Annotated in this window: 45 protein-coding genes and 3 tRNA genes (2 of these 48 cut by a window edge); 23 read left to right on the forward strand and 25 right to left on the reverse strand. The window is 40.7% G+C overall.

Going from position 1 to position 57,671, the window contains the following annotated elements:
* Positions 1-1,078, reverse strand: partial view of a fatty acid oxidation complex subunit alpha FadB gene (fadB, locus tag AAC851_RS10745; protein WP_004637660.1) — the 5' portion only. Its footprint begins 1,076 nt before the window's first position; the window shows 1,078 of its 2,154 coding nt (coding positions 1-1,078); the start codon lies at positions 1,076-1,078; the stop codon falls past the left edge of the window.
* 395 nt (positions 1,079-1,473) lie between these two features.
* On the opposite strand from fadB, the gene lpxO reads away from it, so the two are divergent.
* From lpxO to pgsA, 4 genes are all read left to right on the forward strand, one after another.
* Positions 1,474-2,388, forward strand: coding sequence for a lipid A hydroxylase LpxO (lpxO, locus tag AAC851_RS10750; protein ID WP_004637663.1), 915 nt, complete (start codon positions 1,474-1,476; stop codon positions 2,386-2,388).
* A 160-nt stretch (positions 2,389-2,548) separates the two neighbouring features.
* Positions 2,549-4,348: an excinuclease ABC subunit UvrC gene (gene uvrC, locus AAC851_RS10755; protein WP_134252955.1), complete on the forward strand. Its 1,800-nt coding sequence runs from the start codon at positions 2,549-2,551 to the stop codon at positions 4,346-4,348.
* 105 nt (positions 4,349-4,453) lie between these two features.
* Positions 4,454-5,251, forward strand: coding sequence for a thioesterase family protein (locus tag AAC851_RS10760; protein WP_340600859.1), 798 nt, complete (start codon positions 4,454-4,456; stop codon positions 5,249-5,251).
* 105 nt (positions 5,252-5,356) lie between these two features.
* Positions 5,357-5,941, forward strand: a complete 585-nt coding sequence (gene pgsA / locus AAC851_RS10765) for a CDP-diacylglycerol--glycerol-3-phosphate 3-phosphatidyltransferase (protein WP_005087994.1) — start codon at positions 5,357-5,359, stop codon at positions 5,939-5,941.
* A gap of 238 nt (positions 5,942-6,179) precedes the next feature.
* Here pgsA and AAC851_RS10770 read toward each other — a convergent pair whose 3' ends face one another.
* On the reverse strand, positions 6,180-6,947 hold the full coding sequence (locus tag AAC851_RS10770) for an IclR family transcriptional regulator (protein WP_340600860.1): 768 nt from the start codon (positions 6,945-6,947) through the stop codon (positions 6,180-6,182).
* A 434-nt stretch (positions 6,948-7,381) separates the two neighbouring features.
* On the opposite strand from AAC851_RS10770, the gene AAC851_RS10775 reads away from it, so the two are divergent.
* The 3 genes from AAC851_RS10775 to AAC851_RS10785 all read left to right on the forward strand — a co-directional run bounded on the left by AAC851_RS10775 (position 7,382) and on the right by AAC851_RS10785 (position 10,742).
* Positions 7,382-9,475: an FUSC family protein gene (locus AAC851_RS10775; protein ID WP_340600861.1), complete on the forward strand. Its 2,094-nt coding sequence runs from the start codon at positions 7,382-7,384 to the stop codon at positions 9,473-9,475.
* Positions 9,468-9,674 (forward strand): DUF1656 domain-containing protein, encoded by a 207-nt coding sequence (locus tag AAC851_RS10780; RefSeq protein ID WP_004637672.1) that lies wholly within the window; start codon positions 9,468-9,470, stop codon positions 9,672-9,674. The genes AAC851_RS10775 and AAC851_RS10780 overlap by 8 nt, the downstream gene beginning before the upstream one ends.
* 66 nt (positions 9,675-9,740) lie before the next feature.
* A complete protein-coding gene (locus AAC851_RS10785; protein WP_325772007.1) occupies positions 9,741-10,742 on the forward strand; it encodes an HlyD family secretion protein in 1,002 nt (333 codons plus the stop codon).
* 1 nt (position 10,743) lies between these two features.
* Here AAC851_RS10785 and ruvX read toward each other — a convergent pair whose 3' ends face one another.
* The 3 genes from ruvX to recN form a co-directional block, all read right to left on the reverse strand.
* A complete protein-coding gene (ruvX, locus tag AAC851_RS10790) occupies positions 10,744-11,187 on the reverse strand; it encodes a Holliday junction resolvase RuvX (protein ID WP_017395821.1) in 444 nt (147 codons plus the stop codon).
* Entirely contained in the window at positions 11,180-11,734 is a 555-nt protein-coding gene (locus AAC851_RS10795) for a YqgE/AlgH family protein (protein WP_004637675.1), read from the reverse strand. Before AAC851_RS10795 ends, ruvX begins: the two co-directional genes overlap by 8 nt.
* Positions 11,735-11,848: 114 nt before the next feature.
* Entirely contained in the window at positions 11,849-13,510 is a 1,662-nt protein-coding gene (gene recN / locus AAC851_RS10800) for a DNA repair protein RecN (RefSeq protein WP_262444012.1), read from the reverse strand.
* Positions 13,511-13,843: 333 nt separating this feature from the next.
* Here recN and ppnP point away from each other — a divergent pair, with 333 nt between their 5' ends.
* From ppnP to AAC851_RS10815, 3 genes are all read left to right on the forward strand, one after another.
* Positions 13,844-14,170, forward strand: a complete 327-nt coding sequence (gene ppnP, locus AAC851_RS10805) for a pyrimidine/purine nucleoside phosphorylase (protein ID WP_004637677.1) — start codon at positions 13,844-13,846, stop codon at positions 14,168-14,170.
* A gap of 108 nt (positions 14,171-14,278) precedes the next feature.
* Positions 14,279-15,025: a 23S rRNA (guanosine(2251)-2'-O)-methyltransferase RlmB gene (gene rlmB, locus AAC851_RS10810; RefSeq protein ID WP_004637678.1), complete on the forward strand. Its 747-nt coding sequence runs from the start codon at positions 14,279-14,281 to the stop codon at positions 15,023-15,025.
* A gap of 39 nt (positions 15,026-15,064) precedes the next feature.
* Positions 15,065-15,976 (forward strand): DMT family transporter, encoded by a 912-nt coding sequence (locus AAC851_RS10815; protein WP_017394516.1) that lies wholly within the window; start codon positions 15,065-15,067, stop codon positions 15,974-15,976.
* On the opposite strand, the gene coaE is transcribed toward AAC851_RS10815, so the two are convergent.
* From coaE to pilB, 4 genes are read right to left on the reverse strand one after another with little or no spacing between them, the layout of a single operon-like run.
* Complete coding sequence (coaE, locus tag AAC851_RS10820) at positions 15,973-16,578, reverse strand: dephospho-CoA kinase (RefSeq protein WP_005088002.1); 606 nt, start codon at positions 16,576-16,578, stop codon at positions 15,973-15,975. The two genes, AAC851_RS10815 and coaE, sit on opposite strands and share 4 nt — an antisense overlap.
* A 1-nt stretch (position 16,579) precedes the next feature.
* On the reverse strand, positions 16,580-17,440 hold the full coding sequence (locus AAC851_RS10825) for a prepilin peptidase (RefSeq protein ID WP_151211331.1): 861 nt from the start codon (positions 17,438-17,440) through the stop codon (positions 16,580-16,582).
* Positions 17,440-18,666, reverse strand: a complete 1,227-nt coding sequence (locus AAC851_RS10830; RefSeq protein ID WP_005083853.1) for a type II secretion system F family protein — start codon at positions 18,664-18,666, stop codon at positions 17,440-17,442. Before AAC851_RS10830 ends, AAC851_RS10825 begins: the two co-directional genes overlap by 1 nt.
* A gap of 24 nt (positions 18,667-18,690) precedes the next feature.
* Positions 18,691-20,406, reverse strand: a complete 1,716-nt coding sequence (gene pilB, locus AAC851_RS10835; protein WP_075316303.1) for a type IV-A pilus assembly ATPase PilB — start codon at positions 20,404-20,406, stop codon at positions 18,691-18,693.
* Between the two features lie 375 nt (positions 20,407-20,781).
* Here pilB and tpiA point away from each other — a divergent pair, with 375 nt between their 5' ends.
* The 13 genes from tpiA (at position 20,782) to AAC851_RS10900 (ending at position 39,565) form a co-directional block, all read left to right on the forward strand.
* Complete coding sequence (tpiA, locus tag AAC851_RS10840) at positions 20,782-21,573, forward strand: triose-phosphate isomerase (RefSeq protein ID WP_075316302.1); 792 nt, start codon at positions 20,782-20,784, stop codon at positions 21,571-21,573.
* A 12-nt stretch (positions 21,574-21,585) separates the two neighbouring features.
* Complete coding sequence (gene secG, locus AAC851_RS10845) at positions 21,586-21,915, forward strand: preprotein translocase subunit SecG (RefSeq protein WP_004637686.1); 330 nt, start codon at positions 21,586-21,588, stop codon at positions 21,913-21,915.
* A gap of 61 nt (positions 21,916-21,976) precedes the next feature.
* A tRNA-Leu gene (locus AAC851_RS10850) sits at positions 21,977-22,061 on the forward strand.
* Between the two features lie 43 nt (positions 22,062-22,104).
* A tRNA-Met gene (locus tag AAC851_RS10855) sits at positions 22,105-22,181 on the forward strand.
* 87 nt (positions 22,182-22,268) lie between these two features.
* A tRNA-Met gene (locus AAC851_RS10860) sits at positions 22,269-22,345 on the forward strand.
* Positions 22,346-22,550: 205 nt separating this feature from the next.
* On the forward strand, positions 22,551-23,075 hold the full coding sequence (gene rimP / locus AAC851_RS10865) for a ribosome maturation factor RimP (protein WP_005083847.1): 525 nt from the start codon (positions 22,551-22,553) through the stop codon (positions 23,073-23,075).
* 37 nt (positions 23,076-23,112) lie between these two features.
* A complete protein-coding gene (gene nusA / locus AAC851_RS10870; protein WP_004637688.1) occupies positions 23,113-24,597 on the forward strand; it encodes a transcription termination factor NusA in 1,485 nt (494 codons plus the stop codon).
* Between the two features lie 10 nt (positions 24,598-24,607).
* On the forward strand, positions 24,608-27,313 hold the full coding sequence (gene infB / locus AAC851_RS10875; protein ID WP_004637690.1) for a translation initiation factor IF-2: 2,706 nt from the start codon (positions 24,608-24,610) through the stop codon (positions 27,311-27,313).
* A complete protein-coding gene (locus AAC851_RS10880; protein WP_004637691.1) occupies positions 27,313-27,711 on the forward strand; it encodes a ribosome-binding factor A in 399 nt (132 codons plus the stop codon). Before infB ends, AAC851_RS10880 begins: the two co-directional genes overlap by 1 nt.
* A gap of 218 nt (positions 27,712-27,929) precedes the next feature.
* A complete protein-coding gene (locus tag AAC851_RS10885) occupies positions 27,930-28,694 on the forward strand; it encodes a hypothetical protein (RefSeq protein ID WP_125501156.1) in 765 nt (254 codons plus the stop codon).
* A gap of 618 nt (positions 28,695-29,312) precedes the next feature.
* The gene (locus tag AAC851_RS10890; protein ID WP_252150418.1) at positions 29,313-30,056 is read left to right on the forward strand and encodes a hypothetical protein; all 744 of its coding nucleotides are present in this window, start codon (positions 29,313-29,315) and stop codon (positions 30,054-30,056) included.
* 3 nt (positions 30,057-30,059) lie between these two features.
* Positions 30,060-39,014: a calcium-binding protein gene (locus tag AAC851_RS10895; RefSeq protein WP_125501154.1), complete on the forward strand. Its 8,955-nt coding sequence runs from the start codon at positions 30,060-30,062 to the stop codon at positions 39,012-39,014.
* Positions 39,015-39,166: 152 nt separating this feature from the next.
* Complete coding sequence (locus tag AAC851_RS10900) at positions 39,167-39,565, forward strand: hypothetical protein (RefSeq protein WP_125501153.1); 399 nt, start codon at positions 39,167-39,169, stop codon at positions 39,563-39,565.
* 120 nt (positions 39,566-39,685) lie between these two features.
* Here the strand turns inward: AAC851_RS10900 and AAC851_RS10905 are convergent, their stop codons facing one another.
* The 16 genes from AAC851_RS10905 to AAC851_RS10980 all read right to left on the reverse strand — a co-directional run.
* On the reverse strand, positions 39,686-40,051 hold the full coding sequence (locus AAC851_RS10905) for a Na+/H+ antiporter subunit G (protein WP_100834112.1): 366 nt from the start codon (positions 40,049-40,051) through the stop codon (positions 39,686-39,688).
* A gap of 11 nt (positions 40,052-40,062) precedes the next feature.
* Entirely contained in the window at positions 40,063-40,338 is a 276-nt protein-coding gene (locus AAC851_RS10910) for a monovalent cation/H+ antiporter subunit F (protein ID WP_004637697.1), read from the reverse strand.
* Complete coding sequence (locus AAC851_RS10915; RefSeq protein WP_004637698.1) at positions 40,335-40,862, reverse strand: Na+/H+ antiporter subunit E; 528 nt, start codon at positions 40,860-40,862, stop codon at positions 40,335-40,337. Before AAC851_RS10915 ends, AAC851_RS10910 begins: the two co-directional genes overlap by 4 nt.
* The gene (locus tag AAC851_RS10920) at positions 40,862-42,673 is read right to left on the reverse strand and encodes a monovalent cation/H+ antiporter subunit D (protein ID WP_005088013.1); all 1,812 of its coding nucleotides are present in this window, start codon (positions 42,671-42,673) and stop codon (positions 40,862-40,864) included. Before AAC851_RS10920 ends, AAC851_RS10915 begins: the two co-directional genes overlap by 1 nt.
* On the reverse strand, positions 42,673-43,041 hold the full coding sequence (locus tag AAC851_RS10925) for a Na+/H+ antiporter subunit C (RefSeq protein WP_005083834.1): 369 nt from the start codon (positions 43,039-43,041) through the stop codon (positions 42,673-42,675). Before AAC851_RS10925 ends, AAC851_RS10920 begins: the two co-directional genes overlap by 1 nt.
* Before the next feature lies 1 nt (position 43,042).
* Positions 43,043-45,886 (reverse strand): monovalent cation/H+ antiporter subunit A, encoded by a 2,844-nt coding sequence (locus tag AAC851_RS10930; RefSeq protein WP_005083831.1) that lies wholly within the window; start codon positions 45,884-45,886, stop codon positions 43,043-43,045.
* Positions 45,887-46,132: 246 nt separating this feature from the next.
* Positions 46,133-47,515: an AAA family ATPase gene (locus AAC851_RS10935; protein WP_100834111.1), complete on the reverse strand. Its 1,383-nt coding sequence runs from the start codon at positions 47,513-47,515 to the stop codon at positions 46,133-46,135.
* 114 nt (positions 47,516-47,629) lie between these two features.
* Positions 47,630-49,138, reverse strand: a complete 1,509-nt coding sequence (locus AAC851_RS10940; protein WP_005083827.1) for a UvrD-helicase domain-containing protein — start codon at positions 49,136-49,138, stop codon at positions 47,630-47,632.
* 9 nt (positions 49,139-49,147) lie between these two features.
* Positions 49,148-49,915 carry a bifunctional phosphoribosyl-AMP cyclohydrolase/phosphoribosyl-ATP diphosphatase HisIE gene (hisIE, locus tag AAC851_RS10945; protein ID WP_125501152.1) on the reverse strand — a complete coding sequence of 256 codons (768 nt, stop codon included), beginning with the start codon at positions 49,913-49,915 and terminating at the stop codon, positions 49,148-49,150.
* A gap of 92 nt (positions 49,916-50,007) precedes the next feature.
* On the reverse strand, positions 50,008-50,388 hold the full coding sequence (locus tag AAC851_RS10950) for a VOC family protein (RefSeq protein ID WP_125501151.1): 381 nt from the start codon (positions 50,386-50,388) through the stop codon (positions 50,008-50,010).
* A 24-nt stretch (positions 50,389-50,412) separates the two neighbouring features.
* Positions 50,413-51,729, reverse strand: a complete 1,317-nt coding sequence (locus tag AAC851_RS10955; RefSeq protein ID WP_125501150.1) for an FAD-dependent oxidoreductase — start codon at positions 51,727-51,729, stop codon at positions 50,413-50,415.
* Positions 51,730-51,939: 210 nt separating this feature from the next.
* Positions 51,940-52,737, reverse strand: a complete 798-nt coding sequence (locus AAC851_RS10960; protein WP_125501149.1) for an ABC transporter ATP-binding protein — start codon at positions 52,735-52,737, stop codon at positions 51,940-51,942.
* A gap of 11 nt (positions 52,738-52,748) precedes the next feature.
* Positions 52,749-53,657, reverse strand: coding sequence for an ABC transporter permease (locus AAC851_RS10965; RefSeq protein ID WP_125501148.1), 909 nt, complete (start codon positions 53,655-53,657; stop codon positions 52,749-52,751).
* 87 nt (positions 53,658-53,744) lie between these two features.
* A complete protein-coding gene (locus tag AAC851_RS10970) occupies positions 53,745-55,124 on the reverse strand; it encodes a CmpA/NrtA family ABC transporter substrate-binding protein (RefSeq protein ID WP_340600862.1) in 1,380 nt (459 codons plus the stop codon).
* A gap of 302 nt (positions 55,125-55,426) precedes the next feature.
* Positions 55,427-57,046, reverse strand: a complete 1,620-nt coding sequence (locus AAC851_RS10975; RefSeq protein ID WP_004637712.1) for an ABC1 kinase family protein — start codon at positions 57,044-57,046, stop codon at positions 55,427-55,429.
* Positions 57,047-57,058: 12 nt separating this feature from the next.
* Positions 57,059-57,671, reverse strand: partial view of a ubiquinone biosynthesis accessory factor UbiJ gene (locus AAC851_RS10980; protein WP_125501146.1) — the 3' portion only. Its footprint extends 56 nt past the window's final position; the window shows 613 of its 669 coding nt (coding positions 57-669); the start codon falls outside the window, past its right edge — the gene reads right to left on this strand; it ends in the stop codon at positions 57,059-57,061.

The raw sequence follows: 57,671 nt of genomic DNA on the forward strand, positions 1-57,671 counted from the left end.
CATTCGCTTCTTTCATACCGAGCGCAAGTTGTGGGTTACCAATGTCTTTCATGATAATTGGTGTGCCTTTGCTTGCCGCTTGGTAAGCAATACCACCACCCATGATACCCGCACCTAATACAGCTGCTTGGTTAACAGGATGAGCACCTTTCTCATATTTCTTCGCAGTTTTCTTCACCACTTGGTCATTGATGAATAAACCGATAAGTGCGCCAGCTTGTGGTGTGATCGCAGCTTTAGCGAAACCTTGAGCTTCTGCTTTTAATGCGTCATCACGAGTTGAGCTTGCACCTGCTTGTAATGAGTCAAGCAATAATTTAGGAGCAGGGTATTGTGCAGGGTTTGCTTTCGCAAGAACCGCACCTTTCGCTGTATTGAACGCCATCATTTGTTCAAGCGGGTTCAATTTAATTGCGTCTAATTTTTCTTGACGCTTTGCTTTCCAGTTTAAACGACCAGCAATGGCTTGTTTAACTAAATCAACAGCAGCTTCTTGGAGTTTGTCAGCAGCAACAACCGCATCTACCGCACCATCTTTAAGTGCAGCAGCTGGCTTCTTCGGATTCGCCATTGCCATCCATTCAACGGCATTGTCGATACCGATCAAACGGCTTAAACGAACGCTACCACCAAAACCAGGATAGATACCGAGTTTGATTTCTGGTAAGCCGACTTGTGCTTGCTCAGACATGACGCGGTAGTCACACACTAAGCACATTTCAAAACCGCCACCAAGTGCCATGCCATTGATAGCAGCAACTTTAGGGATGTCTAAATCTTCAAAGCTATTGAAGATCTCATGTACAGGCATAAGCCAGTCAACAATTGCTTGTTCACCAGCAGCGAAGTTTTCGCCAAATTCAGTAATATCTGCACCAACGATAAATGTTGATTTCCCAGAAGTAACAACTAAGCCTTTAATATCGTTATTGGCTTTAACCGCAGCAATTGCTGCTTGGAAGTCTTCAATGGTCGCACGGTTAAATTTATTAACCGACTCACCTTGTAAGTCAAAGCGGAATTCTGCAATTCCGTCCGCAAGCATTTGGACGGTAATGGCATTGCCAGCGTGGATCATGCCTGATCTCCTTGTTGTGGAGGATTCTAAGTTGATGTCATAAAGCTTATGCGCCGGTTAGGTCGCAAAAACGCTTCGGTAATCTTACGATAACTATATCTAAAAAGGGCATAACAAAGTTGTATCAAGCCGTGACGCAGTGGTCATCAATTTATTCTAATTTTCAGAACATATTGGAAATTCAAAAACAAAAATGTTTTTATAGGGGCGAATATAAAGCTTAGTTTTTGATTGTTATACATAATTATAAAATACAATTGTTTTATCTAATTAAAGTAAATTGGTATTGCATAATATAAATTTGCTAGAATAATAGGCTTGTTTTTTGAGTGCGATTTTGAAATTTGGTTATCAAACTAGCATTTGATTTTCCTTTAATAAAGATAGAGTAATCTATGATTAAGTGGATCATATTAGCGATTTTTATCATTTCTGCGTTGTATATTCAGCGTCGTGGTAAAGTAAAGCATTCGTTTTATCGTCAGTTTTTTGACCATTCTACGATTCTCGCGCCAATCAATTTTTTAATGTACATGTTTTCCAAAGTGCCGAATCAGCCGTATATCGACACGCAGCATTTCAAAGACTTAAAAGTTCTAGATGAAAACTGGGAAATGATTCGTGATGAAGCAAAAGCATTGTATGACAAAGGCGGTATTAAAGCGTCCAGTACTTATGATGACTTGGGCTTTAACTCCTTCTTTAAAACAGGTTGGAAACGTTTCTACTTGAAATGGTATGACTCGGCGCATCCATCGGCAGCAGAACTTTGCCCGAAAACGACTGCATTATTAAAGACTTTGCCAACAATTAAAGCCGCAATGTTTACTGAGCTTGCGCCTGATAGCCGTTTGGTACGACATCGTGATCCTTATGCAGGTTCGTTGCGTTATCATTTAGGCTTAATCACACCAAATGATGATCGTTGTTTTATTGATGTGGATGGTGAGCGTTACTCATGGCGCGATGGTGAAAGTGTAGTATTTGATGAAACTTATATTCATTATGCTGAAAATACCACGGACCAGAACCGTATTATCTTTTTCGCAGATGTTGAACGTCCGCTTAAAACACGTTTTATGGAAAAGTTTAATCATTGGTTTGGCAAAAAAGTCATGACTGCGGCAAGTTCTCCAAATGAAGCTGGAGATCAAACAGGTGGTTTAAATAAAGCTTTTGGTTATGTTTACCAAATTCGTATTAAAGCCAAAGCTTTGAAGAAGTCAAATCGTCAGTTGTACTACTTTTTGAAGTGGTTCATCATGTTGGGCTTGTTCTTCCTTATCTTTATTCGCCCTTATGTGTTTTAAGACGTAGTCGAATCATTCATCGCTAATTTTTTCATATTTAGCCCTGAGATCTTATCGGTTTTCAGGGCTTTTTTATTGTTTAAGTTACAGTTCATCGGGACTTGAAATTCATCGATACAAACGACATCATCAAAAGCATTACTGATCATGAAAGTCTGCCGTGAATCCAAACGCACGTGAACACATTGAAAAAATACTTGCTCATATGACCCAATTGCCGGGCGTTTATAAAATGCTGGGCAAAGATGGAGAGTTGCTTTACGTCGGTAAAGCGAAGAATCTTAAAAATCGTGTATCGAGTTATTTTGTCAAAACCATTGAGCATCCAAAAACTCAAGCATTGGTTGCACGTATATATGACATCGAAACTTTAGTGGTCCGCTCCGAAACCGAAGCACTATTACTCGAACAGAACCTGATTAAATTGCATCGCCCACCGTATAACATCATGCTGCGGGATGATAAGTCGTATGTATATATCTTTGTTTCAGCAGATAAGCCTTACCCACGGATTGCAAGTGGACGGGGAAAAGGCAAACATCAAATCGGTAAGTTTTTTGGGCCCTATCCAAGTGCTTATAGTGCCCGCGATACCTTATTAACACTACAAAAATTGTTTAATGTCCGTCAGTGTGAAAATAGCTATTTTTCCCAACGTAAGCGCCCTTGTTTGCAATATCAAATCAAGCGTTGTACTGCACCCTGTGTTGGTTTGATTAGCCCAGAAGACTATAAGGAAGATGTAAATAATTCGATTCGTTTTCTACAAGGCGATACCAAAGAGCTGAATCAGGAACTGATTGGCAAAATGGAGCAAGCGGCTGAAGCTTTAGAGTTTGAGAAAGCAGTTTTTTATCGAGATCGCTTGTCCTTATTGCGCGAAGTTCAAGCCCAGCAAGCCGTTTTTAAAATTAAAGGTGAAGCTGATATTTTAGCGATTGCACACCAAGCGGGTGTTACCTGTGTTCAGATCATGTATGTGCGTAATGGTCAGATGCTGGGTGGAAAAAGTTATTTTCCAGATATGCTCGGGGATGATCTGGGGCAAATGTTGAGTGATTTTATCGCGAATTTTTACTTTCAAGTCGCGGATGAAATTCCAGTTGAACTGATCGTAAATTTAGAGGTTCCTGATAAAAAGCAATTGGAAGAAGCCTTGCAACAGACCTTTAATAAAAAAATCCAGATCAAACATAAGGTGCGTGAAACACGGGCTGAATGGCAGGAGCTTGCACAAATGAATGTGCAACATGCCATAAAAGGGAAACTCAGCAATCATCTCGAATTAAATGAGCGTTTTCATCAATTAGAGCAAGTGGTTGGTCGCCCAATTGATCGTATTGAATGTTTTGATATTAGCCATACCATGGGCGAGGCACCGATTGCTTCATGTGTGGTCTTTGATCAGGGTGGCGCAAGAAAACGCGATTATCGACAATTCGCAATTCAGGATATTACGGGCGGAGATGACTATGCGGCGATGCGGCAAGCTCTGATTCGACGGTATAAGAAGAATATGTTGCCTGATTTACTCCTGATTGATGGGGGAAAAGGGCAGCTACATATGGCAATGGAGGTCATGCAAGAGCTTGAGTTGGATGCTTTTATGATTGGTGTGTCTAAAGGTGAGGGACGTAAACCAGGGCTAGAAACCTTGCATTTTACCGATGGAACCAAGATTCAACTTGCTGAAGACCATAAGGCTTTGCATTTAATCCAACAAGTGCGGGATGAGGCGCATCGTTTTGCCATTACCCGACATCGTGCAAAGCGTGATAAACGTCGTAGTAGTTCAGTTTTAGAAGCCATTCCCGGCTTGGGACCAAAACGCCGTCGAGATTTGTTAACCCATTTTGGCGGTATTCAAGGTGTGCTGAATGCCTCTGAAAAAGAGTTGACTTTAGTTCCGGGTTTGGGTGAGGTTATGGCAAGGACCATTTATAAAATTTTGCATGAGTGATTTGACCAATTGACCAAATCTTTCAATGATTGATTGATCAATGACCATTCACAAATGACTAAAAACATTCAAAGATAGAATCTATTGAAGATAAAAGGAAAAATGATGTCATTGCTTCCACTGTATCAACAAGTTAAGCAACAAGAAACGATTGATATTCCATCAGGATGGTTACAAGGTCGAACCGTATTTGGCGGACTCATTGCAGGACTAATGATCCAAAAAGCAATGGGGGTGGTCAACGATCCAGCAAAACAGCTTCTCAGTTGTAATGTGACCTTCATCGGTCCTGTACAACATGGCGCAGCAAAGCTCACGGCTGAAATACTCCGTGAAGGTAAGTCTGTAACGAGTTTGGAGGTTCGTTTGTGGCAGGATGATGCAGTGCAAAGCATTTTGGTTGCGAGCTTTGGTTCGCAACGTGAGTCCCGCATTCATGTCAATCATCTGCCACATGAACCAGATTATCCATTGCCTGAAACCTTAGATAAAACGTTTTATATCGAAGGTTTAATGCCTGAATGTATGCAGCAATTTGAATTGTGTTGGGCTGAAGGTCATTATCCGATGGCAGGAAGTAAAGCGCCTGATTTTGGTGGTTGGAGTCGTTTTGCACCAAATCTACATGCTGATCGTGAAATGCAGCTTGCAGATTTGTTTGCATTGATGGATGTGTGGCCGCCAGGGGTGTTACCTATGTTTAAGACACCTGCACCAGCCAGTTCATTAACTTGGCAAATTACATATGTGCATCCGATTGCTCATCATATTCATGATTGGTTTAAATACAAGGTAACAACAGAGTATGCTGAACATGGTTACGCTACCGAATATGCTTATGTTTGGGATCGTGATCATCGGCTGATTGCGATCTTAAGGCAGACGGTTGCCGTGTTTGCCTAATCGACATTAGGCGGTATTTCGTATAAAGTTGCTTACAGATCGAAACAATCTCGGTACATCCTTTGCGCAATATGCAAATTTGATGCGAACAACATGGCGGTGTTTATGAGTACAGGGCGAATCCTGAACATTCCAAATATATTAACTTTGGCGCGTATTGCTCTCATACCTGTTTTTTTGGTAATCGCATATTGGCCACCAGCGATTGGCGCTGAACATCATGGTGGCATGCTACGTCATATCATATTGACAGCAATCTTCGTCCTTGCCGCACTGACCGATTGGTTTGATGGCTATTTGGCGCGAACATTGAACCAGACTTCTGCTTTTGGACGTTTTCTCGATCCCGTCGCAGATAAGTTAATGGTCGCGGCAGCTTTAATTGTACTTGTGCAATGGCAACCTACTATTTCAATGGCATTTGCAGCGATTGTGATTATTTCGCGTGAGATCACTGTTTCTGCTTTACGTGAATGGATGGCTGAGCTCGGGGCGCGAACCAATGTTGCAGTTTCTACAGTCGGAAAATACAAAACAGCATTCCAAATGATTGCGATCAGTGTATTTTTGTTGAACTGGCAACCCTTAGAAATGTGGGCATACGCTTTGTTATATGCTGCGGTACTGTTGACGTTATGGTCAATGTTTATTTATCTGAAAGCCGCATGGCCGTATTTAAAGCAGCCTTAATCTTTCCTTTTTTTGGTTGTTTCTTAAACCTTTCTTCGGGAAGGTTTTTTTATGCCTAGTTTACGATTTTTTAGAATAAATATAAGAAAAAAGCCCATCAGTTGATGAGCTTAGTTCTCTGAGGAAAATCATGCTCTTTTGGGAGAGTATGCTGAAGAACAAAATCATAATATGAGAATTTTTGCATATTTTCAATCTTTAAAAATGTAAAAATTTTTAAATATTCTCATAATAAGTTTTATCCATTTTCAGAAAGTAAGGCAAACTTGTGTTCAATTTGTGCTGCATTATTTTGTAAAATCTCGATCAGTTTCTGAATATTTAAAAAATCAAAGCGATTTTTTGAAGCGACTAAGGTGAGTGCAATGGGTGCTTCTTTGCTAGAAAAGCGAATAGGTACTGATAGTCCACAAACCATTGGGTCAATCTCACCTTGTGATAAATAGAAGCCTTGTTTTTTGATTTTTCGCATCTGTTGGGCAAACTCATCTAAATTCTGGGCAAAACCCACTTGAGCAAGTTCTTGATTGAACTGTTGGTAATAGGCTTGGATACGTTGTTTGCTCAAATGGGCAATCACGATTTTAGGAGAGGCACCAATATAAACAGGACGAGGGCAACCTCGACCAAAAGACAGCAGCTCTGCTTCTTTAAAAGTTTCATGATGTAAATCAATACAATAATCATGATTTAAATAAGTGAGTAAACAACATAGCTCAGTTTTATCCACGATATCACGCATAAATGGAATACTGATCTGAACCAATGGGTCGGTGCTATGCGAAATATAATCTAAAACAGCGATTTTGGAGCCTAAAGTATAATCTCCTGAAGTTCCGCTAATGCGTTTAAGCATATCGGCAGAAACCAATTCTTTAAGATAACGGTAGGCAGTCGGCTTGGACAATCCAAGTTCATCACAAATGATATCGACATTGATGATTGGGCGTGTAACCGAAAATAAATCCAGCACAGTGAGAATCTTACCAAAACTCGAACTTGCCATGATGATGTGCCTACTCCTTAAAAAGAACGTGAAAATCAAACTTTTATTGTTTTATAACAGAAAAGCGTTGAGTCTGATATGGGCCTTAGAATTTGTTGGGCTCACCTGAATAAATCTAAAGCTGTCTGAGAAAACTTAGCGAATTCAATAAAAACATGGTTATTAATTACATTAAATTATCAAATTATGATAATTATGTTGACTAATTTATCATTTTTTGGAAAAATTATCCATGCAATGTCTTCATTGGATAATTATTGTGCTAAGCAGTGATTTCCATAACGCTGTCCACATTGTGCCTCATTTCAAATTAATCAGCTTAGTGTTCATCGGCTGTTTTGGGTTAATCCTAAAATAGGCTGGATGTGTTGTCTCTTGATTTATATAGACCGCAATATGATGAGCAAAAACTGACCTAGCATTGAGATATATACATGTTACTTAAACAGTTGTTGGCTTTTAGACCAAGCCGACTAGACATCATTTTTGCCTCCAAAACCTTTGTGGCAGGTATGTTGGCACTGTTTGTTTCATTTGAACTGGATTTGATTAATCCGATGTGGTCGATTGGAACCGTTTTGATTATTGCTAATCCATACTCAGGAATGGTGTCATCAAAATGTGTTTATCGACTGGTGGGTACTGTTGTCGGAGCAATTATTGCTTTGATCTTAACCCCTCATTTTATTAATACACCGTGGTTATTCACGATTATTTTGTCACTTTGGGTTGGCTTTGCTTTGTACGTTTCTTTATTGGATCGTACACCTCGTAGCTATGTCTTTATGTTGGCAGGGTATTCAACTGCGATGATTGTTTATAACGCTATTACTTATATTGATAGCTACAATATTTTTGATATTGCTTTAGCACGAGTATTAGAGATTTCGATCGGTGTCATTGCAACTGCTGTTGTCTCTGCAACGTTCTTTCCAGTACATGTTGGGGCGATGATTAAACAAAGAGTAAACAAGGCATTACATGATCTAGAAAGCACATTTGAGAATTTGGTGACCATTCAGGAGACGCCTCAAGATTATACTCAGATTTTATCAGTGATTACCCGAGATGCCTCAGATATTCATGCGCTTGCTGTGCATTTAAATTATGAAAAAGGTGAGCTTAAAGGGATGACGAAACCGTTGCAAGAAATGTTGCATCAGGTTTCCCTCGTAGTGGCCAATCTAGTAGCACTTTCTCAACGTGTGAAACAGCTTGAAAAGATGCAAATGGTTGAGCTTGCACCACATCTAGATCGAATTAGACAGCGTACTTTATTATTTTTAAAGCAAGAAAAAGCATTGCACCCATCGGATTTACAAACGTTGCCGACAGGGTTTGAACAAGATTTTTCCGAATTAATTGCAATGGCAACATCCGAGCAGCAAGTTGTTTTGGGTGCTCTAAAAATGGATATCCGCCATTTTATTGCCAATATTTTGGCTGTGAAACTCATTTGGCAACACATTCAGCAAGGAAAAAAAGATATTCCAGCGGAAATTACCGCTATTAGTACCACCTATCCGAGTTTACATCGTGACCATGGTATTGCAGTTCGTGGTGGGATCAGTGCTGTATTAATTACTTTTATCGTCACTGGTGCGTGGATTATTTCAGGTTGGAAGGCTGGGTTTATGATGGCGCAGATGGGGGCAGTAACGGCATGTATTCTGACTGCCTTGGATAATCCAGTGCCTGTGTTGCGAATTTTTATTTGGGGCAGCTTGTTTTCAGCAGTCTTGGTCTTTTTGTATGCATTTGGAATTTTTCCACATGTGACACATTTTTGGCAATTGGCTTTGGTGCTTTTTCCTGTGTTTTTGGTTGCTGTGAGTATGATGGCAAATCAAATGTTGATGCCCGTTGGAATGGTGCTCGGTATCAACACAATGATGGGTTTGAATCTACATAATCAATACACCATGGATGCTGTGTCTTATTTAGACAGCTCCTTTGCGATGGTATTGGGTGTTTTGGTTTCATTGATTGTCATCGATCTGGTGAGAGCTGTTTCTCCAGATACCAGTGCAACACGTATTTTGGCTTTACATTATCAAGCCATGCGTCAAGCAATTCATATGGCTTACGGAAGTGACTTCAAGATCCACCTGCGCAGTATGCTAGATCGAGTGGGCGTATTGAATACCAAGATGGTACAAGATCTTGAGATAAAAACTTCGATTCAACATGCTTTGGTTGAGAGTAGTTCAATTGTTGATTTGGTTCGTTTGCAAGAAATTAGTCAGAAACTCCCTCAGTTTGAAACTTTGCAGAACCAAGTGAAGAGATTACAGCAACAATTGACTGATTATTTCAAAACCCAAGAAAAACGGTTGTCAGTGAATCACTTTCCAACAGAAATTGTTCAGCAAATAGAGCAATTGCAATTCATTTCCTCCGAAATTGAGGACGAGCAATTACGTCAACGTATGCGGATTTCATTGAACAATATTCGTGTCAGCATTGGACATATGCCTGCTGAAGAGATGTTCTCAACAATAAATGCTGTAGGTGTATCGCATGGGTGAAATAAATCTATATGGAATTTATATTCCGATTTTGTTGGTACAAGCCATTATTGCCTATGTGTTATTTAAGTTCTCTAGTCCGCTCACAGACCGTTTAATTGCAAAAGGTTGGATTGCCTTACCTAGCATTTTCAATCTGTGTTTTTACTTGGGACTATTGTTATTCGTACATGGATTGTTTGTTTGGCTGTGGGTTTAGTGGTTTCCATAAGCGCTCATTTTTGAAAATTGAATCGGTTAAGAATACGTACGAAAGGTGAAGAACATGAATGCATTTGATGTGCGAAAAGTTATACGTCCTGTGGTTTTGCTTCTCGCGATTTTGATCGCTGTCTATACAGTTGTGCATTTATGGAATTATTACAATGCATCGCCATGGACACGTGATGGGCGTGTCCGTGGTGATGTGATTCAGGTCGCTTCGGATGTGAATGGTTTGGTTACTGAGGTTTTAGTTCAAGATAACCAGACGGTGAAGAAGGGACAGGTGCTTTTCACCATCGATGTAGCACGCCAAGCTTTGGATGTTGAGCAGGCGAAATCTGATTTGGCCAAAGCCAATGCAGGATTGGCACAAGCGCAGGCGAATCTAGCTGGTGCAAAAGCAAGTTTGGTCAAAACTGAGGCCAATATGAAATTGGCTGAAAAGAATGCGGCACGTTATGCGAGTTTGATGGATGGTGCGATCTCAAAGCAAGAGCAAGATCAAGTTTTTGCCGCGCGTGATCAGGCACTTGCAGAACGTGAGCAATTGACTGCAACGATCGAGCAGGCCAATGCTGCGATTCAACAACAACATGCGTTGATCGAAGTTGCTCAGAGTAATTTACATTTAGCACAATTGAATTTGCAGCGCTCAGAAGTGGTTGCACCTGCGGATGGGACTTTGTCTAACTTTGACTTGAGCGTTGGTAATTATGTGAAGGTTGGGCAGCCTGTTGCGGCACTGTTGGATCGTCACCAGCTGTACGTGGTCGGATATTTTGAAGAAACCAAACTTAATCGGATTCATGTTGGAGACCAAGCGACTGTACAGTTAATGGGGGATAAACAGAAGATCCAAGGGCATGTACAGGGGATCGCTACAGGGATTGAAGATCGCGAACGTTCAGGAAGTTCTAATTTATTAGCAAACGTAAATCCAACTTTTAGTTGGGTGCGTTTAGCGCAACGTGTGCCTGTAAAAATTGTTTTGGATGAGCAACCGCATAATCCATTGGCTTTTGTCTCAGGACGTACTGCGACGGTCAGAATTATTGAGAAATAAGCTAAGGTGTAATCCCAACAGGATTGCGATACCAACTTTGAATAAGCAGTGCAGCGGCAAAGCTGTCTGCGGATAACCGCTTAGCTTGTCCTTTGCTTTGATAAAATTCGAGTTCTTCTCGTGCTTCTCGTGTAGTTAGGCGTTCATCTACCATCCAAGTGCTAATATTGGTTTGATGGCGTAGGCGTCTTGCAAACTTTCGAGCTCGGGCTGATAGTTCAGACTCACTGTCATCCATATTTAGGGGTAAGCCAACAATAAATAGATTGGGTTGCCATTCTTTGACGATTTTTAACAGTTGGTTCCAGTCGGGAATACCATCTTTCATGCTGAACAGTGGGAGTGGATTGGCACTTTCAATACTTGATTGGCCAATTGCCATTCCCATTTTTTGTGTTCCAAAATCAAAAGCCATAATAGATTGAGGGGGATTTAACTCAGGCATGGCCAATCTCTGAGGCAAGCCAAGTACGATCTACGCCGATTTTTTTATATGCCGCATCCCAACGATCGCCATAGGGTAGATTGAAAATCAAATCCATATCAGAATCACAAATCAACCAGTCGCCACGTGCCATTTCTTCTTCAAGTTGATTTTTTGCCCAACTCGCATAACCTAGCGCGATCTGATAACGGCCAACACCTTCATTGTGTGCAATCGCATCTAAAATATCTTTGCTGGTGGTAATACATACATTTTCACCAACGGCTATCGATGAATGCCAAGTCGGTTGTCCAGTATGTAATACAAAGCCAGCTTCTGGACGCAATGGTCCACCCTGCAAAACTGCATGGGGTTGTACATTATCCGCATCAATTTCTAAATCATTCAGTAGCTCTTTGATCTGTAATTCAGATGGGCGATTGATAATGATGCCTTGTGCACCGTCTTCATCATGGCGTGCAACATAGATGACCGTATTTGCAAAGAATTCATCAGCCATGTCTGGTGGAGCAATGAGACAACGATGTGTTAAATATTGTTTCGTCACCTAGGCGGTTCTCCATCAAAAGATTGAGTTAATCTATGTATATAGGTTCTTTTTATCAACATACAAGAGTTAATCGGATTTCGCCAATCATTTTCTGATAATTTGTTGCAAAGTTCAGGTTGATTGGAATTTAAGTTGGCGTAATTGCTTGGCGTGTTGCAGGGTTGTTTCGCTAATTTCTACCCCACCAGACATACGCGCGAGCTCTAAAATACGATGCTCTTCATCCAACTCAATGATGGTGCTACTCGCAGGATCTGTTTGTTGTTTTTTCACCAATAAATGCTGATCAGATTGTGCTGCCACTTGGGCTTGATGCGTAATACAAAGTAACTGGACGTGTTGAGCCAAATCAGCCAGTAACCGGCCAACAACTTCAGCTGTTCCACCGCTAATCCCCACATCGATTTCATCAAAAACCAACACCTCGGCTTCGGTTTTCTCTGCATTCATCACTTGCATGACTAAGGCGATACGGGATAATTCTCCGCCCGATGCAACGCGTGCCAGTGGTTGTGGTGGAATCCCTTTATTCGCAGTAAAGAGCAGTTGAATTGTGCTCAGTCCCTCGGCATTGGCTTGTTCCATCGGCTCAAATTTGAACTCAAAATGTGCTTCTGGTAGCGCAAGGGGTTTCACTTGTTCAGTCAGTTGTTTAGCTAAAGGAATGGCAGCTTCACGACGAATTTGATCTAGATATTCGGCTTTTTGCACAAATGCTTGATGAGATAATTCAACCTGTTCTGCCAACGTTTCAGGATCTTCAAGTTGATGTAGTTGTTCTAATTCTTGTTGCCAGGTTTCATATTCTTGTTTTAATAATTCAGGTTGGGTGCGGTATTTTCGTGCCAAACGATGAAAGACTTCTAAGGTGGTATTTAGTTGTTCCATACGTTCAGGATCAAAACTTTGGCGGTCAATGAACTGACGTAGACTTGCAGTTGCATCGTCAATTTCACTTTGAGCATTTAATAATGAATTATAAATATTAGAAAGATGCTCACTACGTCCAGCATGAGATTCTAAACGGCGGATAATTGATGCAATTTCTTGGGTAATATTTTGCTCTGCTTCATCTAAGACATTTAAGCTATAGCCACAGTCCTGCATGATATGTTCGTGATGGCTTAGGCGATCAAACTCTTGTTCTGTTTCTCGATAATCCGTCTGAATGACCTCTTCGAGTTCTTCAATTTGTAACTCCAAACTTTGAATTTTTTGGATGCGCGTGGCTTGAGCATCTAAAGCTGCTTGATGTTGGCGAATATTATTTTGCCATGTTGCATAGGCATCACGCACTGCTTGAGTAGGTTCTGCAAAGTTATTGTAGCGATCTAACCAATGTTTAGGATAGGGTGGTTCGAGTAATTGTTGCTGGCTGTGCTGACTATAAAGCTGAACCAGTAAACGTCCGATTTCTTTAAGTTCAGCTAAACTGCTCGGTCGACCATTGATCCACGCTTTACTTCGTCCCGTGGCAAAAACAACACGTCTTAAATGAATTTCCCCCGTGTCATCTTCAAGTTCATGCTCAGTCAACCAATGGGCTTCAGCACTGTCTGGTTGGTAACTGAACACAGCGGTGACATCTGCCTTGTCAGCGCCATAGCGAACATAGTTGGTATCGGTGCGTTCACCCAAACAGGCAGACAAAGCATCTAACAATAATGACTTGCCGGCACCTGTCTCACCTGTTAAGACATTGAAGCCTTGTTCAATGTCTAAAGCCAAATGGTCAGCCAGTGCAAAATTAATTAAAGTTAAATGGGTCAGCATGAATGCATCCAATGCATGAAATCTTTTGCTTAAAGATAGAGAAATTTTACCGAGGCGACAAGAGTATCTTGTTTGATCGAAACAAAAGAACGCTGAATTTATTTGCATTCAGGATTAGTGGAATATTGTTGTAAATAAATGACTTGATCATTTTAAAGCGCGCCCCTTGTTATATTCGTTGATTAAAGAGGTTGCGGGGTCATTTTATTTTATCTCAGCGCTGAGAAAATTGCGGAGAAAGCATGATAAAAATGGATTGATTCGTGGCGCTGGCACAATTAAACTAGCTCCATCATAACCTAATATAAATGCTGCATTATTTGGAGAGTAGGCATGAGTTCAGTGCAGTTTGATCATGTTACGGTCATTAAAAAATCAAATGTGTATTTTGGCGGGGCATGTATCAGTCATACCGTACAGTTTGAAGATGGAACGAAAAAGACGTTAGGTGTGATTTTACCCACTGAACAACCTCTAACTTTCGAAACCCATGTCCCTGAGCGTATGGAAATTATTTCAGGGGAGTGTCGTGTGAAAATTGCCGATAGTGCTGAAAGTGAATTGTTCCGTGCGGGACAGTCTTTTTATGTACCAGGTAATAGTATGTTTCATATCGAAGCAGATGAAGTCCTTGATTATGTTTGCCATTTAGAAGGCTAACCTATTTGGACCTAAATCGAGTACACTATATCTAAAGAGAATCCTGTAAAGCCATTTACAGGATTTTTTATTTTTTTAAATTTCCCCCTTAAGTTAAAGAGGTTGTTCATGGCAAAACCTGAATATTATTATGGCGTTCACTCTGTTGAGACGTTGTTAGAGTTAGAGCCTGAACGTGTTTTGACCTTATTTACCTTAAAAGGGCGTGATGATCAGCGTTTACAAAAGATTTTGCAGTTAGCAGAACCTTTTGGTATCAGTGTACAAAAGGCGAGTCGTGACAGTCTAGAAAAATTGGCAGGTCAGCCCTTCCATCAGGGCGTTGTTGCAGCTGTGCGTCCACACCCGACCTTGAACGAAAAAGATCTTGATCAACTGATGCAACAATCACCAAATGCTTTATTGTTAGCTCTAGATCAAGTGACAGATCCACATAATTTAGGTGCTTGTATTCGTACAGCGGCGGCAATGGGTGTACAGGCTGTAATCGTGCCGCGAGATCGTGCCGCTAGTTTGACACCGACCGCCCGAAAAGTTGCCGCAGGTGGTGCTGAAAAAGTTAAATTTATCCAAGTGACCAATTTAGCGCGTACTTTGGCACATTTGAAAGACACCACGCATACTCGTGTGATTGGTACCATGTTAGATGAAAAGGCTTTGCCGATTCAACAATGTGACTTTAGTGGACCTGTGGTGATTGTTATGGGGGCTGAAGACACAGGTTTAAGACCAATTACGCAGTCGCAATGTGATCAAACGGTTTATATTCCAATGTCAGGTGATTTACAGAGTTTAAATGTGAGTGTCGCGACTGGCATGGCGCTCTATGAGGCTTGTCGTCAGCGCAACCTGTAAGCTTGATGCATTACTCAGCCATCGATTAAGTGATTGAACATGACCTCGCGAACTCAAGGCTACATATTTATCTTGATCACGATGTGCATTTGGGGCGGATTTACTATTTTTTCTCGTCTCAATGCCCACTGGCATATTAATGCCTGGGATTTAGTGGCCATGCGTTTTGCGATTGCATCGATGATCTTAATGCCAATCTTAATTTATAAAAAGGATTTGGCTTTTTTATGGCAACCTCGTGCCGTGATTTTGGCATTGATTGGTGGGCTGGCGTATTGTTTTACGGTCTATATTGCTTTTTTACATGCACCAGCAGCACATGCCGCCATTTTCCTTAATGGTTGTATTCCTCTTTGTACCGCCGTGGCGGCCTATCTCATCTTTAAGCAACCTTTTGATAAACATACTTGGATGAGTTTAGTCATCATGTTGAGTGCATTAGCGCTGATGAGTTATTTGATGTTGCATGAACAAACCACTGTATTTGGGGTGGGGGATGTACTTTTGTTCATGAGTGCAGTCTGGTGGGGTATTTTTACCGTACTTCTTAAACAATGGAAAATGTCGGCGTGGCATTCTACGGCGAGTGTAGTGATTTGGTCAGCATTGATTTATCTACCAATTTATTTTTTATTTATTCCAAAGCATTTCCATGAGGCAGAACCTTTACATTTAGTTATACAAGGACTGTTCCATGGCGTATTAGTCGTCATTATTGCAACCTTGACCTATGTTGCTGCAATTGAGCGTTTGGGTGCATTTAAAACAGGAAGTATTGTCACTTTGGCACCCTTTATTGCTGCTGTGATTGCAGTGCCGTTGTTAAATGAGCCTTTAAGTCTTGCTGTTGCGTGTGGTCTAGTCGGGATGGCAATTGGTGCATTACAGCCTTGGAGATGGCGGAGACAAGACAGTTTAAGTCAGCAACTTTCCCAGCAAAATAAAAATTAGCTGTGTTTTTCAGCACGTTGCAAATAAGTAAGATGCAAGGGTCTCAGTTGTTCATGTAAATGTTCTAATAAACCATCATTCAACACAATATCATTGGCCAGTTGCTGTTTTTGATTTCTTGGCATTTGCGCTGCGATAATTTTTCTAATTTGTTCTTGGTTTTGTCCATCTCGTTGGCTAGCGCGTTGCAATTGCGTTTGCTCATCTGCATCAACCAGTAGCGTATGATGGACCAATTCATGTTGATTTGTTTCAAATAAGAGTGGTGAAACCAAAATGACATAAGGGCTTTCAGCATGCTGTAGTTGTTGGATAATAGACTGACGAATCGCTGGATGGGTAATCTGTTCTAAGGTTTGACGGGCTTCAGGAGATTTGAAAATATGCTCTCTAAGCGCACGTCGATTCAGATGACCGTCTTCAAGTAAGACCCAGTCACCGAAAGCTTGATGGATATCTTGCAGCGCCTTTTGACCTGGTTCGACGACCTCTCTCGCCACAACATCTGCATCAACGACTGTAATACCTTGGGACTCAAACCATTGAGTCGCAGCTGATTTACCGCTGCCAATACCACCTGTAATCCCCAAGATAAATTGCATATTAGCCACCTAAATAAACTTTCATAATTTGATCACCCCATAAAAATGCGATCCAGCCTGCAATTGCAATATAGGGGCCAAAAGCAAAGGGCTGATTTTCACCGCGCATTTTCAATAAGATGATACCAATAATTGCGCCGACAACAGAAGAAAGTAACACAATTAAAGGCAAGAGCATTGGACCCATCCAAGCCCCTAATGCAGCCAGTAATTTAAAATCGCCATAGCCCATACCTTCTTTGCCAGTAAAGATTTTAAAAAGATAATAAACAATCCAAAGGCAAAGGAAGCCAATCACATAACCCCAAATTGCTGAGTTTGCTGTGGTGTAAATCGCAAAACTATTAATGGCTAAACCGAGTGCTGCCAATGGGAGTGTAAAGCGGTCTGGAAGCAATTGTGTATCAAAATCAATAAAAGTAAGGGTAATTAACACCCAAGTCAGAACTAAACCGAATAGCATTTGGAGGGTAGGACCAAAAACAGCAACGACCACTAGAGAGCATCCCATGGTCAATAACTCGATCAATGGGTAACGAATACTAATCGGGTTTTGACAGGCACCGCATTTACCACGGAGTACTAACCAGCTGATCACTGGGATATTTTGATACCAGCGGATAGGGGTGTGGCACTTAGGGCAAGTTGATGCAGGTTGACTTAAAGTCAGCTTTTCTTCTTCAATGACAGGTTGTTCTGGATGGAGTAGCATTTGGCATTCTTGTTGCCATTCCTGCTCCATCATTCTTGGCGTTCGGAAAATAACAACATTCAGAAAGCTACCAATACATAAACTAAAAAGCCCAACTGCTAGATAAAGTGCAGTTGGGTTTTCGATAAAATAATTTAAGAATTGCTGCATTAGACCACAGAACCCATTTGGAAAATTGGAAGGTACATCGCGATAACAAGACCACCCACAAGTACTCCTAGAATTGCCATAATTAATGGCTCCATCATTGCGGTTAAGCCATCGACCGCATTGTCGACTTCATTTTCGAAGTGAGTGGCAACTTTATCAAGCATACTATCTAAAGCACCTGATTCTTCACCAATTGCGACCATTTGAATCGCCATTGATGGAAAGCGATTAGAAACACGCATGGCAAATTGTAACTGTTGTCCTGTAGCAACATCTTCACGAATTTTCATCACGGCTTCTTCATAAACAACGTTGTTGGTTGCACCAGCCGTTGATTCGAGTGCATCAATCAATGGAACCCCTGCTGCAAATGTTGTTGCAAGTGTACGACTATAACGCGCAATAATGGCTTTATAAACCAAATCACCAAAAATCGGTAAGCGTAATGCAAGTTTATCAAGAGTGTCGCGGAATTTTTTACTACGCTTTTTGGCTTCAAGAAAACAGGCAATAATCGCACCGACAACGATAATTAAAATAAACCAATATTCTTGCATCCAAACGGACATATTCACGACCATTTTGGTAAAAGCAGGTAAATCTGCACCAAATGAGCTAAATAGATCTTGGAAAACAGGGACTACCTTGACCATCAAAATAATCGTGACAATCACTGCAACCACGATAACTGTCGCAGGATATTTCATGGCTTTTTTGATTTTTTGTTTGAGTAACTCACTTTTCTCTTTATAAATCGCGACGCGATCTAGCATGGTTTCTAGTGCACCAGATTGTTCACCAGATTCAACTAAAGAGCAAAAGAGGTTGTCAAAGTATTGTGGGTATTTTCTTAATGCGCCCGCAAAGGTATTACCGCCTTCAACTTCGCCTTTGAGTCCAAGCACTACTTCCCGCATCGATGGATTCTCTAAACCTTCAGCCACGATTTCAAAGCCTTGCACGAGTGGGACACCAGCTTTCATCATGGTTGCCAGTTGGCGTGTAAATACCGTGATATCAAGGGTGGTGACTTTCTTCTTCATCAAACCTTCAAGAATGTTTTTGCGTTTTTCTCGAATGTTCTTAATCGTTACCCCTTGTTTGCGTAATGTGACTTTGGCTAAAGCCATATTACGTGCTGGTAATTCCCCTTTAATTTTTGCCCCTTTGCGATCTACCCCTTCGTAAGCAAAAGTAGGCATCATTTGCGCTTTTTTAGCTGCCATGACTGATAATCCTTTTTATTAATTTTATTCACTTGTGACGCGGTTAATTTCTTGCAATGAGGTAATACCTTGCATGACCTTCTTTAAACCTGAGCGTCTTAAATTATTAAATCCTGCTTTTTCTGATGCCGCTGCGATTTGTAAAGCATTGCCATCCTCCATAATAATTTTAGAGATCTCAGGCGTCACCTTCATGACCTCATAGATACCGACACGGCCTTTATAGCCTTCACGACATTCTGAGCAGCCGACTGGTTGAAAGATTTGCAATTCAGGGTCAGCTAAATCCTGTTCAGTAAAGCCGAGTTCTAATAAGCTTTGTTTGGGGATCTCTATGGGTGCTTTACAGTGTGAGCATAAACGACGGGCTAAGCGTTGTGCAATCACAAGATTGACCGAAGTTGCGATATTGAAAGAGGGAACGCCCATATTGCGTAAACGCGTCAGTGTTTCAGGTGCACTATTGGTATGTAGCGTGGACATCACCATATGACCCGTTTGAGCAGCCTTGATTGCAATTTCTGCTGTTTCTAGGTCACGAATCTCACCGACCATGATAATGTCTGGATCTTGACGTAAGAATGCTTTCAGCGCGGCAGAGAAGGTAAGGCCTGTCTTAGTATTGACGTTAACCTGATTGATTCCTTCTAAATTAATCTCCACTGGGTCTTCAGCAGTAGAAATATTGGTGTCTTCAGTATTTAGAATGTTGAGACCTGTATATAACGACACAGTTTTACCAGAACCTGTTGGGCCAGTAATTAACAGCATGCCTTGAGGTTTATCCAATGCTTCTAGGAATAACGCCTTTTGTTCATCTTCATAGCCTAAGGCTTCAATTCCGAGCATGGCGCTGGAAGGATCCAGAATACGGAGTACTAGCTTTTCACCAAATAGGGTAGGCAGTGAGTTGACACGAAAGTCAATCGCTTTGGTTTTCGAAAGTTTGAGCTTAATACGACCATCTTGCGGCATTCGTTTTTCAGAAATGTCCATTTGAGACATGACTTTTAAACGGGAAGCTAAGCGATTTGCCATTTGCAACGGTGGCGTCGCAATTTGTCTTAAGACACCATCTACGCGATAACGAACACGATAGGTTTTTTCATAGGGTTCAAAATGTAGATCAGACGCACCCATGCGAATGGCATCAATCAGTAACTTGTTGATGTACTTTACAATTGGTGATTCATCCCCTTGAGGCGTTTCATCACTTTCATCTTTTTGCGAATCTTGGCTGACATCAATATCTAAGTCAAAGTCTTCACTGTCACCAAAATCAAAACTTCCAGAGTCACCAAACTGCTGTTCAATCAGTTTTTCAAGTTTACTATGTTCGACGATAATCGGTTCAATATTGAGTTTGGTGTTAAATCGCATCGCATCAAGCGCGTCGATATTGGTTGGATTGCTTGTCGCGACATAAAGAATTTGCCCGCGTTGAATGAGAGGGGCAACCCGATGCTTTTGAATTAATTTGCTGTCAGCAAGCTCACGAGGTAATAAAGCAGTATCAAAAACAGCTAAATCAAAAATAGGTTCGCCAAACTCTGCCGAGATTGACTCTGCAATGGTCAGTTGAGAGATACGATGATGTTCAATTAAATATCCAACAATATCTTGTTGTGTTTTTTTTGCTGTATCGATTGCAGTTTGCATTGTCGATGCAGACATATGACCATCTTCGACCAACCGTCGAATAAACCCCGAAAATTTTGGAGACGTATGTAATCCTGACATCTGTCCGCCTTATATCAAAATGTTTATAATATGTATCCTAAAAATTATACTTTTGTTATGCAAAAATACTACTAGAGAAAGTGTCGTTTTTGACTTGATTCATTGCTAAAACTTTGAACTAATCGAGTTTTTTGTCAATTAATTTTGTTTGTTGTATTCGATATTCACAACAAGATAAAAAGCCAAACCTAAAATTTGTGTTTTATTTCAGAGATTCGCCATTAGAAATACTCAAAATGTGTTGTCTCCTTTTAATGAATCAAGAGGAGGTTTTGCTCTGATTTAAATTTAAACAATAGAAAAAAACTGAATTTTATAAAAATCCGTGTAAAATATGCAGCATTTTTGAGAAATTAACATTAAGGTAGGCGAAGTATGTCGAATTCGACTATTACCCCATGGGTTGTCGGTAATTGGAAAATGAATCCAATGCATGCGAATGCTGTCCAATTAGTACAAGAATTTAAGCAGTTATTACAACAGCAAGACATTGATCCTACAAAATGTCATATCGGCGTTGCACCGATTTCAATCGCATTAACTCAAATTCAAACTCAGTTAAAAGATGCTGCTCGACCGATTTATACGGTAGCACAAGATGTTTCTCGTGTTGCTGGAACAGGCGCTTATACGGGTGAAGTCAGTGCCGAGCTTTTAAAAGATAGCGCAATTGAATTTGTGTTGGTTGGGCATTCTGAACGCCGTGAATTATTTGGTGATGATGTTGCAATTTTAAAAGCAAAGTTACAAAACGCTTTGAATGCGGGTTTAACCGTGATTTATTGTGTGGGTGAAAGTTTAGAGCAACGTGAGCAGGGACTTGCTGAGCAAGTGGTATTGCAACAAATCTGTGATATCGCGCCTGTTGTGCAAGCAGAACAGTGGAAAAATGTTGTGATTGCTTATGAGCCGATTTGGGCGATTGGTACGGGTAAAACTGCTTCACCAGCAGATGCGCAGGCCATGCATGCTAAAATTCGTGAAGGTTTGAAGCAAATCACATCGTCGGGTGCAAATATTGCAATCCTATATGGTGGTAGTGTAAAAGCAGAAAATGCGGTTGAGCTTGCGGCTTGCCCAGATATTGACGGTGCTTTGGTGGGTGGTGCATCTTTAAATGCACAGTCTTTTTACCAAATCGCAAAAGCATTTGCACAAAGCAAATAACGAGGAATAGAGATGTATAGTTTTATACTCGTTGTACACATTATTTTAGCAATTCTGATTATTGCTTTGGTCTTAGTACAACAAGGTAAAGGTGCTGAAGCGGGAGCATCATTTGGTGGTGGCGGTGCGGCGACTGTATTTGGCGCTTCTGGCGCTGGAAACTTCTTGACACGTTTGACTGCAATTTTTACGGCTATATTCTTTGTGACCAGTCTTTCATTGGCTGTCATGGCGAAAAAAAGTACGACGGATGCGTATAGCTTAAAAACTGTTCAAAGTTCTAGCTCAGTTCCAGCTGCATCGACTGAAACTTCATCAAATGCACCGAAAACGACAGAATAAGTCGAATTAGCACTTTCCTTTTTTGAATTAAAGGAATAGAATGCGTCCCACAAAGAAAGCTGCGGTGGTGGTGGAATTGGTAGACACGCTACCTTGAGGTGGTAGTGCTTTCGGGCGTGGGGGTTCAAGTCCCCCCTTCCGCACCAAGCTTAATAACCAGTAAGTTTGGTGTATGCAGTGATTTGTTGATGCGGGATGGAGCAGTCTGGTAGCTCGTCGGGCTCATAACCCGAAGGTCGTTGGTTCAAATCCAGCTCCCGCTACCATTTGATTAAGGTGCAACTTAATCAAGCAATGGTGAAGAAAACTCAAATTGACTTTTTTTCATAATTGTATATAATTTTGCACGTTGATGCGGGATGGAGCAGTCTGGTAGCTCGTCGGGCTCATAACCCGAAGGTCGTTGGTTCAAATCCAGCTCCCGCTACCAAGTTTCTAAAAAGAGGCTCACAATAAGGTGGGCCTTTTTGCACAGTGGACTTCAGTTTTCTGTGTAACATAGGGGCGGTTACGCCCTTTTTTATTGGTTGTTTAGCTATCGTGTAGTGTCGATATGAGCCGGATACGGCGCAAGATCAAATTATCGTGTTCACTATACGGTTATTGATTGGCTCGCATGAGAGCAACGAGAGTAAATGAAACTATCAAATAAATCTCAAGCACTATTTGATCTAATCGCACCAGCGGTTGCTGCCTGTGATGTAGATTTGTGGGGAATTGAATTTCTACCACAAGGTAAACGCTCATTACTACGCATTTATATCGATAAAGCGATCGATGAAAATGCAGAACCAGTCCTGAATGAAGATGGCGAAGTTGAAGAAGGGCGAGGTATTGGTGTTCAGGATTGTGTACTTGTGACACAACAAGTGGGTGCTATGCTGGATGTCCATGATCCGATTTCAGGTGAATATGCTTTGGAAGTCTCTTCACCAGGTTGGGATCGTCCATTCTTTCAGTTGTCACAAATGTCTGGGTATATTGGACAACAAGTTGCTTTACGATTAATTGCTGCTGTCGAAAACCGTCGTAAATTCCAAGCGAAGTTACTTTCTGTTGATCTGGAAAATGAAATGATTCAGGTGGAAGTAGAGGGTGGTCAAGTGCTTGAAATTGATAGTCATAATATTGATAAAGCAAATTTAATCTATCAAGACTAATATTAACTTAATTTTATAAGAAATCGGTAGGTGACTTATGGGCCGTGAAATTCTTACCGTTGCAGAGACGGTTAGTAATGAAAAAGGTGTTAGTCGTGAGGCGATCTTCCAAGCATTAGAGCAAGCCCTAGTTGCAGCGACGAAGAAAAAGTTTTACGAAAATACACATGCAGAAGAAGCTCAACTCCGTGTTGAGATTGACCGTAAAACAGGTGATTACCGTACATTCCGTCAATGGACTGTCGTTGCGGATGAAGATCATGAAATGCCTGCATGCCAAGATGCGATTTCTGATGTAGACCCTGCACAGTGGTCGATTGGTGATGTGCGTGAGCTTGAAGTCGAATCGATTGAATTCGGTCGTATTGCTGCACAAATTGCAAAACAAGTGATTGTACAAAAAATTCGTGAAGCTGAACGTGCGTTGGTTGCGGATGCGTATGAGTCAAAAGTTGGCGAATTGATTTATGGTGAAGTGAAAAAGCAAACTAAAGATGGCTTTATCATTGATCTGGGTGACAACGCTGAAGCGTATTTGGCACGTGAAGAAACCATTCACAAAGAAATCTTGCGTCCTAAGCAACGTATCAATGCGATCTTATATAATGTAAATCGTGAAGGTCGTGGTGCACAGTTATTACTGTCACGTGCTCGTCCTGAAATGTTGATCGCGTTGATGAAAAAAGAAATTCCTGAAATTTCTGAAGAGATCATTGAAATCAAAGCGGCTGCACGTCAACCAGGTGTACGTGCTAAAATTGCTGTCAAAACCAATGATCACCGTATTGATCCAGTGGGTGCATGTATTGGTATGCGTGGCACACGTATCCAAGCGGTACAGCAAGAACTCAATGGCGAACGTATTGACGTGGTGGTATGGTCTGACGATCCAGCGCAATATATTGCAAGTGCTTTAGAGCCAGCAGATGTATCAGGTATTGTGCTTGATGAAGATGCACGCAGTGCAGATATCATTTTCGCGACCAATGATCAGTTAGCGCGTGCGATTGGTTCGCAAGGACAAAATGTTCGTTTAGCATCTGAGTTAACGGGTTATAAACTCGACATGATGTTAGAAGAAGAGTATCGTGCTCGTCAGCAAAATGAAGCACAACAATATCTCGATATGTTTGTATCGCGTTTAGATATTGAAGAAGACTTGGCAATGGCGTTGGTTGAAATGGGCTTCACTTCATTAGAAGAGATCGCTTATGTACCAGCAGAAACATTTGATGAGATTGAGCTTGATGCCGATTTAGTTGAATTGTTGCAGAGTCGTGCGAAAGAAGCTGCTTTAACGGATGCGTTGAAACAGCAAGAAAATATTCAAGAGCCAAGCGCAGAACTTCTCGGTATGGATGGTATGACCACTGAGATTGCATATGCATTGGCGGCACGTGGTGTGATTACAGTTGATGACTTGGCTGACCAAGCAACTGACGATATTTCTGATATCGAAGGTTTAGGGCATGACAAAGCGGGTCAATTGATTATGAAAGCACGTGAATCATGGTTTAACTAGGAGATAATAGATGACGGACAAGTCGATTCAAGAGTTAGCGCTCAGCGTAGAACGTCCTGTAGAGAAACTCCTAGAGCAGGTTCGCGAAGCAGGTCTACCACAGCGTAAAGCAGATGACATTATTACCACTGAACAGCAAGATACTTTGGTCAATTATTTGAAAAAAGTTCATGGTCAAGAAAGTGGTAACACAGGAAAGATCGCGTTGAAACGTAAAACAACGAGTACTGCTAAAGTAACCAGTACATCGGGTAAAGCAAAAAGCATTAATGTTGAAGTTCGTAAGAAGCAAGTTTTTGCAAAGCCAAATCCAGAATTAATTGCTGCAGAAGCAAAAGCGCGCGCAGAAGCGGAAGCAAAAGCACGCGTAGAACAGAGTTCACGTGCAGAAGCTGAACAAAAAGCGCGTAATCAAGCTGAACAGAAAGCCAATGCAACGCTAGAAGCAATGCGTGCGGCACACACTTCTGATAGCGCTACACAAGCACCTGCTAAAACTGCAGTGGTTGTGAAAAAGCGTAACAGCGATAAAGTAATTAAAGCACCTGTTGTGAAACCAACAGAAACTGCAGAGCAAAAGAAAGCACGTGAAGCACAAGCTGCTCAGTTGAAAGCGACTGAAGAAGCAGTACGTCGCAAAGCGGCTGAAGAAGCTCAACAGCGTACACTTGAACAGATGCGTAAAATGGCATCGAAATATTCAAGTGATGATGCAACGACTACGATTCGTGTGATTGATGATTCACCATTGGCTGCTGGTCTTGTTGGTCAGGCTTATGAAGATTCCTTTAATCAAGAAGACCGTGAAATCAAACGTGGTGGCGCAAGCAACACACGTGGTCAGAAGAAAGGTGGTCGTAATAACCAAGAAGAGCAAAGCTTTAACCGTACACATCACAAACGTGGCTTAAAAACCAGTCAATCGAACAAACATGGTTTTGAAAAACCGGTTAAGAAACAAGTTTATGATGTGGAAATTGGTTCAACGATTGTTGTGGCTGATTTAGCACAGAAAATGGCGGTTAAAGTCCGCGAAGTCATCAAAATGCTCATGAAAATGGGTGAGCTTGTTACTCAAAACCAATCGATTGACCAAGATACAGCAGTATTGGTGGTTGAAGAGTTAGGTCATAACCCAATTCTAGTTTCTGATACGCAAGCAGAAGATAACTTGCTTGAAGCGGCTGAAGAAGCACGTGGCGAGCAAACCACTCGTCCTCCAGTTGTTACCATCATGGGTCACGTCGACCATGGTAAAACGTCATTATTGGATCGTATCCGTCGTTCTAAAGTGGCAGCGGGTGAAGCAGGTGGTATTACGCAGCATATCGGTGCTTATCATGTTGAAACTGAGAAAGGCATTATTACTTTCTTAGATACTCCAGGACATGCGGCGTTTACTTCAATGCGTTCACGTGGTGCCAAAGCGACTGATATCGTTGTTCTTGTTGTCGCTGCTGATGATGGTGTGATGCCACAAACTGCTGAAGCCATTGATCATGCGCGTGCTGCAGGTACGCCGATTATTGTTGCAATCAACAAGATGGATAAAGAGTCAGCTGATCCAGATCGCGTATTAAATGAATTGACTACCAAAGGTATCGTACCTGAAGAGTGGGGCGGTGATGTTCCAATCGCTAAAGTATCAGCACACTCAGGTCAAGGTATTGATGAATTACTTGATTTGATCTTGATTCAATCTGAGTTGATGGAGCTTAAAGCTTCTGCTGAAGGTGCTGCACAAGGTGTCGTCATCGAAGCGCGTGTTGACAAAGGTCGTGGTGCAGTAACTTCGATTCTTGTACAAAACGGTACATTGAACATTGGTGATCTTGTATTGGCTGGTTCATCTTATGGTCGTGTACGTGCGATGTCTGATGAAAATGGTCAACGTATCACGACAGCTGGACCATCTATTCCTGTTGAAATCTTAGGTTTACCAGAAGCGCCAATGGCGGGTGATGAAGTTCTTGTCGTGAATGATGAGAAGAAAGCTCGTGAAGTGGCTGATGCGCGTGCTGACCGTGAGCGTCAAAAACGTCTTGAGCGTGCAAGCGCAATGCGTTTAGAAAACATCATGGCATCGATGGGCAAGAAAGATGTTCCAACTGTGAATGTTGTGCTTAAAACTGATGTACGTGGTACTTTAGAGGCATTGCATGTTGCGCTAGATGAACTTTCTACTGATGAAGTGAAAGTACGCGTAATCGGTTCAGGTGTTGGTGCGATTACTGAGTCTGATGTGACGCTTGCTGAATCTTCAGAAGCAGTCTTACTTGGCTTCAACGTACGTGCAGATAACACAGCACGTCAGAAGTCTGATCAAGATGGTATTGATATTCGTTACTACAGCATCATCTATCAATTGATCGATGATGTAAAAGCGGCAATGAGCGGTAAGCTTGCTCCTGAACATCGTGAAACGATCTTGGGTGTTGCGCAAGTACGTGAAGTGTTCCGTTCTAGCAAGTTTGGTGCAGCAGCAGGCTGTATGGTGATGGAAGGTGTGATTCACCGTAACAAGCCAATCCGTGTCTTACGTGATGACGTGGTTGTGTTCCAAGGTGAACTTGAGTCTCTACGTCGTTATAAGGACGTGGTTGAAGAAGTTCGTGCTGGTATGGAATGTGGTCTTGCTGTAAAAGGTTATAACGACATCAAAGAACTCGATAAGATCGAGGTTTATGATGTCCAATTGGTTAAACGGAGTCTTTAATGGCGGGTAGCCAACGCTTAAAGCGCATGGCGGATTCAGTACAACGTGAGTTGTCTGAGCTGATCCGTCAAGAGCTTAAAGATCCACGTCTGGGTGGTCTAGTGACCATCTCAGCCGTGAAAGTTAGTGCTGATATGGGATATGCTGAAGTTTATGTAACCGTAATGGGACGTGAACTTGGCGATGATCAAAGTGAAGCGGCGAATAAAGAAACTTTAGATGTCTTAAATAAAGCATCAGGTTTCTTGCGTCATGAGTTGAGTCGTCGTATTAAAACCCGTATCACACCTCGCTTGCGTTTTCACTATGACAAAACCAATGCTTATGGCAATTATATGTTTGGTTTGATTGCTGAAGCTGTCAAGGATTTGCCGGAACAAGAGCAAGATAAAGAATAAGTTTAAAAAGCCACCTTCGGGTGGCTTTTTAATATATGGAGTTTTGGGATGATTAGTAGATTCTATTTTTTGAAGAATAACAATCATTAAAGAGAATGAGCACTCACTTAAAAGAAATTTTGCTAGCTAAATCAAAAATATATACAGACTGATTTGTATGAAAAAGCAGCAAGTCAGCGTAAAATATTGCAGACGAAAAGCTGAAACAAAAATTTAAAATGCACATTCATTTTACAATCGAAGATGATCAAAAAAATATCGGGGAAGGACCAATTCAGGTTGGCTGGTTTTTAATAGAGGATAAAGCATCCATTCTATATGAACCACCTTATCGGATGCGTTCGCAGTCACAAACCAAACATGCCAAGTCAGCAAGCCGTTGTCCTGCGGTATTACAGTTGGAAAGCCGCTATTTCGCGGTGAATTGCCCATTTGACTTTCACCTACGTTTTGCACGAGATGCACAGGGCAAGCCGACTTTAGTTAATGTATTGGGTGATCAGTCACCTGTACGTGCCAATAAGTTGCGAGAACTGCTCACACTCGTTAATGAAAATGAATGGCGTATGCCTCAAGTCCCAATCTTACAGCTGAAACTTCCGTATTGTTTTATTGCTGATGAAGTGGTGTATCTCACTCAACTAGATGCTTTTGGACATTACCGTAAGCATCCATTGCCGGGAACAATATTTGGTGGACGTTTCCCAATCCATATTTGGCCTCGCCCACTAATGTGGGCATTTGAGTGGCATGACACTTCTAAAGATTTAATTTTAAAACGTGGTGAACCTTTATTTTACTGTCAGTTTGATGGTTACGATCCATCACGCACAATAAGACTGATTCAAGCTGAGAAAACACCTGAACTTATGCACTATATGGATCAAATTTCAGGTGTGGTGAATTATATGAATCAGACCTTTAGTTTATTTAAAGAGGTAGAAAAAGTGAGACCGAAGAGTTTGTTGGCGAGTAAGAAGTAAATTTTATGCGTAGTGGATTGATAAAAAAGATTCTATTTAGTTTGATTGTACTGAGTATGATAGGTTTTCAGTTTTGGATTATCTATTTTATATACTTCAAACCTTATGAACTTTTAGGGTTATGGGAAAGCTTTGGTATAGAGCAAACAGTATGGTCTAGTTTTGTGTTTGATACCGTACGATTTTGGTGGTAGTTACCAAAAATGAGTGTAGTTTTATGGGTATATACATTAAAAAACTTTCAAATAAAAACTGTGCTACTGATCCTAATATTTAATCTACTTATTATTTTTTCTTTGCTTTGGGCAATATATGAGCCTACGATGATAATTGGTTTATCTAAATAGTTATAAGCTTAGAGGAGTGAGTATAAATGAAAATAATAGTATATCAGTAGTACGTGTCGATGTGTTTATAAAATAGGTACAGGTTGATTCCTGTTTATATTATATCTCATTGCCATCTGCTCAATTCGCCTACTTTATCTAATAGGTAAATAAAGAAAGTTTAATGACCAATTAACTATAAATTAATTAGTGATTAAATTTAAGAGGAAGTGATATGTATAAAACGAAAATACTTTTATTAAGTATAATTTTATTATTCCAAGGAGCATGTATGCAGAAAAAAGAACCTCCGTATATACCACAGGAGGGTGAAGTTGTGACATGGAAACAAAATAATCATTTAATTGTTAAGGCTAAACTTGGAGAAAGAAGAAAACATATCGTTAATGAACATTGTCCTAAATGTGAGCGAGATTTCTACAAACCAGAACGAGAGCATTATCTAGGGCAGTTTCCGATAGATTATAAGCCTGAAAAATTTTCAGAAATCAGTATGGTAGAAGCAGAGAACTTACCACTGCCATATTCTGATGGACAACTTGAGTTTAACTTAATGCTTAATGGTTCAACTGTGCAGGCGACGGATAGTTTTCATGGATCAGACAGCTTGGATCATCCTGATCAAGTCAAGGTGCGAATGCGTAACCCGAGGTTTTTGGGAAAAAATTCAAAACAAATTTTTGAAACTGACTTAACCTTATCATTGGATAGAGATTTAAAAACGACTCAATATGGTTTGGACTGCTATCCAGATAAAGAGCGAGAATCGGTCGGGTGTTTTAGCGAATCGAAGAATAAAAAAGTTTCAGGTTTCAGGTTTTTTTATTCTCCAGATCACAGCAAGAGAATATATGTTTATAGTACAGAAAGAATATATGGAGGTATAGAAATTCAATGGATTACCGATATTAAAAATATCAATCAAGCCAAAAACATTGATGTTGCAATATGGCATCTTTTAGATGCCTGGAATGTTTCACCCATTAAAAATAGTAATGAAATTAATGAGGATTAAAAAATGACAATTAAATTATCAGCAGCCCAACTAGCAGAAATGCAATCTGAAAATGCGTTAAATTCAGCTATACCCAACTATGCAGGTATGTATCAATATATTTACGATAATTTTCACACTCAAATGTCCAATGCTCAAGCATATTGGTTTAGAGAGGCAGCACAGATTAATGCATATTTAAATGATACATCTATACCACCTAGCCAGTCTGCTTATTTTATTCAGCAGATTAATAAAGAGAGTTTGCGATTGGCAGGGTTAAATACTTCTGATGATTATATTTCAAAAATTAGTAATCATATCGCAAAGAATGTTTATGATGATATTGTCAATAATAATGGCATGATTCCGTTACTAGAGAATCAGGTAAGTCATGATATTAAAGCTGCCATAAATTTTGCGGGTCTTGATGTAAGTCAATGGGGCGGTGCATTCTACTTTTGGGATACCAAAATTACTGCGAGTGGTGAAGTAAATGGTGTCGGTGCGAAAAAAATAGGTCAAATTATTGTTGATGCTGGGAAATTGGAGCAGTTTGTTGAGATGACCAGTACTGCTATGGCACGTACTATTGATAAGTTTAGAGATCCTAATTCACAAGCAAGCATCGAGGCATTTAAGGGGGCAGTTGAAACCTTTTCATCTGGTTATTCAGATGGGTTAAATCCATTAGCTGTAGGAGGGATATTATTAGGCAGTCCACTACTAACAGCCTTATTGATACCACATAGTGATCAATGGGTAGGTTTAAAGGTTCTATTTAATACAATTAAAAAAAGTGAATGGGCGAGTGAGATCTTATATGGAAATCCAGAAAATATTGATATTAGCCATTTATCTTATGAAGATTTTGTAGAGTATTTATTTGATTATAATGAATTACTAGAAGTGGAGGGGAGAGGTACAGATATTACTATTTGGTCGAGCATTACACGATTAGTAAATGATATCATTGTTGGAACTGGAGAAAATGAAGATATTAATGGTGGAGTATTGATTGGATTAGGAAATGATACGATTTTTGGTTTAGGAGGAAATGATGAGCTGAGTGGTGGTATAGGTCAAGATACTTTAATTGGTGGAAAAGGTAATGACTATTTATATGGTGGATGGGGAAATGATAAATTGTATGGTGGGGTAAACCAAGATCATCTATATGGAGGAGATGGTGACGATCGTTTATATGGTGGTAAAGATAAAGATTATCTATATGGCGGAGATAATAAAGATCGTTTAGTGGGTGGGCTTGGTGATGATGAACTTTATGGAGGAGAAGGAGACGATATATTAATTGCAGGAGAAAGTGGCGATACAAATGGAAATTTGGGAACAGAAGCTGATTTTGAACGTCTCTCTGTATTGGATACAGATCAAAATATACTGATTGGTGGTGGGGGAAATGATAAACTTTATGGCAGTCATGGTAATGATATCATTTATACAGGTTCAACCGATCCAAATAAAACATTCTTTGGTTTTCCTGATGGCGATGACATAGGTACAAAAAATACGGCTTATGGCTACGCAGGTGACGATCAGTTATTCGGTGAAGATGGTGAAGATACCTTGTTTGGTGGTCAAGATAATGATGAGTTATATGGAAATCGTGGAAACGATATACTGTTCGGTGGGGATGGGGACGATAAACTGTATGGTGGTGACGATCATGATGTACTAGTGGGTGGAGCAGGGAATGATCTTTTGTCAGGCGGTAAAGGTGGGGATGTCCTGATGGGGGACATAGGCTACGATACTTATAACTATACAGTTAGAGAAAATAAAATAAGTCAGGGTTGGAGTTGGGTTGATCATATTTATGACCTAGATGGAGTGGGTGAAATCCGTATGGATACAATGCTCACGTTGTGGGGAGGGCAGCAACTTTTATCAGATAGTTATAAACTTCAAGTTGGTCAAAAGGTTGGTTATAACACATGGTTAAGTACCAACCAGCAATATTATATAACCCGTTATGAGAAAACTCGCCTTGTATTGGATTATGAAGGTTCAGATGAAACATTCAAAGATTTATATAGTCCACTTCAGAATGATAATCGTGAATATCATTTAATTATTCAAAGTGCAAATTACTTCGAACATCAATATCACGTTTGGTTTTGGAAAAGTGGTGACTTAGGTTTAGTTATACCAAACCAACCTGCTCCGCCAGCACCACAACCTCCTACACCTAGAGTTCCGAATCCACCACCGCCACCAAGAGACCCTTTAAGTCTGGATTTAGATAGTGATGGTAAGATTTCAACGCTTAGCAAAAATCCTGGGGTTTACTTTGATTTAGATAATAGTGGTTTTGCTGAAAAAACATCATGGATTGCACCACAAGATGGACTCTTGGTACTTGACCGAAATGGCAATGGTAAAATAGATGGTGGTGCTGAGTTATTTGGAACAGAAACATTTCTAGCTGATGGTAGTCTTGCAGGCAATGGTTATATCGCATTACAAGAGTTGGATGCTAATCATGATGGTGAAATTTCTGAAGCCGATGAAATTTATCATCAACTTCGTATTTGGCAAGATATTAATAGTAATGGTGTATCAGAAAGTAACGAATTAAAAACATTACAAGAGTTAAATATAAAATCCATTAGTCTTAACTATGAGTCAAATTCCACTATTGATGAGAATAATGTTGAACATCGTGAAAACAGTATATTCACGTATTTAGATGATACGACAGGAATAACGAATACACTTTGGTTTGATACAGATCGACAAGATAGTGTTCCTGTCGTGATTCATAATGGTGCAGAAATTCCAATTGATGAAGATATACAATTGTTGCCAGAGTTAGCAGGTTTTGGCAATGTTTATTCTTTACATCATGCGATGCAATTGGATACAACAGGCAAATTAAAAGAATTAGTCAAAGAGTTTGTTGCACAATTTGAAGATAATCAAGCTCGTTTAGACTTAGTGGAGCAAATTATTCTTCAATGGACTGGTGTAACACAAATACAAGTAAATAGCCTAGGTACAAATATCAATGCTCAACATGTACGAGCATTAGAAACACTATTAGGTAATCAACCTGCTACAACAGTAAGCCAAGCTGAGTTTGTAGGCATAGAGCAAGTTTATCAACAAAATTTTAAATATGTTTATACAATGCTAATGCAACAAAGTCATAGCGCACATTTATTTCATAAAATTGAGTTTATAGAACAAGAAAATGGAAAATGGAGTGCTGATTTTACAAAATTAAATGAATATATTATTAACACCGTTACGATGGAATCAATATCTGAAAACACACTCAAATTTGTAAAAGGTATGTATCCTATTTTGGAGGGGGTAGACCCTTATAATTCAAAAATATTTAATATATTTAAGCAGACACTCAATCAAGCATTAGAAAATAATTTAAGTCCTGAAGATTATGACCTTATTCAAAAGTACCTGAACACTGATAAAAATATTTTTGGAACGACTGAAAACGATGAGATTTCAATTTCTGAAAGTAAAGCCAACCATCCAATATTTTTACTAGATGGGGATGATATTCTAAATGGTGGTCAAGGAAAAGACTTGGTATATGGAAATAAAGGTAATGACCAACTATTTGGATTAGGAGGAAATGATGAGCTTTATGGCGGAGAAGGTAATGACATTCTAGATGGTGGTGAGGGCAGAGATGTACTTTATGGAGATTCTGGTGATGACCATTTAGAAGGTGGTACAGATAATGATTTGCTGTACGGCGGAATGGGTAATGATATACTTATCGGCGGTACAGGGGCAGATCAACTTGATGGAGGTACAGGAAATGATACTTATATCTTTGGTCTAAATTTTGGTCATGACATTATTAACAATTTTGACAGCACTACAAACCGTCAGGATGTCATTCAATTTATTGATGATTATGTACAAAGTGATTTTACCATCCGTAGAGATAATAATAACTTAGTCATCCGTACTTTAGATGCGAAAAATAGTATTACTGTTAATAACTATTTTGAAACTGATGCTTTAGGACATTATCGTATCGATCAAATTCAATTTTCTGATAATACTTTCCTTGATGTCGAGGCAGTGAAGGCACTAGTTTTATTGGGTACAGATGGAGCAGATATTCTAAGAGCTTATACAACAGGGAGTACAATTTCAGGTCAAGCTGGTGATGATCAAATATATGGTGATATAGGATATGACCAGCTTTATGGTGGTGAGGGGCAAGATAAGCTATATGGCAATAATGGTAATGATCAGCTTTATGGTGGGCAAGGTGATGATCAACTTTATGGTGGTTCAGGAAATGATATTTTAGAGGGAGGACAAGGAAACGATATTTTAAATGGTGGTTTAGGAAATGATACTTATATTTTTGATATTACTTCTGGACAAGATATTATTGATGATGCAAATGGTTTAAACTTTATTAAATTAAAAAATATATTAAAAGAAGAAGTTGTAATAGATTTTTCACCCACAAATGAACGAGATATACAAATTTCTTATGGAGAAAATACGATATTGATAAAAGATTTCTTTAATAGAAATTTTTCATTAGTTTTTGACGACACAACGGTTTGGAATAAAAATGAAATAGCAAGTAAGATTTCTGTTGAACTTATAGGAACGGCCCAACAAGATGAATTGCGTGGACATTTTTATGTTTCGGATCATATTCAAGGTTTAGAGGGAGATGACCTATTATATGGCTATGCAGGTAATGATACCTTGGTTGGTGGTTTTGGAAATGATCAGCTATTTGGTGGGGCTGGTAATGATACCTATATCTTTGCACCGAACTTTGGACATGATGTCATTAATAACTTTGATGACACAACTAACCGTCAGGATGTGATTCAGTTTATTGATGGCTTAGTGCAAAGTGATTTTACTTTTAGACGGCATAATAATGATTTAGTCATTCGTACTTTGGACGGTGAAAATAGTATCACGGTACAGAATTACTTTAATGCGGATGCTTTAGGACATTATCGTATTGATCAAATTCAGTTTTCAAATAATACTGTACTTGATGTTGAAGCCGTAAAAGCTTTGGTTCTACTTGGCACAGCCGAAGCTGATATTTTAAGGGCCTATACAATAGGCAGTGTGATTTCCGGTGAAGCTGGTGACGATGTTATTCATGGAAATATAGGTTCAGATCAGCTGTATGGTGGTGAGGGACAAGATCAGCTCTATGGTGACAACGGAAATGATCACTTGGATGGTGGCGCTGAGGATGATCAACTCTATGGTGGAGCTGGAGATGATGTATTAATTGGCGGTTCTGGCGATGATCTTTTAGATGCAGGAGAAGGCACAGATCAGCTTTATGGTGGCACTGGGAATGATGTTCTAAATGGAGAGGCCGGCAATGATCTTTTGGACGGTGGGGCTGGTTCAGACTTACTGAATGGTGGCACTGGAGATGATGTTTTAGTTGGTGGATCAGGTGGTGATGTACTGATTGGTGGACAAGGAAACGATATTTATCGCTTTGATTTGGGTTGGGGGCAGGACACGATCCAATACGAATCCAAGAATCAAACCGATATTGACACAATTGAGTTCATTAATATCAATTCAGATGACCTGATTGTCCGAAAAGTGGGTCAGGATATGGTTATTATCCACCGTATCACGGGAGACCAATTGATTGTTGAGTCACAATTTAGTGACTATCTAGCCAATAAGCCAATCAACACAGTTCGCTTTGATGACCAAACAGAATGGGATGAGGCTGCACTCAATATTCAAGCAGTTAAGGGAACTGAATTAGACGATATCATTGAGGGAACAACCGATCATGATGTGATTCATGCAGGTGATGGTGATGATATTGTTTATGGTCGTTCAGTCTATTCGGAATCACCAGAAACCCAATACTTTGTTTATGGTGGGAACGGTAACGATAAAATCTATGCCACAGGTTATCTAGATGGTGGTGCTGGTGATGATGAAATTGAAGGCTCTGGATACCTGCTTGGTGGTGACGGCAATGACATTCTAACGGGACAAGGTATATTAGAAGGTCAGTCAGGTAATGACATCATCACAGGACAAGGCAAACTCTATGGTGGTGATGGACAGGATCATCTCACCTTAACAGGTTTGTATGGTGATGAACTCGGATTGCTTTCAGGTGGCTCAGGTGATGATGTTCTCGTCGTCGATGTGAATCAAATGGATTTCGTTGATACATTTAATCAAGATCAATTTCATCAAGATGCGGACGGCTACCATCGCATTCAAAATACTGAACTCAGTGAAGCTCAACGAGCGGTTTATGTTGAAGGCGGTCAAGGCAACGATACCATCTATGGCTCATTTGGTGATGAAATCTACCTATTTAATCTAGGTGGTGGTCAAGACACGATTATTGAACGTCCAGCAGGTCAGAACTATAGCAATGTCGCCGTCTCATTTGATGTATTACGTTTTGGTCAAAATATTGCAACGACTGATATTAGCCTCCATCGTTATGGCACTGATCTCGTCATTAAGCATACTAATCAGACAGATCAAATTACCATTCAAAATTACTTTGTGGGTGGACATCATAAGATTAATGAAATTCAGTTTTCAGATTCAACCAAGTGGGATAACACCTATATTGAAAACCATGTGACCTATCATGGAACAAGTGATCATGATGAGGTTTGGGGCTATCGCAATACCCATGAAACCTTTGAAATGGGCGATGGTGATGACAAGGTTTATTCAGGTGCAGGCAACGACATTATTTATGGTCAGGCAGGCAATGATACCTTGTGGGGACAAGCAGGCAATGACACTTTATATGGTGGTACAGGTGCAGATTACCTCGAAGGCAATGAAGGTGATGACATTCTGCATGGCGATGAAGGTAATGATATTCTTTATGGTGGTGATGGAAATGATACCCTGTATGGTGGTGATGGTGATGACACACTCCGAGGAGGAGCAGGTCATGACATCCTAAATGGTGGTGCAGGCAATGATAAATATTTCTACTACCTTACGGATGGTCAGGAAACCATTGATCAAACAGGTGGTGGAACAGATGTGCTTTGGTTAATGGATCAGGGAATTACCGAAGATCGAATTAAATTTACCAAAGAAAATAACGACCTGCTCGTCACAATTGATAACAACTCAAATCAGTCGATTCGAGTAAAAGATCACTTCTTAGGTGGTGAAAAGGCGATTAGCAGTGTGCAGCCAAATGGTGGTTATACCATTACTGCTGCACAAATTGCAGTCAAAGTGAATGCATCTTCTGGAGGTTCATCTGATCCTGTAGGTGATACCATTTACCAATATAGTTCTGGTTCAATGACAATCACAGAACACTCTGGTCAGGATACAGTTCTATTTAAGAATGGAATTACTTTTAGCCAAGTTGGTAATTACCTGAATAAATCGGGTAATGACCTTATACTCAAAGTGAATGGTAGCAATATCAACAAAGTGACGGTGAAAAATTTCTTCTTGGGTGGAGATCATTTAGTCGAAACATTCCAGTTTGAAACAGGTGGACAACTGACAGCAGAGCAAATCTTTAGCACATTTGGATTAACCATTCCAACAACGCCAACTGAACCAGAGAATCCTGAACCTCCTATTCCTGAAAATCCAGAGGTTATAGGAGATACGACCTATAATTATACCTCGGGTGCTTTAACGATTACTGAACATTCTGGAAATGATAAAGTTATCTTTAAAAATGGCATTACGTTTAGTCAGGTTGGGAACTACCTGAATAAATCGGGTGATGACCTAATTCTTAAAGTGAATGGCAGTAATACCAATAAAGTCACAGTGAAGAACTTCTTTTTAGCTGGACAATATTTAGTCGAAACATTCCAGTTTGAAACAGGTGGGCAAATTACAGCTGAACAAATTTTTGGAGTATTTGGTATTACGATGCCAACAACACCAGAACCTGAGACGCCAACGGAGCCAGAGACACCAAATGTAGTTGGTGATACGACCTATCATTATACAACTGGTGCTTTAACCATTACTGAACATTCTGGAAATGATAAAGTCATCTTTAAAAATGGCATTACTTTTAATCAAGTTGGCAGCTATTTGACTAAATCTGGCGATGATTTGATCCTCAAAGTGAATGGTAGTAATACCAATAAAGTCACAGTGAAGAACTTCTTCTTAGGTGGACAGTATTTAGTCGAAACATTCCAGTTTGAAACAGGTGGACAAATCACAGCCGAGCAAATCTTTGGTGCATTTGGAATGACGGTGCCACAACAAAGCTCACCAGCAAATGTACCACCTGAATCAACTGATTTAGATGCTTTTAATACTACCTATAACTATAGTTCTGGTGCGATGGTCATTGATGAAAAGTTGGGAACAGATCAAGTAATCTTTGGAAATGGAATTACCTTTAGTCAAGTTGGTAACTACCTAACGAAATCTGGTGATGATCTGATTCTAAAAGTGAATGGCAGCAATACTAATAAAGTGACGGTCAAAGATTTCTTCTTAGGCGGTGCGCATGAGGTTGAGTCTTTTAGCTTTGAGACAGGTGGTAGTATTTCTTCAGATCAACTTTATCAGGTATTTGGTGTTGATCGCCCTGTAAATGCTGAAGATGAAGTGACCAGTATTATCTTAGGTGACCAAGGTGATAATATCTTGAGCAGTGATGCAGCAGTGAGTGAGTTATTTATCCTAGATGAAGGCAACGATATTCTTCAATTATTGTTAAATGCTTCTGGTGAAACTGCTGTAGATTATGTAAGTGATTTTAATCTCGTAGAAGATCAGATTGATCTGTCACAAATATTAGATAGTCATGCCAATGACTCGAATCTATCAGGTTATATTGAAATTATTTATGACACTGTTGCTAAAACGAATACATGGAATGTTCGTAGTGAAGCGAATGGAGACTATCAGGAGTTATTGGTAATGACCAATCAAAGCGAGCAAGTATATTTGCAAGATCTTATTAATAATCAGAATATTATATATTGATTACTCATTCGAATGCATTTTGAAAATATAGACTGAAAAAAGCCACCTTCGGGTGGCTTTTTTTATGTAAAGTCTTTAGAGTGGATAATTGCGGTATCGTATTGAATTTTTTAAAAATTAAATATCATTAAATCAACTATACGAGGGTATTTGTGTTTTGGCGAAAATATATATTAGCTATTTTGATTTGTTTTTTGTTGGTTTTTATTCCAAGCATCTATGAGGATAGAAGAGCTATCGAATCAAACTATGGAAGTATATGTGGAACATATATTGGGGATAAAGTTGTAGTCATAAATAGATATAGATCAATGAAAGAGATATTTTTCGAAATCTTGACTGTAGAGGGAGATAGTAAATACTTCTTAAAGAATATAAGTTTGTCTAAAAAAGCATCATTATTTTTTTGGGAAGAATCATCAAAGGAAACTAAGAAAATATTATCAAACATGATAATTGGTAATCGTTACTGTGTAACTTTTAGCAATAGTTATACTGAAGAAACTAGCGCTAAATTTCAACCTGTTTCTTATTTAATTAAAATCGATTAGCACAAAAGCGGCAGTGTAATTTGGGGCAATGCATATTTGTGATTTAAGGTAGGATAAATTTTTAAGTAAAAAAGCCACCTTCGGGTGGCTTTTTTATTGCTTCGATTTTTGTATAAAAGATCAATCTTTTTTACGACGATAATGCTGCCAAGGAAGCGGGCGATTCAAGGCTTCAGGGACGTCTCCACTATTTGAACGTAAGCGTAAATGGATTGCTGCTTGTGCCATCAAATTTGCAGATACAGGTGCTGTGATAAATGCAAAGAAGGTAATCAGCAATTCAGCAGCGCCAAAACGACCGTGAGCAGCGCCGAATACTATTGCTGCAATCAAAAAGCTACCTAAGCCCAATGTACTTGCTTTAGTTGGCGCATGAAGACGCATAAATAAGTCAGGTAAACGAATCATACCAATTGATCCGACTAACATAAAAAATGCGCCAAATACCACAAAAAAAGAAATGATGATTTCTACGGTAAGTTGCATGATTTATCTCCTTAATCAATCACATGCCCAGTTGTGAAATAACGAGCAAGTGCAGCGGTAGAAACAAAACCAAGCATTGCAACTAAAAGAGCACCTTCAAAGAAATTGGTACTGGCCCAGTAAATTCCTAATAGTACAATAAGACATGTCGCATTGAGGAATAATGTGTCCAGTGCAAGCAAACGATCAATCACAGACGGGCCTGCAATTAGACGGATCAAACACATGAACATGGAAATGGTGATTGTAATCAAACCAATGCCCAGTGCATACGGTAAAATAGTCATTTGCTCGCTCCCTCTGGTATCTTCGCGCTGAAGATTTCAATTAAAGGCATTTCATAACGCTTTTTAATTTCTTGAACATCAACCTCTGTATCCTCACAGTTAAGTGCGTGAACAAGAATATCACCACGTTCTTGATCGATTCCTGCAGAAACCGTACCTGGTGTCGTGGTGATAATCATCGCGAGTAAAGTGTTGACTTGTTCATGTTCAGTGTCTAAAGGAACACGATACCATTTGGGTTGCAATTTTTTCATTGGACCCAACACCATTCTTGCGACACGGAAATTTGAAATCACAATATCCCATAGCACCACAAAGAACAGTTTGATTGCTGCCCCAAACTGAATACGCGGGGTGTAGGCGATAAAAGGTCGCACCAACACTGGAATGATTACGGCTAATATGAAGGCAAATGTAAGACTCGATATATGCACGCTATTTGCCAACATTAACCAACTGACAAAAACCAAGCACGAGACAAATGGATGTGGAAAACAACGATGAAGCAAATTAAGTTTTTGCATTAGTGTTCCTCCATTGGCTTGAGCTGGGCTTCATTTGGAATCGTAGGAGCTTCTAAAATCTGTTCAGCAATTTGACGTTGCTTATACTCAGAAATATGTTCGCCTTGTAAGCTGGCTTTTGAAATCACATCAGGGATGAGTATCGCATTGTGATCTTCAACTTCACCGCCATATTTTGTTTCAGGAATATAGCTTGGATCAAAAGGTTGTACGCTGATCGCGCGTCCTTGAGAATCCTTTTTCAAGATGGCTTCATTATAAAGTGCGTGGTCTTGAATTTGCTGTGCTGTCGCAACGGCATATTGCTGAATTGGTGAGGCAAATACCACATATGCCATCAAACCAGCGAGTAATAGATAAATGGCTTTATCATTGCGGTTTGGTGCAACCTCTGGTAGTGCCAAATATTCAGCATGTGCAGGCTCTTTCGGGTTCTGTTCAGGTGCACTCGCACGCCAGAAAAGAATGAAACCGACACGGGTAAAGGCAATAATACTCAGTAAGCTCACGATCAATACGATGGCAATAATCCACGCTTGATAAGGACTTTCTGCTGTTGCTTGCAATATAAAAACTTTGCCTAAGAAACCACTAAATGGTGGTAGACCTGCCATCATTAGCGCAATCGTAAAGTAGGTAAATGCAGCCGCTTTTTCCTGTTTCATCTTTGGCGAGACTTTTAAGTGATCTTTGAATGCTCCTCGTTGAGAAGTGATCCAACCACAAAACAGGTAGAATGCAGCAGCAATTAACGTACTGTGAACAACATAGTACAATGCGGCTGACCATGCTTGCGTATTAAACATCGCAATTGCAATCAAGAGTGTACCAATTGACGACAGGACCATAAAGCCAACAAAGCGGCGTAAACGATCCGCGCCGAGCGCACCAATTACCCCATAAATCGAAGTAATTAGACCAATTACCATTAAACAGTTCTTAAAAATACTTTGTGCCATGGCATCATCAAAGACCGTGCCATTTACACGTAAAATGGCATAAATTCCGACTTTGGTCATGATGGTAAAGATCGCTGCAACAGGCGTGCTGGCAACAGCATAAGTTTTTGGTAGCCAAAATCCAACAGGAAGCATTGCGGCCTTAATTCCAAACACCACAAACAAGATTAAGCCACCAGCAATTGCTAGTTTATGTTGATCACTATCTAAAGTTGACATCAGGCGACCAACATCCGCCATATTCAAACTTCCTACGCTGCCATAAATCATTCCTAAACCAACAAGGAAAAGGGCAGAGGCGAGTAAGTTGATTGTGACGTAATGAACACCGAGCTGGAAACGTTGACGACCTTGACCATGCAACAGGAGTACATACGACGCCATCAATAAAATTTCGAAGAAGACAAACAGGTTAAACAAGTCACCTGTTAAGAAGGCGCCTGAAATCCCCATAAGCAAGAAATGGAACATGGCATGGAAATAACGACCACGTGTATCCCAATTTGCGCTGGCATACCACAGCACAGGTACAGCAAGTGCATAGGTCAACGCCAACATAAATGCGGATAAGCGATCAAGGACCAATACGATACCAAATGGTGCCGACCATTCACCCATCTGGTAAACGGTGATTTGTCCAGTATTGGCAATCACTAAATAACTTAGTGCTGTGATCAATCCTAAAATAACAGAAACCAGACTGATGCCACGTCGCCAAGGTTGTCGCCAATCTTGTTTTAAAGACCCTGAACCAGGATTGCCCAATATTAATAACAAAAAGCTCGTAAAAGCAGGAATTAAGATACTAAGAATTGGAGTATGAGTCTGCCAGAAGTGGTAGAAATCAAACATTATGGCTCATCCTCACGTGGTTCATAAGTCAAGGTTGCTTCTTCTTTGGAGTCAACATGGTCTGACCCCGACTCATAGCGACTGCGTAAAGCAAGTTGCACGATAAATGCTGTTGTCGCAAAGCCGATCACAATGGCAGTGAGTACGAGTGCTTGTGGTAAAGGGTCAGAAACTCTTGCCGTTTCAGTTAGCACTGCAGGTGCATTGACTTGGGTTCGTCCCATTGCAAATAAAAATAAGTTAACGGCATAGCCAATCATGACCAGCCCGAGAACCACAGGGAATGTTCTAGCACGCAGAATCAGATAAATTCCGGTCGCAATCAGTAAACCAATTCCAGAAGCGAGTAAAAATTCAATACTAAGCATATTATTTGTCTCCACTTGGGATTGGTCCAGACATACCAGAGTGACGCGAGTCACCTAGGACCGAAATCAACAGCATGGTGGCACCGACTACGGTGATATAAACCCCTAAGTCAAATGGCAATGCAGAAGCTAAATGCATTTTTCCAATCAATGGTGGCTCTACGTAGATATGCGCGCTGGTGAGGAATGGGCGTGCCCAGAACCATGCACCAACACCTGTCAAGCCAGCAATCATTAAGCCTGAGCCAATCCAAATTTCGTACAAACGCCCAGATTTGGCTTTAAGCATGCGTTCTGTTTGATCCTGCCCCAACGCAATATACTGAATAATGATTGCCATTGAGGTGACTAGACCTGCAATGAATCCGCCTCCTGGGTAGTTATGCCCACGCAGAAAGATGTAGACACTGATCACCAAGGCAAGTGGTAGGATCCACGACGCTGCAATACGTAACATGAGCGGAGATGGGTTGAAACGATAGGTAAGACCTTGAGTCACGGTCGTACCATGCGCACGCATACCATCCATGAGACATAAAGCACCAATCGCAGCAATACCAAGAACAGCAATCTCACCGAAGGTATCGAAACCACGGAAATCGACGAGAATCACGTTGACGACGTTAGAACCGCCTCCCAGTGGGATGGATTGCTGTAAGAAGAACCATGAGATTGAATTATGTTCGCGGGTAAGCAATAGCCACGTAATCCAACCAATGCCTAAACCACCTGCAATTGCAAGACTCGCATCTCGCCAACGACGTGGTCGGGTAGATTCATACGGTGTTAACTGCGGCAATAAAGACAAGCTCATTAACAATAGAATCGTAGTAACGACATCTACCGTGATTTGGGTTAAAGCTAGATCTGGCGCAGATAAACCGATAAACGCCATTGTCACCACTAAACCAACTGCACCACTGATGAGAATGGCTTTGATCCGTTCGTGATGGAACCACAACATCATCCAACAGCCAGAGAACAGTATCAACCAAAGCACGATCGCTGCCCAAGGTGCGTGATTAAGCTCACGCGTACCTGTGGTTAAACCTTGATTGAACAAAGGTATTGCGACCATCACAATGCTGAACAGTACGATTAAAAGTAGATAGAGCTGTAATGAACCAGTCTCAGTTTTTTGTTTGATTTTACGGCTTGTGAGTAATAAATGTTTTAGGAACAGTTCAAATAATACTTTTCCTTGCCATTTACCCAAATGAGGATCCAAATCAATTTTGCGAATACGGCCATCTTTCGCGAGTGCAAAATAAAAGATCGTACCACCGACGAGAGCGATTAAACTCATAATTAACGGCGCATTCACACCATGCCAAATCGCCAGATGTGTGCCAGCAAACTCAGGTTGAGCTAAGCTTGCGCGTGTAACGCTATTGACAAAGGTTTCTGCCAGCAGTGCAGGGAAGATACCCACCAAAATACAAAGCACAGCAAGAATAATGGCAGGTAAACGCATACCAATATGAGGCTCGTGAGCATCTTTATGCGGAACTTGTTTACCAATCTCGCCATCGAAAAACACACCATGGACTAAACGGATTGAATAACTCACCGCAAAAATACCGGCAAGAGTTGCAATCACAGCTGAAACCAACATGACTGGGCCTGACAAGTTTGCCAATAACTCCGTAAAGAACATTTCTTTGGAAAGGAAACCATTGGTCAGCGGAACACCTGCCATTGATGCAGCTGTGATCATGGTCAGCGTTGCAGTAAATGGAAGGAGTTGCCAAATTCCACTAAGTTTACGCAGGTCACGTGTTCCTGTTTCATGGTCAATGATACCCGCAATCATGAACAATGCTGCCTTAAAGGTTGCATGGTTGATGATATGGAAAATGGCAGCCGCAACTGCAAGGGGCGAACCGATACCGAGTAGGCACACGATCAAACCTAAGTGACTGATGGTGGAGTATGCCAAGAGACCTTTTAAATCTTCTTTGAAAATGGCAAAACCAGCAGCCATACAGAGGGTAAACAGACCGACAAAAGTTACGATATTGTGATACAACGCTGCACCAATAAAAATAGGTGCTAAACGAGCGAGTAAGAAAATACCTGCTTTAACCATCGTCGCTGAGTGAAGATAGGCCGAAACAGGTGTTGGTGCAGCCATCGCATTGGGTAACCAAAAGTGAAATGGGAACTGTGCGCTTTTGGTAAATGCACCAAGTAAAATCAGTAATAAAGTTGGTACGAAGAGTTCATGCTGTTGAATCACATCTTTCATCAATACCAATTGATCGATTTGGTAGGTTCCTGTGATTTGTCCCAATAGAACAAAACCACCCAGCATTGCTAGACCACCCATACCTGTAATAGTGAGTGCCATACGCGCGCCACGTTGAGCTGCATCGTATTGACTCCAGTAACCCACCAACAAGAAGGACGAAATACTGGTAAGTTCCCAAAAAACCAACAATAAAATGAGATTGTTAGAAAAAGAAATCCCCAACATCGCTGCCATAAACAACATCAATAATTGATAAAGTTTACTCAGGGAGTTTTTAGGACTGAGATAATAATAGGCATATATAAAAATAAGGGTGCCGATACCGCTAATCAGCAGACCAAACAATAAACCTAAGGCATCTAGGCGGAAACTTAAATTAATACCTAACTGTGGTAGCCAATCCCAGCTTTGTAGTAAGGCATTGCCTTGAAGAACTGTTGATGCCTGAGTTAACAGTAAAATAAAACAACTCAGACTGATGCCAATCGCCCCAATCGCAGCCATGCCACGTGAAATACGGTGCAAGTATGGGATTAGGGTGGTGCCGAGTATGAGCGGTAATAAGATAATAATCGGTAGCACACTGGTATCCATGTCGATGATATAGGTCAGAAACCTAAGGGTGAAATTTATTCAAGACTTACAGGCGTTCAAAGAGAATGCCAAAGCTTTAAATCTTGAAGCCCAATCAAGTTAATAGAGCAGTAAGTTGTATTGCGCAACTTAATAATAAAAAGCAATTTATCTTACTATAAAATGAACAAAAAAGATTGGCTTATTACACGAAAAACACAGATCAATAGGTAAAAAAATATGCCGAGCGGTTGGATTTTTTGGTGATTAAGAAGAGCTTCGTTGCGGTGTGTCGTCGATTCTTAATAAATTGAGCAACTCACTTTTTTCTTGTGGGTCAAGCTCTTGAATTTGATTAAATAATGTATCCACTTTATTGGGCGGTGTCGCTGCCTCTAGTAAGTTCGGATTGGGCGGTTCAGTTGGCTCTATGGGTTGGTATAATTCGTTATAAAGTTCAGAAAATTGCTGTTGGGACTGTTCTAAGTCGATCGGGAAAATTTCCTTCATATCGAGTTGTAAGCATTGATAATGTAAAGCGTGTTCAAGTAACTCATCACGATTGCCTGTGGCAATGATTTGCAGACGTGGGAATGCTTGATGCAAGCGCTCCAATATTTCAGCACATAGATTTTGATCGAGTTGCGTATCAATTTGATCAATCAACAAGATGCCTTCACCCTCTAAGCAGGGTTCAAAACAATTTTGGTTCAGTAAGCAGAGACGGCGACTAATATCCCCGACGAGTGCGATCCATGTCTTTTGTGATGCTGATAGCTGCTGGAATGGTAGTACCTGATCGTGATAACGAACCATCAGTTGTAACTTTGGCACATATTGAACGTAGATATCTTTCAGTTCTGGAAATACAGTGGTTAAGCTTTTTTTAAGGGCGTATAAGTTGGGTGCAGACAGTTGTTTGGGGTGATTCACCAGTTCCTGCTGTAATTGTTCCAACATCTCAGATTGATTTTGTTGGTTAAAATCATTGCCCATTAAACGTCTGACGATATGAGCTGAGTGAGCATTTTCAACATCACTAATTTCCCTAAACCATTCGAAGAAACGTGAAAAGGTGGTGTAGGGGATGGCGGTCAAGTCATAGGCTGACATTTTTTGTAAGATGCCCGGTACATTTTTACTTTGTAAATTTATCTCTTGTACAAAACGTTCAGCAGGATAATAGGCAATCAAAGGTAAACCAAAAAGTGGGTCTTGTTGATTGGTTTTTTGATATAAGCTTACCATTTGATCGAGTTGTTGGGTTTCTACTTGGCTAATGCCAACACCTTGATTATTATAGGTTTTGAAAAGCTTCCAGATACAGCTCTGAGTGTTAATCGCTTGTGCTGAGCTACTCTCGGTTAAGTTGCTGTTTAGCTCACTGCTGAGTTGGACTTGGATTTGGACTTTAGCTTGTAATCGAGTCAGCATGATGTCTTGGTCTGCAATCACCACACCTGCCGTCCGAATATCTTTATAGCGTGCTGAGAACCAAGATAGAGCGTGATAGATATTTTTTAAAACTGTTGTTTTACCTGTGGCTTGATCACCCAAGATTAAAGTGATCGGATGTTGTGCAGGAAAAAATTCAATTTTTAAATCACGAAACATACCGACATGTTTAAATTGAACCGATTCGATTTGCATATGCTCACCTTGGGATTTATGGTTTTCTTCAACCAGCGTTGCCTGATCAGCTAAAACGACATAAACAAGGCATGAAGCGCAGGTAATCGAAACAGACCCGAGTCAAGTGCGCTTTTAACCTGCGGACTGACGAAGCGTTGAGGGAGCGCGTTGTTTTAGCTTTAATTGTTGTATTAAGTCATAAAGATGATGGATATTTAAACTTACTTTAGCACGAGTACAGGCCACGTAAAGTAATCTTAATTCTTCATCTGTAATTTTATGTTCTAGTCCATTTATTTTAAATTGGTAATCATCTTCGATATGAACACGATTCCACTCCAATCCTTTCGCTTTATGCGCGGTTGAAATGACATAATCCGCTTGTTCAATGGGAGTGATTTTTGCCAAAGCTCTTTTGAGCGGTTCAGTTCCATGATCATCGACAAGTTTAACCAACGGTTTGATATCACTGCCATCATTGGTTTCGCAGTATTCATGTACATCATGCCAAGAGTTAAACCAAGCCAGCTCAGGGACATCGGTGATGCGTTTACCTTGTTTAAGCAAACTGGCAGCATCAACAAAACGACTCAGCTTCTGATGATCGGCTTGTAGACTGACTTTATCTCCATGTACCAAACCGGACAGTAATAATTCCATGGCTCTAGCATTGGTACGGCATAAAATCGCATCACGCATTTTGGTATGTGGTTTATTGACCACGCTTGATTTCATGTTTGGATTGCCGAGCAGCGGAACCGTTTCGTTTAACGCACCCAGTAGGCAATTTGCTACATCAGCAATTGCCTCACCAAAACGAAATGATGTGGTCAAACGACTTTCATGTAATGGCATCTGTTGCATTGCATTGACGGCGCCACGCCATGCATAGATTTGTTGATGTGCATCACCAACATAAATGACTTGTGTACTTTTCTGGCGTAACAAGATTCCAAGCATCAGTGGGTCAGCATCTTGAGCTTCATCAAACAAGACATAGTCCGCAGGGATATTGGGTTCTGATAGAGCCCAAAGCTTTAGATAAATATCATGTCCAATACCAGCTTGATGATTCTGATCAATTGATTCTAACCAACGACGTTCTACCGCAGGGTAAAGGTGCTGTTGTAATGCTTCGATATCATCTTGGTGTAACCAACTGGGTGCTTGGATATGGCGAGGTGCTGGGTATTGTGAACTGGTCGAGCAAAAATAACTGACAGCATTCGCGACGAGACTCGCAAGACGACTTGGCATCAACACATATTTTTCATAACGCCCGCCCATGAGACGACGAAGAGTAATCGGCTGTAGGCGATATTCTTTGGCAATAAAACTTGGACTTAGGCGTGGTAAGCGTAATTTGTCGGTCACACCACGCGGTACGCTACGAAAAGCAAGTGAGTGAAAAGTTCTGCAATTCACATTGCCATGAAATTTGCTTTGCGCTTCAGATGCGATGGCTTTATTAAACGCCAAGTACATACCACGCCGTTCAGGCATGGCATCACTGATCATTTGTAAGGTGGTGGTTTTACCTGTGCCTGCATACGCAATCACTTTAAAGGATTGTCCTAGGCGAGCATTGTCTATGGCAATCGCTTGCTCATAGGTGGCTTTGGGTTTCTCGATAGTCGACACAGGTTCTCGTTACGCTTCTTTGCTACGGTTGGCTTTTTCAACAAGGCCTGATAGTCCCTGACGGCGAGCCAGTTCATCCAATACTTCTTGTGGTTCAAGGTCGAAATAACCAAGCATAACAATACTATGGAACCATAAGTCTGCAACCTCATAAATCAGGTCATGCTTGTTTTCCAATGAGGCTTGGATAGCATAGTCTTTGGCAGCAATAATGCTTTCGACGCTTTCTTCACCGACTTTTTCTAATATTTTATTGATGCCTTTTTTATACAGGCTGGCGATATAAGAATTATCTGCTTCGGCTGTTTTACGCTGTTGCATCAAACGACCCAAATAAGCAAGTACATCGACTTGTTCATTTTGATTCTGCGTATAGGTTTCTGTTTTAGCAGATGCACCGTAAATAGCAGTTGGATCTTTCAGTTGAGCATCAACAACTTCCCAGCCTTGTGGCGTGAGCTTACGATAGAAACAAGACTCACGACCTGTGTGGCAGGCGATTCCACCATGTTGTTCAATTTGCAGAATAATTACATCCGCATCGCAATCCAAACGAATTTCATGCACAGTTTGGAAGTGCCCTGATTCTTCGCCTTTGTGCCAGAGCTTTTGACGTGAGCGTGAGTAATACACTGCCTGATTTTTTTCAGCAGTTAGTTGTAAAGCCTCACGATTCATCCACGCAACCATTAACACTCGACCAGTTTGATGATGTTGTGCAATGGCAGGAACAAGACCATTGGAATCAAATTTAACTTCATCTAACCAGTTTGACATGAGTGAAAAATCCATTTGGTGGAAAGCCGTTAGTGTAGCGTTTGTGGCTAGGGTTGGCTATGCTTATAGGGTAAAAAGTCGAAGATAGCACGTTAAAGATAGTTTGAGATTTCAATCAAATTCTGATCTGGATCACGAATATAAATCGAAAGGATTTTCCCCATCGCACCTGTTCTTTCGATTGGACCTTCAATGATTTCAATATTTAGCTGTTGCAGATGTTCAATCACTTTTTCTAGTGGTGTTTCAGCAATAAAACATAAATCGGCTGAACCCGCAGTCGGTTGAAATGCTTTGGGCTCAAACGTTTTTCCGACTTGATGTAGATTGATTTTTTGATTGCCAAATTTTAGTGCTTTACGGTTTTCGCCGAAAGTAATGACTTCAAAATTCAGGGTTGATCGATAAAACTGACAGGTGATTTCAATATTAGCGACGGTCAAAACCAAGTGGTCTAAATGGCTAATTTTCATATTTAATTCAACTCTCTTTATTTTTTATTCACATTCAGGTAAGGATTGATTGTTTGTAATTAAACGATTTTCATGGCGTTGATACTCAGCAATTTGCTGATAACTCATTTGTTGAAGAGGTCCTTTTTTTAAGCCTGAAATGGTGATTGCCATTTCTTTACGGAAATAGGGGATTTGATACATCCACGGGAAAATCAAGTCACGTAAACCACCCGCCCACCAGTGATCTGACTGATATAGTGGTGTCAACAAACGGCTGAGAAATTGATAGAACTGGGTCGATGAGCTGCGTTGTAGATGATAGTGTTGCCACAATATCGACCACTCAATTTGCTGATTTTTCTTGGCAGTTTGTAGCGATTGCGAAAAAGCCCATGCATCTAACAGCGCCATATTGGCACCCTGTCCGAGTTGTGGGCTCATGGCATGGGCTGCATCCCCAATCACACCAATTCGACCTTGTCCAAATTGTGACATCACTACATCACGATATTGAGCTGATAGCCATTGCGGTTGATTTTGCTGGTCTAATAAAAGCTGCTTGAGCCATTCTGCGACTTCAGGCCAACGATCTGAGACTTGTTTTAACCATTGTTGTTTTGCAGATTCATCATTTAAAAATGAGTGCAATTGTGAGGTCGGTAGGCTCCAAAACACACTGGAAAGTCGTTGTTGTGGTGCTGATGGGATCGCACCGGTAGGAAGAATCCCCATCATAATTTTAGCGCGATCATAAAACTGATGCAGGATTTCAGGATTTAAGCTTAAACATTCAGGTACGATTGTCCATGCGGCACCCCAAGGATAAGGCTGATCGATTTTAACCCATGCTTGGGGGCGAAGTTGGCTGCGTGCACCATTGGCAATCAATACAGTGTCAAAACAATCATCAAAACTGTGCTGTTTGAATAAACCCAATACTCGAACTTCGTTTTGTTGCTCTTGGATTTTTTCAATACAATGGCTCATTCGCCAAGTCACTTGACTGGAATATTCAGTCAACTTTTCAGTTAAGACATGACATAAAGTGGCACGATGAATCCCGAGACCAAAACGGTGAGCTTCGGCTTGATGATAATGACTATTTACCAATAGACGCTTATCGGCAAGTTGTCCTTCTAAACCTATGACTTTTGCACCGAGCTTTAAAGCTTGATCAAGGATGCCAAGATGTTCAAATACAGCTAAACCCGCGGGTTGTAGCAGTAAACCTGCGCCAACAGGAGAGAGTTGATCCACCTGTTCAAAAATAGTGACTCGATGACCTTCACGAGCCAGTAAAATGGCTGTCGCTAGTCCCGCAGTACCAGCACCAATAATGGCAAAATGAGCTGTGTGCATGTATGTTTAAATCAACTTTTTGCGTCGTTATCTCTGTTATTAAATAATAATTTTGTCTTATGGTCGGTTAGGATGCCGTATTTGAATAGTACTGGTTTTAATAGAGAAGTCAAAGTCTCGCAATAGATAGATACAGTGCGCATTACAAAAAAGCCTGCATGGCTCGTCTCATAAAGACGCATCATACAGGCATATCTAAATCAGTAGATACTAAGCTTCAGCGTGTTTATGCTTATGATGCAAGAAAGCAAGTACTTCACCTCGATAATGATTGAATTGCGCATCTTCAGCTAATGCGAGACGATCACGTGGTCGGGGCAGATCAACTGTTAAAATATCACCGATGGTTGCCGCAGGACCATTGGTCATCATCACAATTCGATCAGATAGTAGCACTGCTTCATCCACATCATGTGTAATCATGATCATGGTGTTATTCAGCTCTGCCTGAATTTGCATGAGTGCATCTTGTAGGTTACTGCGCGTGAGGGAGTCCAATGCACCGAACGGCTCATCGAGCAATAAAACCTTGGGTTTCATGGCGAGGGCACGCCCAATCCCGATACGTTGCTTCATGCCACCTGAAATTTCATTGGGTAATTTGTCTTTAGCATGCAACATATTGACTTGATTAAGATTGTGAATGATCCAGTCATGGCGTTCGGCTTTGGTCATCGTGGTTTTGAATACCGAATTCACTGCAAACTCAATATTTTCATAGCAGCTTAACCAAGGCAGTAACGAGTGATTTTGAAAGACCACAGCGCGATCACTGCTTGGAGAGTTGACTTCTTTACCATCGAGTAGAACCACTCCTTGAGTGGCTTGGTATAATCCCGCAACGATATTTAAAACGGTTGATTTACCGCAACCTGAATGTCCAATTAATGAAACAAACTCGCCTTGATGAATGTCTAGGTGAATATCCTGTAAAGCGGTGAAGGTTCCACCACTGTCTTTTTCGAACACCATATCGAGATGTTGTAAAGAAAGATATGCTGTACTCATGAATGAACTCCTTAGCGCGTGGCAAGTGATTTGTCCCAGCTAAAACGGCGTTGTAGCATGAGCATAATGCGATCGAGGGCGAAGCCAATAAGACCAATGGTAATGACCGCGACAAAAATTCGTGAGGTAGAAAGACTGCTGCCATTTTGGAACTCATCCCAAACAAATTTACCCAAGCCAGGATTTTGAGCGAGCATTTCCGCTGCAATCAGTACCATCCAACCGACACCGACGGATAAACGTAAGCCTGTAAATACCATCGGAATAATGGCTGGCAATACAATTTTGGTGAGATGGGTATACCACGATAAATTCAGCACTTTACTGACATTCATAAAATCTTGGCTAATTTGTCCCACACCGACCATAGTGTTAATGAGGGTAGGCCAGATGGTGCACATGGCAACAGTGATGGCAGAAATGACAAATGATTTTGATAACCCTTCGATTGGGTGGACATATAAAGAGGCCACCAATAGGCTCACGATGGGTAGCCAAGCAAGCGGGCTAATGGGTTTAAAAATTTGAATCAGTGGATTTAAAGCGCGATAAAAATTAGGACTGAGCCCACAAAGTAAACCGACTGGGATCGCAATCATCGAAGAAATGAGACATGCAGTGAGAACTGTCTTTAAGCTCGTCAGAATTTGATCAATAAAGGTCGGTGGCGCGCTAAAGATTGCGGTTGATCCTTCTGGTAAATTGGCATAAAAGGTTTTTGCGGCTTCACGTTGATTCGAGAACTCCGTCATTAAGCCCTTAAAGGCGTTAAAGACTTCAACTGGACCTGGTAAATTGCCAATATTGGTTTGTATTTGTTGCGATGCACCTTGCCAAACCCCTAAAAAGACCAGAATTGCAATCAAGGGTAAGATGATACTTAATGCAGAATGACGTGCTTTTGTTGATAGTTTTTTCATGAAAATTCCCCCGATAACATCAATATAAATTTGGCGGGATAAGTGCACCTTTAGCTGAGGTAGCACTTATCCCATGTTCATAGAGAATTATTTCAAGCCAATTTTAAAGGATGCCAAGAACGCATTGGGTTGGTTCGCATCAAAGGTAACGCCATCCAAAGCGCTGGTTGCTGGTGCCTTGATATAGGTTGCAGTGCTAAAGTCAGGGAAGTCTTCTGCTTTCATTTTGCCTTCAGCGATTAACTCTTTTGCTGCTTGTGCATAGATTTCTGGTTGATAAGCTTTTTTCGCCATGTCTAAATACCATTGGTCAGGCTTGGTTTCTGGGATATGTCCCCAACGACGCATTTGGGTCAACCACCAGACAGCATCTGAATAATACGGAATGCCGTATTGACCTTTATAAAAGGTATTGAAATTCGGTACAGGGCGTTTATCACCTGCTTCAAATTCAAATGTTCCTGTCATACTGTTGGCAATCACTGCCTCATCTGCACCCACATAGTTGGGTCTTGAAATAATTTTGACGGCTTCGGAACGATTGGCATTGTTGTCTTGATCTAACCAATACGATGCACGGATTAATGCTTTGACAACTTTAACTGTGGTGGTTGGGTTTTTCTCTGCAAAGTCTTTGGTCATACCAAATACTTTGTCTGCACCATCTTTCCACATTTGATCAGAGGTGGCGACAGGGACTCCAATTTTTCTAAATACAGCTTGCTGGTTCCACGGTTCACCCACGCAATAGCCCATAGTTGTACCCGCCTCCATAGTAGCGACCATTTGTGGTGGTGGTACCACTGAAAGCATGACATCTGCACCTTTATTGCCTGAGGTGTCGTTAGCATCATAAACACCAGGATTGACACCTCCAGCAGCTAACCAGTAGCGCATCATGTAGTTATGTGTACCTACAGGAAAGGTCATCCCTAAATTAAATGGCTTCCCAGATGCTTTGGATTGGTCGGCTGCTACTTTTAATGCTTCGGCACTAATAGGGTGCTTCGGTTTGCCATTCTCCATACTCAATTGTGGTTTCATTTGTTGCCAAACAGCGTTGGAAACAGTGATTGCTGCGCCATTATAAGAAAGGGTAAATGGGGCAATGATTTCTTTATTACCTGTGATGCCTGTCATTGCACCAAGAGGCATCGCCGCGAGCATATGTGCGCCATCTAACTCACCGCCTGCAACACGGTCATACAAGACTTTCCAGTTAGATTGTGCTTCAAGCTGTACATTTAATCCTTCATCTTGGAAATAGCCTTTTTCATGGGCAATTGCTAATGGCACCATATCTGTCAGCTTAATAAATCCAAGTTTAAGATTGGTTTTTTCAGCGCCAGTTGCTGTGTTTGAAACGGCATCCTTTGCTGTTTCTGGTTTTTTCCCACATCCGCTGAGCGATAAGACGACAGCAGTCATACACATCGTTAGACATGTTGATTTGACGAAATGTGACATAATCGTTAGACCCCTATTTTGATATCTCTTGGTCATCAGCTTGGTGATCTATGCTGATTGATATTTTATTTTTGCTTGTGAGCGGTGTGATCGGGGCGTGCAAAAAAAGACAATACAAAATCATGATGACGCCCTCACAACTCAATCCATATATATGGACAAGCAGTTCTACGGGCATCATTGGCCGTGAATTAAAAAATCACCTTTGATTTTTTATAATTATGAAGTAGCAACTTGTATGCCAAATCATCAAAGGTCTATACATTATTGTTTTATAATTTAAGTGTGAAATACCAAAACTACTATTTAGTCATACGCCAAAGCGCTAGTAGACTGCTTAAAACGATCAATACAATTGAGATAAACCAAGGGCTTATAATTGCAATCGTCAGCATAATCAACATGGTGCTACCAAACATCCAGCTGCGACGTTGTTGCTGTTGCATTTGTAAACGCATTTGTTGAATTTCTTTGAGCTGTTTGTCATGCCATGCAGATTGATTTTTTAAACCATTGAGACTATCAATCAGCAGACTCGGTAGATCCTGAGCGCCCAATAATAGATCAGGAATTTGTTGTCCAATCTCTTTAACATTTTTCACTGGGTTCATGTTGGCTTTGACCCACTCTGTCAAAATAGGTTTTGCCAATTTCCAGATATCAAGCTGAGGGTAAAGGTCTGTGCCTAAGCCTTCAACATGAACCAACGTCTTTAACAACAACATCAGTTGTGGTGGAATTTCCAAATGGAAGCGACGTGCAATATCCATCACCTGAATCAAAATGCCTGCGAAATCCAATTGATCCATTGGTTTTGACACCATTGGACCGACAGTACGACGCATTTCTCTTGATAATGCATCTTGATCAGTGCCCGGTGGAATCCAGCCTGCTTGATGCACGATCTGAATCAACTGCATGAAATTACTATTCATGACGGCAAGTAGCATCCGCGCAACCGTCATTTGATCGGACTTGGATAATTCGCCCATGATGGCACAATCTAGTGCAATAAAACGCGGATTACTTGGGTTAATGGTTTCAACAAAGACATTACCCGGATGCATGTCAGCGTGGAAAAAGTTGTCACGGAATACTTGCGTAAAGAAAATGGTCAAGCCTTTTTCTGCCAAATCAGCGCGATCCATGCCAAGACGATCAAAGGTCGCAATATCTGAAATAGGAACACCTGTGATACGTTCAGCCACCATTACATCTTTACTGTCCATGTACACTTCAGGCACATACATCATGCTTGAGCCAGTAAAGTAGTGTCGCATACGACGGGTATTGTCTGCTTCTAAGCTTAGATCCAGTTCATTTAAGATAATTTGGCGATAATCTTGAATAATTTCAGATAAATGTAAGGCACGAGCAGCTTCTAAACGATTTTCTAGCCAATCACCAAGCCATGTTAAAATTTCAAAATCTTGTAGGATTTGACTGCGAATATCAGGGCGAGTGACTTTAACTACGACTTCACGACCATCATGCAACGCCGCGGTATGCACTTGGGCGATGGATGCGGCGGCGAGCGGTTGCTCATCAAAGCGCAAGAATAAGGTGTCAACATCCGCCTTTAGAGACTCTTGGATACGCTGCTTAGCCAGTTGTGTGTCATAGGGTTTTACGCGGTCTTGTAATAACACCAGTTGTGATAATACTTCAGGTGGAATTAAATCGCGGCGAGTTGAAAGTAATTGACCGAGCTTAATCGCTAACGGCCCCATATCTTCTAATGCTTCTTTGAGCTTAAGTGGATTCTTTTTCTCTCGACTAGACCACGCAGCAGGGTGCATTTTGATGACATTTAATGCATGGCGTGCTTTTACTGGTAATTCTTCCGCAGGGAACAAGGTATCAAGGCGGTAATGTGCTGCAATACGCCAGAGTTCAAGTAACCGTGTAATATGCGGAATCATATGAAATTTTACCTAGTCTTGTGTGGGATTAAACTGAGATTGTAACTGCTGAAATTTTGCTTCTAAACGATCTAATTCTTGATTGAGCTGACGAGTCTCTCGATTCAGATCATCCATTTGCCAACGCGGAGCAAATAAACCACTATCTTCTTTGAGCGCATCTTCGACAAAGAATAAATGACTTTGTAACGAGCGTTTTATGTGTTGAGACGCAAGCTGAACTTTCCCTAACTCATGTGCGAGTTGTGGTCCAATCCAAGGGGATAAATGTGCTGCCAGATCTGGTTCGGCTTGTTGCATGATCCGTTGAATATCTTGCAATAAGTGATAATCACCTTCCAGCGGAATGTTACCTATCTGATCCATATCACTGAGCAGGAGCTTGATCAATTCAACCACGTTTGTAACGTGCAGAGTGGCTGTAGCATCCGTAATTTTATTTTGGACATCGTATGGACGTTGCTCAAAAATAGATGGGGTTTGACTTTGTCCTGTCACGGTCGGTTCTAGTCGAATTTTATTCTCATCAAAAAATACATCAACTGAGAGTTGTGGGCTATCAATCACAACACGTAATAATTGACCTTGTAATTGATTGAGCTGAATGCGAGTAATCGCATCCAAG

The organism is Acinetobacter sp. HZNU-JH01 (assembly GCF_037996845.1).
GTDB lineage: Bacteria > Pseudomonadota > Gammaproteobacteria > Pseudomonadales > Moraxellaceae > Acinetobacter > Acinetobacter haemolyticus.

Bases quoted from the DNA above. Each gene is read 5' to 3' on its own strand.
- lpxO (WP_004637663.1), top strand. From the start codon at position 1,474: ATGATTAAGTGGATCATATTAGCGATTTTTATCATTTCTGCGTTGTAT.
- AAC851_RS10760 (WP_340600859.1), top strand. From the start codon at position 4,454: ATGTCATTGCTTCCACTGTATCAACAAGTTAAGCAACAAGAAACGATT.
- pgsA (WP_005087994.1), top strand. From the start codon at position 5,357: ATGAGTACAGGGCGAATCCTGAACATTCCAAATATATTAACTTTGGCG.
- AAC851_RS10770 (WP_340600860.1), bottom strand. From the start codon at position 6,947: ATGGCAAGTTCGAGTTTTGGTAAGATTCTCACTGTGCTGGATTTATTT.
- AAC851_RS10775 (WP_340600861.1), top strand. From the start codon at position 7,382: ATGTTACTTAAACAGTTGTTGGCTTTTAGACCAAGCCGACTAGACATC.
- AAC851_RS10780 (WP_004637672.1), top strand. From the start codon at position 9,468: ATGGGTGAAATAAATCTATATGGAATTTATATTCCGATTTTGTTGGTA.
- AAC851_RS10785 (WP_325772007.1), top strand. From the start codon at position 9,741: ATGAATGCATTTGATGTGCGAAAAGTTATACGTCCTGTGGTTTTGCTT.
- ruvX (WP_017395821.1), bottom strand. From the start codon at position 11,187: ATGCCTGAGTTAAATCCCCCTCAATCTATTATGGCTTTTGATTTTGGA.
- recN (WP_262444012.1), bottom strand. From the start codon at position 13,510: ATGCTGACCCATTTAACTTTAATTAATTTTGCACTGGCTGACCATTTG.
- ppnP (WP_004637677.1), top strand. From the start codon at position 13,844: ATGAGTTCAGTGCAGTTTGATCATGTTACGGTCATTAAAAAATCAAAT.
- rlmB (WP_004637678.1), top strand. From the start codon at position 14,279: ATGGCAAAACCTGAATATTATTATGGCGTTCACTCTGTTGAGACGTTG.
- AAC851_RS10815 (WP_017394516.1), top strand. From the start codon at position 15,065: ATGACCTCGCGAACTCAAGGCTACATATTTATCTTGATCACGATGTGC.
- coaE (WP_005088002.1), bottom strand. From the start codon at position 16,578: ATGCAATTTATCTTGGGGATTACAGGTGGTATTGGCAGCGGTAAATCA.
- AAC851_RS10825 (WP_151211331.1), bottom strand. From the start codon at position 17,440: ATGCAGCAATTCTTAAATTATTTTATCGAAAACCCAACTGCACTTTAT.
- AAC851_RS10830 (WP_005083853.1), bottom strand. From the start codon at position 18,666: ATGGCAGCTAAAAAAGCGCAAATGATGCCTACTTTTGCTTACGAAGGG.
- pilB (WP_075316303.1), bottom strand. From the start codon at position 20,406: ATGTCAGGATTACATACGTCTCCAAAATTTTCGGGGTTTATTCGACGG.
- tpiA (WP_075316302.1), top strand. From the start codon at position 20,782: ATGTCGAATTCGACTATTACCCCATGGGTTGTCGGTAATTGGAAAATG.
- secG (WP_004637686.1), top strand. From the start codon at position 21,586: ATGTATAGTTTTATACTCGTTGTACACATTATTTTAGCAATTCTGATT.
- rimP (WP_005083847.1), top strand. From the start codon at position 22,551: ATGAAACTATCAAATAAATCTCAAGCACTATTTGATCTAATCGCACCA.
- nusA (WP_004637688.1), top strand. From the start codon at position 23,113: ATGGGCCGTGAAATTCTTACCGTTGCAGAGACGGTTAGTAATGAAAAA.
- infB (WP_004637690.1), top strand. From the start codon at position 24,608: ATGACGGACAAGTCGATTCAAGAGTTAGCGCTCAGCGTAGAACGTCCT.
- AAC851_RS10880 (WP_004637691.1), top strand. From the start codon at position 27,313: ATGGCGGGTAGCCAACGCTTAAAGCGCATGGCGGATTCAGTACAACGT.
- AAC851_RS10885 (WP_125501156.1), top strand. From the start codon at position 27,930: ATGCACATTCATTTTACAATCGAAGATGATCAAAAAAATATCGGGGAA.
- AAC851_RS10890 (WP_252150418.1), top strand. From the start codon at position 29,313: ATGCAGAAAAAAGAACCTCCGTATATACCACAGGAGGGTGAAGTTGTG.
- AAC851_RS10895 (WP_125501154.1), top strand. From the start codon at position 30,060: ATGACAATTAAATTATCAGCAGCCCAACTAGCAGAAATGCAATCTGAA.
- AAC851_RS10905 (WP_100834112.1), bottom strand. From the start codon at position 40,051: ATGCAACTTACCGTAGAAATCATCATTTCTTTTTTTGTGGTATTTGGC.
- AAC851_RS10910 (WP_004637697.1), bottom strand. From the start codon at position 40,338: ATGACTATTTTACCGTATGCACTGGGCATTGGTTTGATTACAATCACC.
- AAC851_RS10915 (WP_004637698.1), bottom strand. From the start codon at position 40,862: ATGCAAAAACTTAATTTGCTTCATCGTTGTTTTCCACATCCATTTGTC.
- AAC851_RS10920 (WP_005088013.1), bottom strand. From the start codon at position 42,673: ATGTTTGATTTCTACCACTTCTGGCAGACTCATACTCCAATTCTTAGT.
- AAC851_RS10925 (WP_005083834.1), bottom strand. From the start codon at position 43,041: ATGCTTAGTATTGAATTTTTACTCGCTTCTGGAATTGGTTTACTGATT.
- AAC851_RS10930 (WP_005083831.1), bottom strand. From the start codon at position 45,886: ATGGATACCAGTGTGCTACCGATTATTATCTTATTACCGCTCATACTC.
- AAC851_RS10935 (WP_100834111.1), bottom strand. From the start codon at position 47,515: ATGCAAATCGAATCGGTTCAATTTAAACATGTCGGTATGTTTCGTGAT.
- hisIE (WP_125501152.1), bottom strand. From the start codon at position 49,915: ATGTCAAACTGGTTAGATGAAGTTAAATTTGATTCCAATGGTCTTGTT.
- AAC851_RS10950 (WP_125501151.1), bottom strand. From the start codon at position 50,388: ATGAAAATTAGCCATTTAGACCACTTGGTTTTGACCGTCGCTAATATT.
- AAC851_RS10955 (WP_125501150.1), bottom strand. From the start codon at position 51,729: ATGCACACAGCTCATTTTGCCATTATTGGTGCTGGTACTGCGGGACTA.
- AAC851_RS10960 (WP_125501149.1), bottom strand. From the start codon at position 52,737: ATGAGTACAGCATATCTTTCTTTACAACATCTCGATATGGTGTTCGAA.
- AAC851_RS10965 (WP_125501148.1), bottom strand. From the start codon at position 53,657: ATGAAAAAACTATCAACAAAAGCACGTCATTCTGCATTAAGTATCATC.
- AAC851_RS10970 (WP_340600862.1), bottom strand. From the start codon at position 55,124: ATGTCACATTTCGTCAAATCAACATGTCTAACGATGTGTATGACTGCT.
- AAC851_RS10975 (WP_004637712.1), bottom strand. From the start codon at position 57,046: ATGATTCCGCATATTACACGGTTACTTGAACTCTGGCGTATTGCAGCA.